We start from the raw sequence: 56,591 nt of genomic DNA on the forward strand, positions 1-56,591 counted from the left end.
CTCGCGCGGCTTGAGGCTTTCCAGATAGGCGCGCAGCTCGTCGATCAGGCCGAGGCCAACCTGATTGGGGATCACCTGGTTGTCGAGGATCCACGTCCTCGCCTCCGGAATCGCGACCGTGTCGGCGAGGAGATTGTGCATCTCGACGACTTCGATTCCGCGGTCGCGCATCTTCTGCACGAAATCGAAATGATCGCGCTTGGCGTTGTCGACCCATAGGACGTCGTCAAAGAGCAAGGTGTCGCAGTTCGTCGGCGTCAGACGTTGATGGGCCCGCCCCGGCGAACAGACCAGCACCTTGCGCAGCTGGCCGACTTCCGAATGAACACCGAAGGGAATCCCTGCATCCGATGTCTGCTTTGTCATGAGGCCTATCTCCGGAACTGTTCCGCTCAGATCGTGATGTAGCCGGTGGCCAGGCCATGAACGCCGACGACCGCGCCGATCGCAACGACAATGAAGATGATCCACTCGACGAAGGTGAAGACTCTCGCCTTCTGCTCGAGGCGCGCCCACAAATACAGTGCCGTGCCGGGCGCGTAGAGGATGGCCGACAGCAGCAGATATTTCATTCCGGCCGCATAGATCAGGAAGAGCGTGTAGATCAGCGCAATGCAGGTAAAGATCAGCCCGCTTCGACGCGCGTCCGGGCGCTTCTCATAGGTCTCGCCTCGCTTGACCAGCAAGAGCCCGTAGGCGGCGACCAGGAAAAACGGAATCAAATTCATGACGCTCGTCAGATTGAGCATCAGCGAGAAGGCGTCCCGCGACCAGTAGGTGCTGATGACGAAGAGCTGGACGACGATGTTGGTCAGCCACAGCGCCGCAGCCGGGACCTTGTTCTCGTTCTCGGTGCCGAACAGGGCCGGCATATCCCTGGTGCGGCCCGCGGCCGAAAGAACTTCGGTGCAGATCAAGCTCCAGGCGAGATAAGCCCCGAGCACCGAAACCAGAAGTCCGATGCTGACGAAGACCGCGCCCCAATGCCCGACCACGGCCTCCAGCACCGCCGCCATGGACGGCTGTCGCATCTCGGCGATGTCGGCGCGCGGCAGCACGGCGTAGGGCAGCATGGTGACGAGCACCATCAGGCTGGTCACCATCACAAAGCCGATGATCGTCGCCGCGCCGACATGGGATCGTTCCTTGGCATAGCGGGAATAGACGCTGGCCCCCTCGATCCCGAGGAACACGAACACCGTGACCAGCATGGTCGCGCGGATCTGCTCGAAAAGCCCCTTGTCCGGCATGCCCTCGCCGCCCCAGAAATTGTCGCTGAACTGGTCGGCCTTGAAGGCGAAGATCAGGATGACGATAAAGACCAGGATCGGCACGATCTTGGCGATCGTCACGATGGTGTTGATCGCGGCGGCCTGTTGCACGCCACGCAGGATCATGAAATGGAAGAGCCAGATCCCGATCGAGGCGACGATGATGGCGGTGACGGTATTGCCGTCACCGAACACGGGAAAGAACGCGCCCAAGGTCGACTTGATCAAGACCCAATACGACACGTTGCCAATGCAACTTCCCATCCAGTAGCCAAGCGCCGAGAGGAAGCCGGGATAATCGCCGAAACCTGCTTTCGCATAGGCGTAGACACCGGCGTCGAGTTCAGGCTTTCGCTCCGCCAACGACTGAAACACGCGCGCCAGCGTGTACATCCCACCGCCGGCGATGCACCAGGCGAAGATGGCGCCGAATGGACCGGTTGCGATGCCGAAAGTGCGCGGCAGTGAGAAGATGCCGGAACCGACCATGGAGCCGACCACCATGGCCGTCAGAGCAAACAGCGAAAGCTTCTGGATCGACGGCGTCGCGCTCATGTGAAGGCCTCGGACCGCGAACGATGGTCGGCGCAGTGGCCGCGTCGCTCGCTGCGAGCCGGACGATGCGCCCTGGTACGCGCATGGCCAATCAGGTGATTACCTAGTCGAGGTTCGGGATTACCCTCACCGCCCACACGCCCTCAGGCCGCGAACGAAGAACCGGAAGCTTCGGCCGGCTCCTTTCCGCCGAACCGGGCCACATACAGTGTCGGTAGGAAGACCAGGGTCAGACCTGTCGCAACCAGCAGGCCGCCCATGATCGCAAAGGCCATCGGCCCCCAGAACACCGTCGGAGCAATCGGGATCATGCCGAGAACGGTGGACACGGCCGTCAGCATGATTGGACGAAAGCGGGAACTGCTAGCATCCACCGCGGCCTGCCAGGGTCCCTTCCCCAGTGAACGCTCCGCCTCGATCTGGCCGATCAGGATGACCGCGTTCTTGCTGATCATGCCGAGCAGCGCAAGCACACCGAGAATGGCGACGAAGCCCAAGGGCCGACCCGACAACAGCAGCGCTGCGACGACGCCGATCAGACCGAGCGGCGCAACACTGACGACCATCAACAATCGCGGAAAGCTCTGCAACTGGGCCATCAGGACCGTGAACATGACGAACAGCATCACGGGCACCACCGCCATGACGGACGCCTGAGAATTCCGGCTTTCCTCCACCGTGCCACCGACCACGACGCGGTATGAAGCCGGCAGCGCCGCCTTCAGCTTTGCCATGGCCGCGGCCTGCCTGTTGACGACCGTCTCCGGCAGCACACGGTCGGCAATGGCCGCCCGAACCGTGAGCGTGGGCACGCGATCTCGTCGCCAGATCAGCGGAAACTCCTGATCATACTCGAACGATGCAAACTGGCTCAGTGGAACGGTCCGGCCACCCGCGATCGGCATCTGCAACGTGCGCAAGCTCGCCAGCGAGACGCGCTGTTCATCGGTTGCGCGGACCACCACATCGACCAGGTAGATATCGTCCCGCACCTGCGTGACCGGCGTGCCAGATATCACGGTGTTCAGAACGGTGGAAATCGTCTGCGAACTGAGGCCGAGAAGTCGGGCCTCGTCCTGGTTGACGCGTATCCGCACTTGGCGATCGGGCTCCATCCAGTCGAAATTCACGCTCTTGGCGGCCGGATCGGCCCCGACGATCCGTGCGACCTCGAGCGCGATGTCACGCACCCGCTCGACGTCGGGGCCGCTGACGCGATACTGCAGCGGCCATCCGACCGGCGGGCCAAGGCCGAGCGGAGATACCGACGAGATCGCGTTCGGAAACTCATCGGCGAGGAATCGCTCCAGCTTGCCATGCAGCCGCTCACGCGCCCCGATGTCTCTGGCGACGACGACCGCCTGCGTGAAGAAGTCGTTCGGCAATTCGACGCTGAGCGGCAGATAGAACCGGATCGCACCGCGCCCGACATAGGTGCTCCAATGCGCGACATCGGGATCGCCCGTCAGCATCTTGTCCAGACGCTTTGCCGCGGTTTCGCTGGCAAAAATCGACGAGTTCTGCGGCAGGCTGAGATCGACCAGCAGTTCCGGCCGATCGGAGGACGGAAAGAACTGTTGCGGAATGAGCGGCAGCGCGAGTACGGAGGCGACGAACAGCGCGGCCGTCCCACCGAGCGTCAGCCATTTGGCGCGGATCGCCGATATCAGCAAGCGTCGATACAGCCGGAATACCCGTCCGGGCGCCACAGCGCCCTTCTGCTTGGGCGGGACAAGGATGGCAACGCCGAGCAGCGGCGCGAAAATCACCGCGACGAACCAGGACGCCAACAGCGCGATCGCGACCACTGCGAACAGCGAGAACGTGTATTCGCTCGCGGCGCTGGCGGCAAAGCCGACCGGAATGAAGCCCGCGATCGTCACGAGCGTCCCCGCAAGCATGGCCAGCGCGTGGGTCCGAAAGGCGTAGCTGGCGGCCTCGACCTTGCTGTCGCCCAACGCCAGGCGAATGAGCGTGGCATCCGTCGTCGTCATGGCGTCATCGACCAGCAGGGCAAGCGCAATGATCAGGGCCCCGAGCGATATCCGCTGCATGTCGATCTGAAGCACCGCCATGACCGGAAACACGACCGCGAGCGTGAGCGGGATCGCCAGCGCGATGATCAGGCCCGGACGAACCCCGAGGCTGATGAAGCTCACGGCCAGAATGATGGCGATCGCCTGCAACAACGAGGTCATGAACTCGCCGACCGCCTTACCCACGACGACGGCCTGGTCGGCCACCAGGCTGGGCTCGATCCCGATCGGCAGATCAGCGGTGATCCGCGCCATCGCCGCCTTGACGTTCCTGCCGAGCGCGAGGATGTCGCCGCCGTCGCGCATGGCGATGGCAAGCCCAATCGCCGGGCGGCCATTGATCCGGAACAGTGGCTGGGGTGGATCGGCATAGCCCCGCCGCACTCTCGCAAGGTCGCTCAGGCGCAGCATGCGACCGCCGGCGGCGAAGTTGATATCGGCGATGTCCTGCTCGGACAGGAAGCTGCCCGACACCTGCAGCGATATCCGCTCGGTGCCGGTCTGAATCGTTCCAGCCGGCATCACGATATTCTGCGCCCGCAACGCCGCGATCAGAGCCGTGCGATCAACACCCAGATTTGCAAGCTCCTGCTTGGAGAACTCGACGAAGATCACTTCCTCCCGTGCGCCCAGCAGCTCGATCTTCGCGACATCCGGCACAGCCAGGAGCTGCGAACGGATCGCCTCGACCCGGTCACGCAGCTCGCGTTGCGCGAAGCCATCGCTGGTAAAGCCATAGACGATGCCAAAGGTGTCGCCGAAATCGTCGTCGAAGAACGGACCGAGGACACCGGCAGGCAGCGTATGGCGAATGTCGCCGATCGTCTTCCGCACGTGGTACCAGGTATCGGAGACATCCCGCGCATTGGTGCTTCCCTTGAGGTTCACGAAGATGGTCGTGAGGCCTGGCCGGGTGAAGCTGCGCAGGAAATCCAGATGCGGGGTCTCCTGCAATTGGCGCTCGAGGCGCTCCGTCAGCTGCTTCATCGTCTCGTCGGCCGTCGCCCCTGGCCAGACGGCATGAACGACCATGGTCCGGATCGTGAAGGCGGGATCCTCGTTCCGGCCCAGCCGGAAATATGACAGGACGCCGGCGGCCACCGCTATCAGCATGAGGTAGACGACCAGCGAGCGTCGCCCCAGTGCCCATTCCGAAAGGTTGAATCCACTCATCGCCCCGACCCGAGCACGCGCACCTTCTGGCCTGGATGAAGTGCCTGAACGCCTGCGGTCACGACGATCTCGCCGCTATCAAGCCCTTGCGCGACGATCACCTGCGCCTGGTCGAACCGCAGCACGTCGACGTTCCGCACTGAGACCGTATTGGCCGAGGGATCGAAGACCCAGACGGCCGGCTGTTGATTCATCCTCGTCAGCGCGGTTGCGGGAATGCCGATCATCGGGCCGGAGCTCGCCTCGGCGCGCCCGACCACGGTCGCCCCGAGCCGCATCGCAGCCGGCGGATCGGTAAGGCCCACCTTGACCTCGAAGGTCCGCGTGACCGGGTTGGCCTGGGCGGCGACCTGCCGGACGCGCCCTTGCGCCGTCACTGCCGGATCGTCCGTGAGCGCGACCGTTACCTGCAGATTGGCAGGCGCCGCTCTCACCAGTTGGGCGGGCACATCGAAGACCGCATCGCGACCGTCCTGGCGGGCGATCTTCGCAATCGTCTGCCCGGCCTGAACGACCTCGCCGGCGGCGGGGCCGGTTTCGGTGACCTTGCCCGGCGCATCGGCGCGCAGCTCGGTAAAGCCAACTTGATCGTGGGCGGCGCTCAACTGGGCTTCGGCCATATCGAGCTGCGATTGGGCGGTCTGCAGCGCCTGCGTCGCGGCTTCGAAGTTGGCGCGGGTGGTCCAACCCTGCGCCAGCAACGTCTGCTGACGCTCGAAATGGTTGCGGGCCTGAGTGAGCTGGCCTTGCGCAGCAGCAAGTGCCGCGTGCGCCTGGCGTAGCGCGTTCGCTTCGTTCTGCGATTCCAGTTGCGCCAGAAGCTGGCCGGCCTGGACGCGATCACCAAGCCGGGTGTTGTTCGAAAGCAGCCGCCCGCCGATTCGAAATGCGATGCTTACCTCGTCCTCCGCCTCGATACGCCCCGTAAACGTGAACGGCGTTAACTGCTCGCGCTTCTCGACCGTGGTCGTGCGAACCGGACGTGGCGCCGGGGACGTATCCTCCACCGGGTCCCGTTCACAGGCGGCAACCAGCAGCGTGGTGACCGCTGCGACAAGCGCGATGTTCAGCGGCCGCATCGGCATGACATGATCATCGGTCAACTGCTCCGCTGACGATCTTGTCGATAGATCATCTCCCTTCCATCGGTAAATCTACTGAGCGATCACAGATGCAATCGTGGTCCGGAGAACCTTCCGGCAGCAGTCAGAAGATTCCCAGGGCAACGTCAGGCAATCACCCGATACCGGAAACGCAGCAAGCGGTACATTAAGGCTGCACCTGCTCCCGCCGCGGCGCGTTCGCCAAAGCAGCAGGTGGCAAGGGAACCGGCCGCTCAGGCTCCGAATGATTCACAAGACGACAGGAGGATCGACATGAGAAAGCTGGCTTTGCTGTCCGCGGCCATCTTCATTTCGCTCAGCGCGATGGGTTCGACGACGCCCGTACAGGCGCAGGATCTGGCATGGTGCTCGAAGATCAAGGGAATGCTCAACTGCATGTATGAGACCCGCTCCCAATGCCGCGCATCGGTGAGCGGGCGGCAGGGCACCTGCGTGCAAAATCGCCGCCGCTGACGGCAGCGCTCAGTCCGATATCGGCCGGGCGGCGTAAATGACGAGCTGTTGGTTGTCGTACGCCACCCGGATTCGGCATGAACGCCAAATGTGCCTGCCCCATCGGGACATTCCTCCGCCAACGTCCGGGGTTTCCTCCAATCGCGGCGGGTCTCCTTGCACGGTAGCATCGACTGCTCCGGTTCGCATTTGGATCAACGGGAGGTGTCAATGTCCGATCTTGTCGCGATCGTGTATCCGTCGGAAGCAAAGGCAGAAGAAGTGCGCCAACAGCTATTCAAGCTGCAGAAGGAATATCTGATCACAATCAGCGACGCCGTGATTGCCGTTAAGACGGACGCGGGCGGCATCAAGCTCAATCAACTCGTCAATACCACTGCCATGGGCGCAATGACGGGAAGCTTCTGGGGCCTTCTCATCGGCGTCCTGTTCCTGAACCCGATCCTCGGAGTCGCGGTGGGCGCCGCGTCCGGCGCGCTCGGCGGCGCGCTCTCGGATTTCGGCATCGACGACGCCTTCATGAAGAGCCTGTCGACCAGCCTCCAGCCCGGCAACGCGGCCCTGTTCGTCCTGATCAAGCACATGACGGCGGACAAGGTAATCAACGAGATCAAGGGCGCCGGCGGCGTTGTGCTCAAGACGTCCCTCGACGAGACCAAGGAAAAGCTCCTCCGCGATGCGCTGACGAGTGCGGTGGAGCGGCCGGCGGCCTGAAGCCGCCGTTCCTCCCTGTCTCAGCGCCGGCCGCCCGCAAGCCGCAGCAGCATCATGAAGAGGTTGATGAAATTCAGATAGAGCGACAGCGCCGCGATGACCGACTTGCGACCCGCAGCGGTATGGTCATCCGCGCTGTCGTACATCGCCTTGATCCGCTGCGTGTCGTAGGCCGTAAGCCCGGCAAATACGCCGACGCCAACGATCGAGATCAGCCAGTCGAGCGCGCTCGAGGACAGAAAGATGTTGATCAGGCTTGCGATGATGACGCCGATCAACCCCATGAACAGGAACGTGCCTAACCCGGAGAGATCGCGTCGCGTCGTATACCCGAACGCACTGAGCGCTCCGAAACTCGCGGCGGCGATGAAGAAGACCCGGGCAATCGACGAGTCCGTGTAGATGTGGAACAGCGTCGAGAGCGATACGCCGACCAAGGCTGCGTAGAGGAAGAACAGCAGCCGTGCCGTCGACACGGACAGCGTGTTGATGCGCGAGCCGATGAAGAACACCAGCCCCAACGGCGCCAGAATGAAGACCCACATCAATGGACTCTGCAGCAGTGCCGGGCCTGTGACCTGATAGGCCAGCCAGGCCACAACGGCGGTCAAGCCGACGCCCGCGGCCATGTGAGCGTAGATGCGGAGCATGTATTCATGCAGGCCGGCGTCCACCGCAAACGCACTGCCAGTCGTCTCTGCCGCAGTCAGGTCTTGATCGAAATTTGACACATCCGCCTCCTCAGGACTTTGCCGAGGGAGGCGACACTAATCCTCGGGCTTCCGGAGCGGCATCGGACAATCACCCGAATGCCGCCCGTGGAAATTACCCTTCTCTGTCGCAACTGCGGGCATCGCAGCGATGCCGCACATGACCGATGCGAGAGCGTGGAACGACGTCTAAGCCTTTTGGCCTACGCTCCTTACAGCTTTGTCACTTGGAAGCCGGGCGGGTCGCGATCTAACCCATGCCATGCGCTTCTTCTTTCACATCGCCGACAAATACGGCCTCTTTCCCGACGGGATCGGGCAGGACTGCCGAGATCAGGATGCAGCCATCCTGCACGCCAGGCGCCTCGCCGCCGAGCTCGCCAAGGCCGGTGAATTCTGCCGCGGCGGCGTCGTGCTTGTGGCCAGCCCGCCGCAGACGGCTTGCGGAGCCCCGGGCGGCGGCTGATTTTTCTGCCCTCACCTCCTACAGAGAATCCCTGATGTGCGCATGCGGCAGACACTTCTAAGGTCGTCCGTGGGGGGCGGTCGGCAGATGTGACCACCGCCGCGCTCCGGATTGGGAGAACATTCTCCGTCATGGCGTCTTCGTCGAACGAGGCCGATCAAGACCTTTCCCGCAACGCGTTGATTGCGCTTGTGATCGGATCGATGGTGGGATCCGGTATCTTCGCCCTGCCGGCTGCATTCGGACGCGCCACCGGCGCCTTCGGTGCGATCATCGCATGGATCATCGCAGGGACGGGCATGCTTATGCTGGCGCTCGTTTTCCAGTCGCTGTCGCAGCGCAAACCGGAACTGGATGCCGGCATTTATGCCTACGCCAAGGCCGGATTCGGCGACTACATCGGATTCGCCTCGGCAGCCGGCTACTGGATCGGCTGCTGTCTTGCCGACGTCGCCTGTCTCATTCTGATCAAGGCCACACTCGGGCAGTTCTTTCCGATCTTTGGCGACGGCACGACACTGACGGCCATTGCATCGGCGACAATGCTTTTATGGAGTGTGCACTTTCTTGTCCTGCGGGGCATCAGGGGCGCGGCCAGGCTCAACACGATTGCAACCTTCGCAAAGATCGTTCCGATACTCCTGTTCATCGTCGTGGCCGCGTTCGTTCTCGATCGCGACCTGTTGGTGCAGAATTTCTGGGGAACGGAGCCGCCGAGCCTCGGACAGGTGCTGAGCCAGGTACGCTCTACGATGCTGCTTACCGTATTCGTCTTCGTCGGCGTCGAAGGCGCGAGCGTCTATTCGCGCTACGCCAGGAATCGCGCCGACATCGGCATTGCGACGGTGGTGGGCTTTCTGAGCGTTCTCTGCCTGCTCGTCCTGGTGACGCTGCTCTCCTACGGAGTGTTGCCGCGGAACGAGCTGGCGGATCTTTCGACGCCATCGATGGCAGGCGTGATGGAATCAATGGTCGGGCGCTGGGGCAACGTGTTCATCAGCGTGGCGCTGTTGATCTCGATCCTCGGCAACTATCTGTCCTGGTCGCTGCTCGCCGCGGAGATCCTGCATTCGGCGGCGATACACCACACGATGCCGTCCTTTCTCGCGCGTGAGAATGCGAACAAGGTTCCTGTCGGTGCGCTCTGGCTGACCAACTGCGTGATCCAGGCGTTTCTGCTCGTCAGCTGGTTCGCCGAATATGCCTTCACGCTCGCACTCAAGATGACGAGTGCGATGACGCTGATCCCGTACGTCCTCGTCGCGGCCTATGGCCTCAAGCTCGCATCGACCGGCGAGACCTATTGCGCCGGCGAGCGCGCCCGCACGACCGATTGGATCCGCGCCGCCGTTGCGACGCTCTACGCCGCCGCGATGATCTACGCCGGCGGCCCGAAGTTTCTCCTGCTGTCCTCGATCCTCTACGCGCCCGGAACCTTGCTGTTCCTGATGGCCAAACGCGAGCGCAAGGAAAGCACCTTCACGAGAACCGAAGCCATCCTGTTTGCAGCGGTCGCAATCGCCGCGGGCGGCGGCGTCTATGGGCTCGCCGTCGGTGCCATTTCGATCTGACCCGGCGTCTTTGAATTGTAGGGAGGCGAACATGAACATGACGATCACGCGTTGCAGCTTGCTCCTCGCCGGGTTGCTGGCCGTCACGGCGCTACCCACCGTCACGCTCGCGCAATCGAAGGACAACAGCGCGGCGATGACAAAGGAGACCGGCACCGCCGCATCCAAAAAGCAGGCGCCTCCGAACACCAACACCAATCCGACAAAGCACCGGTACTGGCGTCATCGCGGCGGCAGACACCCGCACTATGGCAGCCGCCGCCTTCGCACCTGAGACATCGTAGTGGCCCCTCCAATGGATCAACCTGACAGCGATTCCCGGATGCGCTCCCTAAACTACCGAGAACTCCCTCGCGACGAGACCGCTGTCGACGGGACCGGAGAGGCCGGACGGCCAAGTCTGCTGGCCGTCGGTCTCACCCTGCTCGCCGCCGGCATCGCTTTGTTCCTGATCTGGCAAACGGTCTCCAGCCTTCTGATTGTCTTCGCCGGGGTGCTGTTCGCCGCCTTTCTGGACGCCTTGGCGCGAACCTTGGCGCCGGTCCTTCCACTCAAACGAGCCTGGCGGTTGACGCTCGTTGTCCTGCTTCTGTCCGCGCTCTCCTGCTTTGGCCTCGCCTGGGGCGCGCGCAAGCTGCCGGAACAGACGCGTCTGCTTCTGAAAGTGATGGATGCGCAGGTCGACCTGCTCCAGGAGCACCTGCTGTCGTATGGCGTCGACCTGCTCGGCCCGGAATGGGGCCGCGACTTCGCACAATGGCTATTCGCCGATCAGGGCCGGTTCTTCAGCCACGCTCAATTTCTGCTCGGCGGAGCATCGAGCGTTCTGACCGCCGTGCTGGTGATCCTGTTCCTCGGCATTCTCTTCGCTTTCGATCCCACCGGCCACCGCGAAAGCGTGATCGCGCTGGTCAGGCATTCCCATCGCGCCCGTGCGCGCGCCGTGATGGACGAGATGGGCAACGTCATGCGGCTGTGGTTCGTGGGACAATTGATCCGCATCATGCTGATGACGTTGTGCGTGTGGCTCGCGCTCTATCTTATCGGGCTGCCCGGTCCCTTCGTGCTTGGACTTCAGGCCGGTCTGTCCAACTTCATTCCCTATCTCGGGCCGATCGTTGCCGCGATCCCGATCGCGCTCGTCGCGATGCCGCTCGGCGCATCGCCCCTGATCTGGGCGGTCGCCGTGTACACCATCATCCAGTCGATCGAAGGCTACGTGATCGGCCCACTGATCCAGCGCCAGGCAGTCGAGACCCCGCCGGCGTGGACACTGGTTGCGATCGTCCTTCTCGGCGCTCAGTTCGGCGTCATGGGCGTCGCGGTCGCGATGCCGCTGGTTGCGATCGGTCGGGTTGCGATCGTCAGGTTCTATGTCGAGGACTATCTGGGCGGCGATCCCAAGCCGCCATTAATTGCGAGCGAGCAGCCATGAGCGAATTCGAAGCGCAGCCGAGTGATGCCCCTGCGCGTTCGACGACGGCGCGTTTCCTGTGGCAGCAACTCCCCTACGTCGTCGCGCTGCTGCTCGCCATCGTCGGCGTTGCCTATACCAACGTCTCGCACCAGCCGTTGACCGGCTATTGGGAATTCCTGGCGCTCGCCATCGGCGTCGTCTGCGTCGTCACCAAGTGGCCGGAGATCGAGGGCAAGGAGGGCCAGATCCGGCTGATCTGGACGCAGGCTCTGCACTGGATCGCGGTCCTGATCACGATGAACATCATGCTGATCTCCGGCGTGCAGCAACTGCTTCCGACCCCTGCAACGGGACTCGTCCTGCTGACGTTGCTCGCGCTCGGCACGTTCCTTGCGGGCCTGAGCCTGCTGTCGTTGCAGATCGCCTTCCTTGGCCTTGCGATGGGCGCCGCCGTTCCGGCGATTTCCTGGCTGAAGCAATCCATCTTCTTCTTCCTGCTCGGGGCGGTGCTGCTGATTGGCCTCGCCATCTCGTTCTGGTGGCGTCAGGACGGCGGCCCCTCGCAGAGCGCCAGGGACATCACGAACCACCGGGAGGATTGAATGCGAACGTTGCGATATCTTGCCGCCATCGGCGCATCACTCGTTCTTTGCGCCGTCACCTCGCCCGCGCAAGCCGAGAGATTCAGGGTGGGCAGGCTCCTGTGCTTCTCGGAGCCACGCATCGGACTGGTGCTTGGATCGACGCAGGCGCTGCGTTGCGTGTTCAACGCGCTGCGCCCGCCCCGGCAGTACGTCTACGAGGGGCGGATACGGCGCGTCGGCGTTGATATCGGCGTGACCAGCGCCGGCGCGCTATCGTGGGCCGTCCTCGCCAGGAACTCGCGGATAGGCCCCGGCACGTTGCGCGGCAGTTACGTCGGCGCGAGCGGCAATCTTGCATTCGGTCCCGGCCTCGGCGCCAACGTCCTGGTCGGCGGCTCGCGCAGGAGCGTGATGCTGCAGCCGATCTCGGTCGAACGCTCGATCGGGCTCAATCTCGCGGCTGGCGTAACTCAGCTGACACTGGGACCGCGAGGCGGGCTCTGATCCCGTCGTCTCGGTCCCGCGGTTCGGTCCGCTCCTGATGCCGGTTCGCGCAGGGAGAGGATGAGAACATTCCCGCCCCGCTGTTCAGGGTTTCGTCCGATGTCGGCGTCGGGTGTTCGAAGCTAGGATCCGATGCATGCTCGTTCGGGCCGTAGCCGCCCAGGAGGATCGCATGACAGTGTATGACAGTCGCGGAAGTCTCGATGCCGTGGTTGCTCCGCCGCTGTGGGTTTGTGCGCTCCTCGGCGTCGTCCTGATCGCCGCCGGCCTGTTCGCGCTCGGCGACCTTGCCTTCGCCACCGTCGTCAGTGTCAAGCTCATCGGGCTCACCGCGATCGCCGCCGGCGCATTCGAGATTGCCCACGCCTTCTGGACCAAGGGGTGGGGCGGGTTCCTTTGGCAAGTCGTGCTCGGCGCACTCTACCTCGCCTTCGGTGTCGTGCTGCTCACCCAGCCGGTCTCGGGCGCGCTTATCCTGACCTATTTCCTCGGCGCGGTGCTGTTCGCTTCGGGTGTCATTCGATGCGTGCTGAGCTTTGCCTATTGGCGGCAGAACGGATGGATGATGCTGATCTCGGGCGTCTTCGCGGTGATCGCCGGCGTGCTGGTCCTGTTCGGCTTCCCCACCATCAGCGCTTGGGCTCTCGGCTTCCTGTTGGGCGTCGACCTGATTGCCCATGGCCTGGCATGGCTGCTCTATGCGCTGCAATCGGTGCGAACGACCGGATAACAGAGGAGAGAACAACCATGGATGCTCCCAGTCGCCGCGTCTTCCTCAGCCTTGCGATGAACACCATTGCCGCCGCCGCGATCGGAACGTCCGGTGCTCAGTTCATCGGTGTTGCGGACGCAATGCCGGCCGATCCCGGTCTCTCTCGGGCCGGCCGGGCACCGGGGGATCGCGCCATCCCGGTGCAATGGGGACCTCCGCCGCGGCCCGGCTGGGGCCCTTCTCATCCTGGCTGGGGCCCGCGACCGCGCCGGCGCCGCCGCTGGGTTTGCTGGTGGCATCGTGGGCGCCGTCATTGCGGATGGCGCTGGTAGTCCGAAGAGGATGAGGAAATGGTACGCAACAAGAACCAATGGATCCTCGTCGCCGTGCTTGCAGTGCTTTTCCTCGGCGCGAGCTGGTTCTGCCTGTCAGTCTGGACGGCGACACCCTCGATGCCGCGTTACGGAAACATCGTGCTGGCGGCGGCCGCCATCCTTGTTCTGGTGCTCGGCTGCGGCCTGATCGCGCTGATGTTCTATAGCCATCGCAAGGGCTACGACGAGCCGGCGCGCAGCAACCGAACCGCGCGGGACTAGCTCAGCTGGTCGAATCGCGGAGGCCTGACGCCGGCAGTTCCGAGCCTGGTGCAGGGAGCGGACGATGAACCTTGCTGACGTCCGGCTCGGACTGCTGGCGGCGAGCCTCTTGACACTAGCCGGCGAACCCGCGCGGCCGCAGCCGGCCCCGCCCGCGCCCGCCGTCGGCGTTGTCGAAGCGGCGCGGCGGCCGATCACCGAGAGCAGTGAGTTTCTCGGCCGGATCGAGGCCATCAACCAGGTCAACATTGCCGCTCGCGTCACCGCTTTTCTGGAGCGGCGGCTGTTCACCGAGGGCGCCGAAATCAGGAAAGGCGAGCAGCTCTATAAGCTCGAACGCGGCCCGTTCGAGGCCGATGTCGCCGCCAAGCAGGCGCAGGTGGCACAGCTCGAAGCGACGCTTGAGAATGCCAGATTGACCACCGAGCGCGCCCGCACCCTGCTTGGCGGACCGGCCGGGCAGCAATCGACCTACGATGCCGCGCTCGCGAGCCAGCGCAGCCTCGAGGCCCAGGTCAAGGCTGGGCAGGCGCAGGTCCAGGCCTCACAAATCAACCTCGACTACACCATCATCAGCGCGCCGATCGACGGCAAGATCGGGCGCACGGCCGTGACGGAAGGCAACATCGTCAGTCCGAGTTCGGGCGTGCTGACCACGATCGTCAGCCAGGATCCAATGTATGTCACGTTCCCGGTGCCGCTGCGCCAGGGGCTCGAGCTGCGCGAACGCTACGGCCCCCAAGGCGGCCTCGAGGCGGTGACGATCCGGTTGCGGCTGCCCGACGGGCGCATGTATGGGCAATCCGGCAAGCTGAATTTCGTCGACAACACCATCGCCCAGAACACCGACACGATCACGGTGCGCGGAGAGATCGCCAACCCGATCCTGCGCGCTCCCTCGGCCGCTGGCGTCACCGTCCACGAGCTCACCAACGGCGAATTCGTCACCGTCGTCCTCGAAGGAGTCCAGCCTGTCGAGGTGCTGGCGATTCCGCGCTCGGCGGTGCTGTCCGACCAGCGCGGCGACTACGTTCTTGTCGTCGGGGCAAACGATAAGGCAGAGCAGCGGCGCATTCAGCTCGGGCAATCGACTCCCACGATCGCCGCCGTCATCAGCGGATTGACGGCCGGTGACAAGGTGATCGCGGAAGGGCTGCAGCGGGTTCGCGCCGGCCAAACCGTCTCTCCAGAGCCGGCAAGTCCGCTGATCTTGTCGAGCATGAAAGACTCAACTGGCGAGGCGACTCCGCAAGGCGGGCGCGCCCCGCCGCCCCGAACCGGCAAGGGCGGCAGCCAATGATATCGAGCGTCTTCGTCGACCGACCACGTCTTTCGATGGTGATCGCCTTTGTCATCACCATCGCCGGCGCGCTGGCGCTCACGCAGATCCCGGTGGCGCAGTTTCCCGATATCGTGCCGCCGCAGGTCACCGTCGCCGCGAATTTTCCCGGCGCCTCCGCCGAGGTCGTGGAGAGCAGCGTCGCACAGCCGTTGGAGGCGCAGGTGGTCGGCGTCGACCGCGCGCTCTATATGAAATCGACCAGCGGCAACGACGGCAGCTATACGCTGACAGTTTCGTTCGCGCTCGGCACCAATCCCGACATCAACACGGTCAACGTCAATAATCGCGTCCAGAGCGCATTGTCGCAATTGCCCACGGAAGTGCAACAGCAGGGCGTGACCGTCCAGAAACGATCCTCTTCGATCCTGCAGTTCCTGGTGCTCTACAGTGCAGATGGCCAGCAGGACCCGCTCTTCATCACCAATTACGCCATCATCAACGTGCTGGACGCGATTGCGAGCACGCCGGGTGTCGGCCAGGCCAATCTGTTCGCCAGGATGAATTATTCGATGCGGATCTGGTTCGATACGCAGCGCCTCACAAGCCTCAACCTGACCCCCTCGGACGTGGTCGCCGCCATTCGCGCACAGAGCGTCCAGGCTCCCGTCGGCCGCATTGGCGCGCGGCCGATCAGCGACGATCAGCAGTTCCAGTTCAACGTGCAGACAATGGGCCGCCTCGCCACTGTCGATCAATTCGCCAACATCGTGCTGCGCGCCGAGCCGGACGGATCCTCACTGCTGGTCAAGGAGGTCGCCCGCGTCGAGTTGGGCGCGCAAAATCTCGACAGCGAAGCCCGGATCGACGGGCGAGCTGCAGTTCCGATTGCGATCTACCTCGCCCCCGGCGCCAACGCGGTGACCACCGCGCGTGCGGTCGCGGACACGATGCAGCGGCTGTCCGGCCGGTTTCCGGCAGGGCTCGGTTATCTCGTGCAATACGACTCCACCACGTTCGTACGCGACACGATCACGGAGGTGCTGTGGACGTTGGGCGAGGCCTTCGTCCTGGTTGTGATCGTGGTCTATCTGTTCCTCGGAAACATGCGTGCCACCGCGATTCCGGCCGTCGCGGTCCCGGTAAGCCTCGTGGGCACCTTCGCCGTCCTGCTCGCGCTCGGTTATTCCGCCAACACCGTATCCCTGCTCGCAATGGTGCTCGCGATCGGCATCGTGGTCGACGACGCCATCGTCGTGGTCGAGAATGTCGAACGTGTCATGGCGGAGGAGCCTGCCCTGTCTCCGGCCGAGGCCAGCAAGAAAGCCATGAGCCAGATCACCGCGCCGATCGTCGCGATCACGCTGGTACTGCTCTCGGTGTTCGTGCCTATCGCTTTCATTCCCGGTATCTCGGGCACGCTGTTCCGCCAATTCGCGGTGACGATCAGCGCCGCCATGATGATCTCGGCATTGAATGCCCTGACGCTGTCGCCAGCCCTTTGTGCGCTGCTGCTGCGTCATACAGGACAGCGCCGCGGCATCATCGGCCGCATGCTTACCGGCATCGACTGGGTGCGCGATCGCTACGGCGGCGCGGTCCGCCGGCTGGTGCGCATGGCAGCCTTGTCGCTCCTGCTGGTGGCAGCCTTTGCCGCAGGAATCTTCGGCCTGTCGCTGGTGACCCCGACGGGCTTCCTGCCCGAGGAGGACCAGGGTGCCTTCTTCACCTCGGTTCAGTTGCCGGACGGCGCATCGGTCGAGCGGACCAGCGAGACCACCCGGCAGATCGAGGACATCTTGAAAAAGATGCCGGCCGTCGACCACGTCCTCGCGGTGATCGGCTTTTCCCTGCTCGACGGAGCCTCCGAGCCGAACAGCGCACTCGTGGTGGCGCGACTGAAGCCGTTCGCCGACCGCAAGACGGCAACGGATTCCGCCCAGGCGTTGATCGCCAAGACCTTCGCCGCCGGCGCGCAGATCCGGCAAGCCAATGTGCTACCGTTCAACCTGCCGCCGATCATCGGACTCTCCACCGGCGGTGGCTTCGAATATCAATTGCAGGCCCTGGAAGGTCAGGCCCCGGCCGCGATCTCCAGCGTCACGAACGCATTGATCGGCGCAGCCAATGCCGATCCTCGGCTCGCGCGCGTGTTCTCGACATTCACGGCAACCAATCCATCGCTCTATCTCGATATTGACCGCCGCAAGGCCCAGGCGCTGGGCGTCACCATCAACGACATCTTCACTGCCCTCCAGGCCACGCTTGGCGGCATCTACGTCAACAACTTCAACCTGTTCGGTCGCACCTGGCAGGTCAATCTGCAAGGTGAAGCGTTCGATCGCGCCGATACGTCCGATGTCTGGCGCATCCATGTGCGTAACAGCTCGGGCGAGATGGTGCCGTTACGATCCCTCGCCGGCCTCAAGATCGTGACCGGGCCACAGGTCATCACCCGCTACAACAACTATCGTTCGGTGACCGTCAACGGCAGCCCGGCATCGGGCATCTCTTCCGGGACCGCGATCGCCGCCATGGCGCAGATCTCGGAGGATGTTCTGCCGCCGGGGTACGGTTTCGCGTGGACTGGCACCGCCTACCAGGAACAGCAGGCGGCCGGCCAGACCGGCATCGTGCTTATGCTCGCCGTCCTCTTCGCTTATCTGTTCCTGGTCGCGCTGTATGAAAGCACCGTGATTCCGATCCCCGTGCTGCTCTCGGTCGTCGTCGGCGTGCTCGGATCCTATCTCGGCATCAAGATCGCCGGGCTCAATCTCGACCTCTACGGTCAAATCGGCCTCGTCGTCCTGATCGCGCTTGCCGCCAAGAACGGCATCCTGATCGTCGAGTTCGCCAAGGAGCAACGCGAGGCCGGCGTGCCGCTCAACGAGGCCGCGATCCAGGGCGCACATATGCGCTTTCGCGCCGTCATGATGACCTCGGCGGCCTTCATCCTGGGCCTCTTGCCGCTCGTGATCGCGACCGGCGCTGCCGCCCTCAGCCGGCGTGCGGTCGGCACGGCGGTCTTCGCCGGCATGCTGGCCGCAAGCTCGATCGGAATATTCATCGTGCCGATGCTCTACGTGGTTTTCCAGCGCCTGCGTGAGCGGGCGAAGGTGGCCTTCAAGTCAAGGCATCAGCCGAATTCGCTCGACCGCAATGCAATCTAGACAGGCTTTGGGGTGCCTTGCATCCCGCAACGCTGCGTCGTTCAGCGAAGAAGGCCCCAAGGGGCTGATGACTGTCCAAAGATCTGGTTATCAGCCACCTTCATCCGCCGGTCGCCCGTCGCGAAGATGCTTGTGGCATTGGCTCACCGTCCCTGGAAGACTGCTGGCCGCCGCTCAATAAACGACTGGATGCCCTCGCGCGCGTCGGCGCTCTTGAGCACACGGTCCCGGATCGCCGGGATGCAGGCGATCGCAGCCGCCTCACCCTGCTCGGTGTATTTCGCGGCCGCTTCCTTGGTCACCTGAATCCCAAGCGGTGCGTTGCGGGCGATGATCGCCGCGATCTCCATGGCACGGCCGACCTGCTGGCCGGCCGGAACGACCTCTTGGACGAGACCGATCTCCCGGGCACGTTGCGCCGTGAATTCATCGCAGAGGAAGAGGTGGTACATGGCGTTACCCCAGCCTGCGCGGGACAGATAGCGGAAGTGAGCGCCGCCCAGGGGCGCGATGCCGCGCTTGGCCTCCATCTGGCAGAACCGGCTGTCGTCGGCGGCCACCACGATGTCGCCGGCCAGCATCAGCTCGATGCCGACGGTGTAGACGATGCCTTGCGTCGCGGTGACGATTGGCTTCTTGCAGCGCTTGGTGAGGCCGAAAACGTCGACATTGCCTTCCTTGACAGTCCGCTTCTCGGCGTTCGGGCCGAAGAATTTCGGCATGTCGAGGCCCGCGGTGAAGTCCTTGCCTTCCGCGCAAATCACGCCGACCCAGTAGCCGTCGTTGTCGTGCAACTCGGTCAACGCGTCCGACAGCAGATCCATCATCTGTGGGGAGAAGGAGTTCTTCTTCGCGGGATTGTCGATGATGATCTTCAGGATGTGATCATGCGCCTCGGTGCGGATCGTGCCTTCGGTGGTCATGCGAGCGTCTCCTGTCTACCTGTCGTTCTTGATGGCGAGTGCGGTTCGAATGGCTGCGGCCCGCTCCGGCGGGAACGCCGCTGCGCCCTCCTGGAGAATCTCGAGGAAGGACAACACGCCGCCGCGAGAGCCCCAATTGCCCTCTTCGATGATGCGGAAATTGACCCACCAGCTCGGAGAGGGCTCCTTCATCTCGCAAGCATCGGCGAGCGCCCTCAGCACATTGCGAATGACGGCGGCTCGATCCTCGCGGGTCCAGCAGCAGTCCATCACGACGACGTCCACCACCATGACGTCGCTCGGCTGGTCCGAGAGCAGCTCTCCGCCGTGCGCGATCATGTCGAGCGGGCGCTCGAGGAAATGCACCTGGTAACCTCGCCGTGCCTGGGGAACGAGCCGGCCGACCTCAGGCACCAGCACGGCATCCGTCAGCGTCTTGGCAAGCACCCGGCGCTGCTGACCGGTCAATCGGCCTTGCGGGGTCATCACGTGGATAAAGGTCATCTCGAACTCTCCGGGCTGACTATGTCACGTGACATACACCCACACGGCGCTGGCTATGTCAACTGTCATATTGTAGCGTCGGACGACGAGGTGCCCGATGACGTCCGATACGAGAGCGAAAATGGTGGCCGGGGCCGCCGATCTGATGAGCCGCCGCGGCGTGAATGCGACGAGCGTGCGGGAGGTCGTGCGCCACACCGGCACGCCGCGCGGATCGATCAGCCATCATTTTCCCGGGGGCAAACGGCAGCTCATCGAAGATGCCATTGTCTTTGCGGGCACCCAGGTCAGCGGTCCCTTGCGACATCTCACCAGCGAACGGGGGGCCATGGCCGGCCTGCGCGCCTTCATCACGCTTTGGAAGAGGACGCTGGAGCAGACGAATTATCAGGCCGGATGTCCGATCCTGGCAGTTGCCGTCGAGGAATATGTCAGCGATCCCTCCGATCAGGAAACCGCCGGCGGACAGGCGGTCCAGCGCCATCTGCTTGATCTCGCTCAGGGCATCTTTGCGGACTGGCAGCAGATCCTGTCCAATGCGCTGAAGCAGGAAGGCCTCACCGCGTCGCGCGCGCGGCGGCTTGCCACGCTGATCGTCGCATCGGTCGAAGGTACGGTCGCCATGTGCAGGGCTGCGCGAAGCGCCCAACCCCTGGAGGAGGTCAGCCACGAGCTCGAGCTCCTGCTGAAGAGCGCAATCGACAAGCCATAGCGTAGCGAGAGCCGCACAGGTCAACGTTAGGCTCCCTCGTCAAGCGCCACCAGTTCGCGCTTTCTGCGCAGCGCCGGCAACAGCGGTCCGATCAGCAGCACCAGAGCAAGCGCGAGGCACACCGCCGAGATCGGCCGCGTCACGAAGGTGCCGAGATCGCCCTGCGAGAGGATCAGCGACTTGCGCAGATTGTTCTCCAGCATCGGTCCCAGCACGAAGGCCAGCACCAGCGGTGCCGGCTCGTAGCCGAGCTTGCGCAGGAAATAGCCGATGATTCCGAACGCGATCATGACGTAGACGTCGAACACGTTATTGCCGCTGCAATAGACGCCGATGATGGTGAAGAGGATGATGAGGGGGAACAGGATGTTGTAGGGCAGCTTCAGGAGCTGCACCCACATACCGATCATCGGCAAATTGAGCACCAGCAGCATGAGGTTGCCGATATACATGCTGGCGACGATGCCCCAGAATAGCCCGGGGTTCTGCGTGATCATCAGCGGTCCCGGTTGCAGCCCGTGAACCACGAAGGCGCCGAGCAGCAGCGCCATCACCACATTCGGCGGAATGCCGAGCGTCATCAGCGGAATGAAGGCGCCGCCCGCCGCGGCGTTGTTGGCCGCTTCCGGCCCTGCGACGCCTTCGATGGCGCCATGGCCAAAACGCTCCGGCGTCTTCGACAGCCGCTTCTCCAGCGCGTAGGAGGCAAAGGACGCTACGACGGCGCCGCCGCCCGGCAGGATGCCGAGGAAGAAACCGAGAATGGTGCCACGGCCGACCGGGCCGGCGCTCACCTTCCAATCCTCCTTGTTCGGGAGGAGCCGGGTGATCTTGGCATTGATGATGTCACGCTTGATGGTCTGCTCGGTGTTGAGCAACACCTCGGCGACGCCGAACAGCCCCATCACGACCGGCACGAGTCCGATGCCGTCCATCAGTTCCATGCGGCCGAACGTCGGGCGCGGCTGCGCCGTAATGCTGTCGAGCCCGATCAGACCGAGCACGACGCCGATACAGGCCATCAACAAGGCCTTCGCCATCGAGCCCTGGGTGAGGAAGGTCAGCACCACGAGCCCGAGCGCCATCAGGCTGAAATACTCGGCGGGACCAAAGACAATGGCGACGCTGGCGAGCTTCGGCGCGACCAGCATCAAGGCGACCAGCGAAAAGGTGCCGGCGATGAAGGAGCCGAAGGCGGCGATGCCGAGCGCGGGCCCCGCGCGGCCCTGCTTCGCCATCTGGTGACCGTCGATGCAAGTGACGACGGATGCCGCCTCGCCGGGGATATTGACCAGGATCGAGGTGGTGGAGCCGCCATACATCGAGCCGTAATAGATGCCGGCCATCATGATGATGCCGGATTCCGGCGTGCCCGAGAGCGTCACGGGCAGCAGCGACATCGCCGAGATCGGCCCGATGCCCGGCAGCACGCCGACCAGCGTGCCGATGAAGCAGTAAAGCAGGTTGATCGGCGCCAACGCGACCCCGAATCCATGCGCAACATTGATGAGTGTATCCATGGCGAGCGCTCAGCCGATTTCGAACATGCCGGATGGCAGTTGGATGCCAAGCCCATGCTTGAGCAGCCACCACATGCCGACGGGGACCAGGACGGAGATCGGCACCGCGAGGACCCAGCGTACCGGATCGATCAGACGCATCAGCAGCAGCATCAGCGGGATCGAGGACAGCAGGAAGCCGAAAGGATCGAGCGCGAAGGCGAACATGGTGAGACACGCGATGACGACGACAGGCTTGGCCCAGTGCACATCTTTCCAGCGCGCGCCGAACGTCGGTCCGCCGTCGGCCAGCGCGGCAACGATGATCGTTGCAGCGAACGCGCACATCAGGATGCCGGCGTAGAACAGCACGAAACCCGAGCCGGGATCGTGGATCGTGCCGAGCTTGAGGTGCAGCCCCGACCGTATCACGAAGAGGCCGAGCCCGAGACCGATCAGCCCGCCCCAGAGTTCGGTGTTGTTGGGATGGAACTTGACGTTGCTGTTGTCACTCATGGCTCAGTTCTTCTTGCCGAGCCCGAGTGCATCGATCACCTTGCGTTCGGAGTCCGTGACCTCGACGACGAACTTCTTGTAGTCCTCGCTGTTCTTGTAGTTCGGCACCATGTCGTATTTGGACAGCGTCGCGACCACGGCCGGATCATCCAGCGCCTTCTTGAAGGCGTCGTGCAGCTTGGCGACGATCTTGGGATCCATGCCCTTCGGGCCGGCTATGCCGAACGGCGAGTCGTAGACCACGGGATAGCCGAGCTCCTTCAGCGTCGGCGCGTCGGGAAAGTTCGGCGAGCGGCTCGCGGTCCACACCATCAGCAGGCGCAGCTTGCCGGCATCGACCAGCGGACGCCAGCCGGTGGCGTCGGCCTGCAGCATGGTGTGCTGGCCGAGCACCGCGGCATTCGTCTCCGCGCCGCCCTTGAACGGAACAGCCGTGAGCTTGATGCCCGCGAGCATAGCGATCTGCTCCATGCCGACATGTGGCGAAGTGCCCACGCCAGGCGTCGCATAGGTGACCTTGCCCGGATTGGCCTTGGCGTAGTCGACCACGTCCTGCCATGTCTTGAACGGGCCTTCCGCACTGGTCGTGACGCCGAAGGTGTAGCCCGAGAGGTGGATGATATAGGTGAAGTCCTTCGACGAATCCCAGGGGGTTTCCTGCATCAGAGGAAGGCGGAACACCCCCATTGGAAGCTGAGCGATGGTGTAGCCGTCAGGTTTTGCGGATGCAGCCATGGTAGCCGGGCCGACTGTGCCACTGCCCCCCGCCTTGTTGTCGATCGCAATCGGCTGTCCCAGTACCTTGGAGGCCTTCTCGGCGATCGCGCGCATGGTGAGGTCGGTCGATCCGCCGGCCGGCCAGGGAATCATCAGCGTGATCGGCTTGGTCGGGTATTCCTGTGCGCCGGCGTAGACGGGCACGAGCATGGCGAGCGCCGCGATCGCAATCATCAAACTGCTGCGTTGAAACATAAGATCCTCTCTCCAGTGGTTCGCTCGGGGCCAAGCTCGTGTCTTCATGTGTCCTGCCGGCGGCTGCCATCGGCACCGTGAATCCCCTCCCCTGGCGGACCACGACTGCCGATGGTTCTCCCGCCTCAATCGATTCGCAGCGCGATCGAGTTGATGACGTCCCGCCATTTGGGAATTTCCTGCGCCATGAACGTCCCCAGATAGGCGGGACTGCTCGACGGCGCCGGGATGATTCCCTGCGCATCGAGAATCGGTTTGATCGAGTTGTCGTTCATGGCGGCGACGAAAGCCGCATTGAGCTTCGCGATGATCGGCTCAGGCACGCCCTTCGGTGCGACGACGCCGAAGAACACGCTGACATCGAAACCCTTCAGGCCCTGCTCGTCGAAGGTCGGCACATCGGGCAGAACCGGCGTCCGCTCGATCGTCGTGACGCCGAGCGCGCGAAGGAGTCCGGCCTTGATGTGAGGTGCGGAGACGAAGATGTCGGCAAAGCTCATCTGAACCTGGCCGCCGATGAGATCGTTGATGGCGGGTGCGCCGCCGCGGTAAGGGACATGCAGGATGTCGGTGCCGGCGATAGCATTGAACATGACGCCAGCGAGATGCGTCGATGCGCCGTTGCCGGACGAGGAAAAGCTCAATTTTCCCGGATTGGCTTTCGCATACGCGATCAGCTCCTGCACATTCTGCGCCGGCACGGAGGGATGCACCGAGAGAACGTTCGGCATCTTTCCGATCATGATGATCGGATCAAAGCTCTTGATTGGATCGTAGCTGAGCTTTGCGTAGAGGCTTACGTTGATGGCAAGCGGTCCAGATGTGCCAAACAAGAGGGTGTAGCCATCGGCCGGTGCGTTAGCGACGAAGTCTGCTCCGACGTTGGCGCCGGCGCCGGCGCGGTTTTCGACAATGACGGGCTGGCCGAGCTTGGCCCGGACCCCCTCAGCCAGAGATCTCGCCAATGCGTCCGTCGGTCCACCTGCGGCAAAAGGCACCACGAATTTGATCGGTCGCTCGGGAAATTCCGCCCTCGCCATCGCAGGCATGGATAACGCAACGGCTGACACGAGAAGTAATTTGCGGCAAAGACTGATCAATCCCATAGGCTTCTCCCCTCCCTCGAGGCAAGGCTGGCGCCATGCCGTTTCCAACTCCTCGCCGGTTGAGTGTGTGACCACGACATCATCGCGCCCGCACGTCCGACTGTTGTTCTTGGAAGATTGTCAGTTCGATCAGATCACGCGTATGTCACCGTCACGCTGCCGAAAGGTCCGAAATCCGCGACGAAAGTCTCGCCGGGCTTCGGTCTCAACATTCCCGTCACCGTGCCGGTGCTGATCATCTGCCCCGCCTTCAGGCCGATGCCGGTCCGGGAGAGTTCGTTGGCGAGCCATGTCACCGGCACGATCGGATGGTCCAGCGCGATCGCCGCACTGCCCTTCCGCTTCAAGGTCCCGTTGCAGGTCAGCACGACCTCCTGGCCGGCAATGTCGCGCTGCCGCCAGTTCTCAATCGGCGGACCGTATGCAATCGTCCCGCTGCCGGCTCCGTCCGCAAGGATAGCGGGCAAAGGAGGAAACGCGGCGTCGTGGACGAAACGACACTCGGCCAGCTCCACGCCCGGATGCAGCGAAACGACGGCCTGCTTGACTTCTTCGATGCTGTAGGGAGCTTCACGCGGCGGAAGATCGGCGCCGAGCAGCGCCTGGTACTCGACTTCGGGAATGGGACTGCACTGGCGTGCATACTCGACCGTGACGGGTGCTTGTTTGATGAGCGGCGCGTAGACCCGGCCATAGATCGGCGAATCCGTACGCAACTCGCGCTGCAGCCCTTCCTTCATCGCTGCGATCTTCCAGCCCGCGACGGTCCAGCCGAGCTCCTCCTCGACCATGCGCGCGACGCGATAGGCGGTCGGCTTGTCCGGCGGCACGAGGCGCTGGTCGAGGCCGCTCTGCTGGCGTCCTTCGCGGCGCAGGGTCGCAAGCAGGCGAGCGAGTTCGCGTTGGGCCGACTGATCCATCGCGATTACCTCACCAGCAGCGCGGCCGCGCGCGACAACGGCACTGGCGCCTCATCCAGCAGCAGGTCGATGGCCTCGTCCTCCCAGCGCTGGCTCTCCAGGTTCAGCGTGTTCGGCTCTTGCAAGCGGTGCTCCAGCACGAAGCGCGCGAGCAGCAGGCGGCGGGCGTCGCCGCCGGATAGACCCAGGCGCAATCCCTCCTGAATGAACAGCGCGGCCGTGACAGCATGATAGAGCTTGCCCGCCGCGGCCCGGCAGAAGCGCTCATTCTCCTTGCGGGACGCGACCTCTTCCGCAAAGCGCAGCGCGCCATTGACTGCGCCATCGAGCCGCGTGCGAAACTGTCCGGGAATGCCCTGTGTATCCGCGAGCCGGGTGAGGAGATCGTCGCGCAGGGCGGCGTGCGCGCCGACCTTTCCAACGGCGCGCTGCACGGCATCCAGCGCGTTGATGTTGCTGGTGCCCTCCCAGATCAGGCCGAGATGGGCATCGCGCACCAGCCGCGCGTTCGGCCAGTCCTCGATGTAGCCGTTGCCGCCGCGCGCCTCCATCGCACCGGTCGCCACCGTGACGTTGTCGCGGCAGGCCCGGTATTTGACGATCGGCGTCAGCAGCCGCAGCACCTTCTCCGGTGCGGTTGCCGAATAGAGCAGCGCGGACAGCGCCTGCTCGGTCGGCACCATCAGCTTGACGAGCTGCCGGCGCATCAGGGGATGATCGACCACTGCGCGGCCGAAGGCGTTGCGGTGACGGGAGGCCTGCAGCGCTTCGTTGAGGCAGCGGCGCATCATGCCGGCGGCGCGCGCCAGATGCGAGACACGGCTGGAATTCACCATCACCAGCATATGCTTCAAGCCCTGATCGAGCTCACCGAGCTGATAGGCGACGGCACCATCGAACACGATCTCGCCGCTGGCCATGGTGCGGCTGCCGAGCTTGTCCTTGAGCCTCACGATGCGATAGGCGTTGCGACTGCCGTCCGGCAGCGTCTTCGGCATCAGGAACAGGCCAAGGCCGCGCCCGCCGCCGACTGCGCCCTCCGGCCGTGCCAGCAAAACGGCAAGCTCCGCATCGGCGTTGGAGCAGAACCATTTTTCACCATAGAGCCTCCAATGCGCGCCATCGCGCACGGCGGTCAGTTCGGCCGCACCGACATCGGAGCCGCCCGCCTTCTCGGTCATGAACTGCGCGCATTTGAACAGCGTGGCCGGATCCTGGCTCCACATGCGTTGCAGATAGCGCTTTTGAAGCTCGTCGCTGCCGAAACGTCGCACCAGCTCGGACGAGCTGTCGGTCAGATTCACCGGGCACAGCAGGCCGAACTCGGCTTGCGAAAACAGGTAGTGAAACACGTATTTTGCGATCGGCGGCATCACCGAGGGCCAGCCCAGCACGCCACCTCGATTGCACATCGCGTGCATACCGAATTGTCCGAATGCGATCCGCTCCATCTCCCGGTAAGCCGGGTGGTATTCGACCCACTCCTCGTCGCGGCCATAGCCGTCGCGCGGATGCAGCACCGGCTGATGGCGCTCGGCCTGATCGGACAGATCGTAGAGCTTACTTCCCGCGAGTGCGCCGAGCTCGGCGAGATGCGGCTCGATATGCGCCAGCAGCGGCGCTTCCATGTACAGGGGAAGCAGATCCCGCATGCTCCGGTCGATCGCAAAGTAGTTCAGCCCACGGCAGGTGGGCGCTAACGCCATCGAGCGTCGGGACGACGCTTCGCGACGGGCCAAACCGGCATGAACGGTCATGAGCTTCCTCTCCGGACGGACGTATCTTGGGCGGGGCGGACCCCGGGCCAGTGTTCGGGTATGACTTGACAGCGCTCCACGCAAACGACTTCTTGGGCGGGCGCCTTGAGCGAAACTCAAGGCCCGGTCATCCCGCGGGGCGCACCATCATGGCTTCACGACGACTTCCTCCACTCCATGCCGTGCGGGCATTCGAAGCGGCCGCACGACACCTGTCGATCACGCGAGCCGCCGACGAGTTGAACGTGACGGTCGGCGCAGTCAGCAGGCACGTCCGCGCACTCGAGGTGCGCATGGGCACCGCGCTGTTCCTGCGGGGGTCGCGCGGCCTCGTCCTGACCTCGGCCGGCAAGGCGTTCGCCGATTCCACCCGCGAGGCCCTCGATCGCATTGCGGATGCCGCTGAAGGCCTGCACCTGCGGCAGTTCAGACGGCTATCCGTCGGCGTCTACGGATTCTTCCTGTCGCGTTTTCTCCTGCCGATATGGCCGGGGCTCAAGGCGGCACATCCCGAGTTGGAGATCGATCTGCACACCAGCGCCAACCCGGTTGATCTTCTTGCCAGCCGCTACGATGCCGTCATTGCCGTCTCGGACGGAGAGCCGAGAGCCGGCCTCGTCACCCGGCCTCTGCTGCCGATCGCCACCGTGCCGGTCTGCTCGCCAGCTCTGTTGAAGGATGGCGTGCTGGATTTCGCGTCAGTTCCGCTGCTGCACAACAGGCCGCGGCCAGACGATTGGCGACGCTGGCTCGACCACGCGCAGCTCACCAAGGTGCCGATCCGCGGCGGAAGCAGCTTTGAAAATCTGGGGCTCGCGATCGAGGCCGCTGCGGCCGGGCTCGGCGCCGCCATCGCCATCGAGAGCCTGCTCGCTCCGGATCTTGCACAACTCAATCTCGTCAGAGCGCATCCCGTGGTCCGGCCGACGCGGCGCCATTTCGTGCTCGAATATGAGCAACGCATGGCGGACGATCCGGCGGTCGCGGCCTTTGCCACGTGGCTCTGCAACGCCTGCAAGCAACAGGGCGCCAACAAGGCGGCGGCCAGGACATCCTCGCGAAAGCGTGCAAACGATTGAGTTGAGTTTCACTCAAGGGACACCGCGAAAACCTCGTTTGCCAGCCTGAACCGGCTCTGACACAGACCCTTCCACAGCAATGATGGGGGAACGCCGGATGAGGCTGGTATTCGGGATGCTCGTCGCTCGCGCTTGCTCCGATTGCTCGGGGCGCAAGGGACAGCGGCCGACCTTCATGCAGATCGGCGTTTATGAGGCGGTGCGTCACTATCTACAGGCCGTGGAGGCGACCGGTTCGAGCGACGCAAACCAAGACGTCGCAAAATGCGCGCAACGCGGATCGAGAGCGCCTTCACGCATGGCGCCACGATCCGCGAGGACGGCCGCGACATGTACCTCGCCGAAGTCAAGGCCCCAAGGACTCCAAGGGAGAGTGGGATCTCTACAAGATCCTCCGCACGATTCGGGCCCAGGAGGTGACCATTCCGCTGACCGAAAGCGCCTGCCTGCTCCTGAAGCGCTGACGCGACATCAAACATCAACTCCAATATCCGAGGACAGCATGACGACACCCGAGAACGAGTGGCAGTACCCCTACGGCACCAAGCAGCGCTACCACCTCCAGCACGTACATCTGTTCGCATCCAACGTCGATGCGACAATCGCCTTCTACAAAAAGTGGTTCGATGCCGAGGTGAAGTGGGATGGCGACGTTGCCGGTGCGCGCAACGTCTTCATCAAGGTCGGCATCGGCGCCCTGCATCTCTATGACCAGTTGCCACGCGGCGAGGGCAAGAATGCCGTCCATCATCTCGGCATGCAGGTCGTCGGCATCGACGAGCTTTACGAACGCATGACCGCTGCGGGCCTTCATGTTCCCAATCCGATTCGTCGCCTCGGCGGTGGCGGCGGCTATTTCATGCTCGGCGCACCCGACGGGGTCGTGATCGAGATCTTCGAGCCGGGCAAGCTCCGCGAGACCGTGGTGCGTGACTATTATGGCTTCGGGGGATGAGGCCCGTGGACACCGCTCCTCCGCTCGATACCGTCGCCGACCATGCTGCGGAAACTCCAGCCGCTGCCCTGACATTTCGTGGACGTGACGGCTGACGGTCTTTTCGCCCACACCCGGTAGGTCGGCGACAACTTCAATTCCGTGCTCGCGCAGATGAGCAGCCGGCCCGGACCGGCGCGCACGCAGAAGCACGCATGCCTTCCCACGAGGTCCTGCTAAATCACAAGGCAAAGTCCCGAAAACAGCAGCAAGCCAAGGATGATACGTTTGAAGGCTGCTTCGTTGATTCGACCGAACAAGACGATACCTGCAGCCGTTCCCGCAGCTAAGGCGGGCAGAGAAATGCCAAAATCGATCAAGACTTTCAACGAGAGGCTGTGGTGCGAAAGCATGAGAGCGAGGGCAAAAAGTTGCATGACCCCGATGTAGGGTTGAACCAGGCCGCGCTGCTGCGTTTTCGGAAGACCATGGATATCGCACCAGATCGCAAGAAGTGCGCCAGGCATCGCTGTCAACCCGCCGACAAGGCCGCCGCCAAACCCCACCAGCGCGTTCCTGCTCTGGCTCTCCATCTGACGCAAGTAGGCAGCCGTCGGCCGCACCAGGGCGTATGCCGCGTAAAGCGACACGAGCGCTCCAAATCCCAATCTGAAAATGCCTGTATCCACGTTCTGCAGGAGATAGATCGCAATCGGAACGCCTAATAGTCCACCAGCGATGAAAACCAGGCTGGTTCGCCATTGCATGCTCTTGCGGAGCGCATACAGATTGGCGGCTTGCACGGTGATGCTGCAGGCCATCATCAACGGCACAGCTTCGATAGGCGGAAACACGTGTAGCAGGATGGCGCCAGCGACCGCCGAGAACGCAAACCCGGAAAGGCCAGACACGAACGCGCCTGCAAACACCGCCCCGCTTAGCACAAGATAAACCGCTATGTCGGACATGACACCGCTTCCTAAAGATGGTGGTGATCGTGGATGGCGGGACAGCGTCGGGTCGTTCGAGCTCACTCAAACGACAAACAACCAATCCATCTAGTCGCCTTGGATCGCTGCCGTTGCCGGCTCGATCGGTCGAATACTCGGCGCCTGATGCAGCGTGCGTTCTCCGACGACGTGCAAAATGCCGAAGCCAATCAGGACAGCCATTGTCCACGCCTTGAGAGGTGGCGCTGCTCGCCGGGCGCGGGGGTTATCGGCAACTCCCCTGTTCAGATTACGCATTGTGCGCGTCCGAAAATTCAACGAAGCACAGTCCTTCGCAAGCAAATGCCGGTACTCTCCGATTACGCGTTTCGCTCCAAGGCGCCGCGATACGTGAAGGGAGACGAGAATATCTTTGAGGACGCTTCGCACCCTGCTGTCGAAAATAGATATTGAGGGAGCTAAATCGCGCGATTGATGACACATCGTCTGCTTCTCATATTCGAGCGTCATGCTTTAAACTCGAAATTGATTATGCTGCTGGGCGAAATAGCACCGTACCCAGCGACGGCGGCAATGACATCCACATGGATATCACTGGGGCAATCCGCGAGCGATACGGCAGATGTCGTATTTCGTACCCGGCTGGAAGGGAAAGCCGAAAGACCTTTGTCGCCACAGGTGGTGGCGCGGTGGGCGTCCGCGCGGAGATACAACCTCAACCGTGGCCGGTTGATCGCCAATTTTGGTAGCAAGCTACGCGTGCTTTTAGCAGCCGCTCTTGATTGATTGCTTGCGATCTACGTAGGCGGCAACAATCGCTTCATTCAATTGCTCGCCGGCGATCGGCTTGTGGAGAATACGATGACCGCTGGCGCTGGCTTCCTTGATGCGCGCCGGCGAGGTATCGCCGGTCACGATGATGGCAGGCAGGGAGCGGCCGATATAGGCGCAAAGAGCCTCGATTGCGTCCTGGCCAGTAGCACCACCTCCGAGGCGGTAGTCGGTGACGATCAGATCGACCGGCGCATCGCCGGTCGCCATTGCCTCCGCATGAATCTGTTGCACCTCGGCTGCAGACCGGCCGGCATAGACCCGATGGCCCTGCAGCGTGAGCAGCCGCACCATGACATCGAGAACATCCCCCTCGTCTTCCACGACCATGATGCTGATGGCGATATCTGCAGGTGGCGCGCTGTGATCGGGCAAGGGAGGCGCCACTGCACTGGCTTGCGGAACCGTAACGGAAAACATCGAACCGCGATCGACGACGGAAACCAGCTTCAGCGGATGTTGCAGCAGTGCGGCGGTGCGGCGAACGATGGCGAGGCCAAGGCCAAGGCCTTGGGTGCGATCCCTCGCCGGGTTCTGCAACTGCACGAATTCCTCGAAGATCATCGCTTGCTGATCTGCGGGAATGCCGGGGCCGGTATCCCATATTTGGATTTCCACCGAGGCACCGCGCCTGCGGCAACCGAGCAGAACGCCACCGGACCTCGTGTATCGAAAGGCATTCGACAGCAGATTGCCCAGGACCCGTTTCAGCATCATGGGATCGCTGTCCACCTGGAGACGGCTTTCAACGACACGCCAATCCAGGCCGCGATCCTTCGCTTCGGGAGCGAATTCATTGCTGAACTGGTTGAAAAGCTGGGACAGATTCACCGCCTCCCTCGCAACAGTGACGACGCCGGCGTCAAGCCGCGAGATATCGAGCAGTCCGTTCAGAAGGGCACTGAGGTTTCCGACGATGGATTTTGCCTTGCCTGCCAGATCGCGTGCATCGCCGGACTGGACAACGCCGCGGTGGCCCAGCGCCGCCAGCGTGGCAATCAGAAGACTCAAGGCATGGATCGGCTGGCGCAGGTCATGACTGGCGGCCGCGAGGAAACGCGTTTTCGCGCGGTCCGCGGCTTGTGCGCGGTCGCGTTCTTCCTGGAGGTGGCTAACGAGCTCGACATTTTCCAAACGCAACCTGATGCTCTCATGCAGCATGCGGTACGTCGTACGGCAGTAATAGAGATTGATGGTCAAAAGCCCGCCGAGCAGGGCGAGATACGCACCGGAGATATCGCCTCCATTGGTGATCGAGCGTACCGTGAATGGCAGCATCGTTGCGACGATCGAGCCGACCAAAGCAGGCGGAAAGGCCGAGAGCGACGGAACCGTGCCGCAGATCAGACCGGTCAAGACAACAGCAGTGAATGAAAAAAGAATGGGCTCCTCGGGACGGAAGCCAACCCAACCGAGCATTCCCCACAGCAGGCCCGACACGCAGGAAAACGCAGCCGCAAGCCAAGCCCATCGCAACACTGAGGTCGGCTCTCTAACCCGCTTGAAGAACCGGCGCGCCGCCAGGACGCGTATGGCGGTGAGCAGATACACCGCGCCGAGCCATCCGATCAACCAGCTCGCCGGCACCGCGCTCCTCAGCACGGACGCTGCCGCTAGGGAGATGACGACGTTGGAAGCTACGACCCCATAGGAATTGCGATACAGGAGCTCTACGAGCGCCTCGCGTATCTTGTCCTCTTGCATCGAGACCTCTCCGCGCGCCGGCCGGTGCGGCGGCTTCGTTTGCGAGTTGCCGTTGCGCTAACCCGCTGGAAGGCCGAGACGAACCGCGTAGGCGGTCAACTCAGCGCCATTGTGCAGGTCAAGCTTCCGCATGAGATTTTCGCGATGTTTCCGGGCGGTGAGCGGGCTGATGCCGAGACGGCTGGCGATATCGCGGTTGGTAGCGCCATGAGGGATCATCGCCAGGATTTGCCGCTCACGCCTTGTCAGCGCAACTGGAGATACGATCGCCGCGATCGGCTCCGGGATTTCGTTCGGGCCGTGGTCCACTGCGAAGCGAACCTCCTCCGCAACATAGAGGTTGCCTTTTCTGATGGCATCGATCGCAGCAACGAGTTCGGACGGATCGCCGCTCTTGGTCAAATAGCCGCTCGCGCCCGCGGAAAAAGCTGCTCGAACGGAACGCGGCTCGACATTGGCGGTGAGGACAAGAACCCGCAGCGCCGGCCAAACGGTTCTCAGGTGAGCTATGAATTGAAAGCCGCTCACACCCGGCATGCCGAGATCAAGGATGAGAAGATCGGCGGAGTTTTCGTTCAGCAGACGATGAACAGCCTCTGCGTCCGCCGCCTCTCCACTGACAATAAGATCATCCACGGTCGACAGGAGCTGCTTCAGACCTTCCCGCATGATCGCGTGATCGTCAGCAATGATCGTCCGCACCGGTCCGCACCTGTGTTGCCTGTCAGCAACGGTATTAAGGTATCAATCAACTTCAATCAAGGATTGGCATTCCACCAATCCACTTGCCGGACGTGGTCACCTAGGCAATTTTCGGTGGCCCTCTCCATAGCCGTGTCGCGCCGCTGGCGGCAAGTGGACGTTGATCCTGGTCGATTCTCCGTCGAATTTGAATCTCTTCTGGTGGCCGACGCCCGCGTTCCGGCTTTTCAAGAGCAGGCTCCACGCCACTTATGGTTGTACTTGCTATGCGAGGGTGGTCGCCGAGTTACGCGGCAAAGTGCCGGGGCTGCATCTTCGCAGCATATGGTCCCCGCGTCGGCAGCGCCTCGGGGTGGTGGGCGCACCAGGGCTCTGGGACCCGCTGATTAGGAGACAGCCCCGGGTTGAGAACAATCAATGACTTACTGGTCGCGCCACTGGGCTTATCCGACTGAAAGTGAGCATTCGTCGCACGATCATAGTGCTTCGTTTTACCGGCTACCGTCCGCGTGGTCGGGTGAACCCTGGCATCGAGTTGGCACCCTATCTCTTGAAGCTACCCTTCGAGCGGCTCCGCGGCTTAGAGCCTTTTCCGTTTCGATTGATCGAATCCTCGGGTACCCTATTCCAGCCGCGTCGGCGGAACTGCTGAAGTTGATAGATGGCTGCATGGAGAGCGGAGATGGGCCGGTTCGATAAGCAGATGGATCCCTTCCATCCTGCCGCCCATCTGACGACGGCGGATCGCGTTCCCGAGAATCCAGAGCTTGAGCAAGTCGACACGACGTCGTTCGTCGATCCGGCCCGCGAGGAAGCCACCTCGTCGCCTGCGCATTTTGGGTCGGGCCAGGCGGCGACCGGCGTAACGGGCTCTACCGATTGGATCGACCGAGGACGCCGCATCTGGCGGCGCCATCTCCAGCGCGATCAACTCCCCCGGACGACCGGAGGGTCGATGGGAAACTTCGAGCGTTGGCTGATCGCACTGCTGAGCGTCGGCTTCATCGTGAGCTGCGTTTGCGCGATCATCGTCTTCATGCAGGTCAACGCGCGCAAATTGGAGATCGCAACACTGCAACGTGACATCATCGCGCTCAAGCTACGCGTAGCCAGGCTCGATCAGATCGCAAGCACCAATGAGATACGTGAAAAGGCAAGCAGCGGAACACCCAAGCCGCTGTCGGAGACCCAACCTGACCAGGCTCCGCTCATCCTGTCACGTGAAGAGATTCAGCTTATCCGAGACTATATCAAGCCTGCACCAGTTGCTGGCCCCGCGACTGAGACGATAAAGGTCGGCGAACCCGTCGTGGGAGAAACCGTTCCCTTTCCCTCTCCGATCACGGAGAAGGTGCGGAAACTGCTCGGCGCGCGATTTACCGTTCGCAATGGCGTTGTTGTCATCATCCGGAGCGGCAGCCGTCACGCTGATGCTGTGATTGGGCCAAACTGACGAGAACTGGCCGCGATCGCAGTAGCCGATCGACCACTTAAGGCTGGTTGTTTGGTGGTCTTTCAATGAACCGCCGGCTGCCATTGAGGAGCTCGAGGTTATTGGCGATGACCGGATTACCTGGATCGAGCGAATAAGCCTTCTCGAACTTCCGTCGCGCCGCACTCAGATTGCCGCGCAGCATGTACGAGTACCCCTGGTCATTCAGGATCTGAACGGTTTCGCCTCCCAGCCGGATCGCTTGGGCATAGGCCTGATCGGCCAGGTCGAAACGACGCAGCTTGTCGTAGCTCGCTGCGAGACCAATCCAGGCCGTGACGTCCTTGGGTGATTTCTCGACGGCGTCCTTGAAATAGCGCTGTGAGAGCCCGTAACTGCCGCGATTGTAATGCTCCAGGCCCAGCCGCACAGGCTCGTCCGACGGGTAGTACTTGACGTCCGTCGGCTCCTGCACCGGGTCCCCACCCGGTGGCTCGACGGGAGCCACGATGGCAGCCTCTCTCGTGGTATAGTCACATGCCGCAAGGCCTGGCGCCAGCCAGCAACAGGTCAGCAGTAGAATGGCACGTCGCATAATTTTGTCCCCCGCCCGGCCCAGCGGACGCACTGCACTGCACTCAACTGTCCCGTCGCTCAACTCATTTACCAGAAGCCGCTACCTGCCCGCTGCCCCGCCGACTGGCACCGATACTCCCGCCGATGCTCCCGCACCCAATCCAGTTACGTTGACATTCTGCGTGACCGGAGGCCGCTGGCCCATGAGTTTCGTCGGATCGCCCATGTCGGGAAGCTGATCCACCGGCTGTTGCTGGTTGCCGTAACGCGTCACGGCCGAGCCCACACGTCGAGCGTCGTATGCGATCCGGCGATCACCGACGTATCGCGGCCATGGATGAATTGTATGGGTCACGGCGTTGACCTGCTTGGCATCGCCGGCGGTCATCGTGATGCTGTCGGAACGCTGAAAGTAGCGGTCCACCTCGTCATGACCGGCGACGCCGTAACATCCCCCGAGGAGGAAGGGCGCAAACAGAGCCAGATACCTGATCGTCATCTCGCGCGTCCTCTAGTTTAGAGTTTTGACGACCGTCTGATCGGCACTCGCGGCCGGGACGACGACGGGGGTCCGGACTTCAGGCGCGATGATATGGCCATACGGCCCCTTCACCTCGCCTCCGGAATTGACGTAGTCATTGTACCGCTTGCGGACTTCCATCTGACCATTGAGGAAGAAATCGACGTCGTTGGCCGGCAGGCGGGAGTCGAGTGGCGATGCCAGTTGCTGACCGGGTGCCGCCGGCGCGACCAGGCGCGGCGTCACGATGATCACCAGATCGGTTTCCTCCTGCTGATACGATTTGCTGCTGAACAGGCTTCCAATCACCGGCACCGAGCCGATCCAAGGCAACTGCGAGACGTCCTGGCGATTGCGGGTCTGCAACAGGCCGGCGATGGCAAAGCTCTGGCCATCGCGCAGCTCAACCGTGGTTCGCGCGTCGCGGCGGGTCAGCGCAGGAACGGTCGTCCCCTGGATCGTCACAGCGTTGGCGAAATCAAGTTCGCTGACCGACGGCTCGACGCGAAGATTGATCACACCGCGCGAGAGCACAGTGGGGACGAAGGCGAGCTCAACACCAAACTTCTTGTAGTCAATTGTGATGGTGGGAAAGCCGTTCTGCGTCTGGGTCGGTATCGGCACTGGAAACTCGCCGCCGGCGAGAAAGCGGGCGGCATCGCCGGACAGCGTGGTCAGATTTGGCTCCGCCAGCCGGCGTGCCAATCCTTTGGTTTCCAGCGCCGAGATCAACAGGTCCACCGAGCCCCCGCTGCTGGTCCTGATAATGCTGGTCAACAAGCTTCCGAACGGCGCCGGCGCAATGCCTCCTGCAGTACCGGCGAGCGTCCCGAGAGTTCCGAGTATCGGAAGGCTGCCAGCAGGATTGGCGCCAACAGGAGTGCTGCTGGCACTGAGGTTGCTGGTGCCGCCGGTGGTGGGTACCCTAGTGAGACTATTGACGCCACCGATGGGTGCCCGCCCGACGGCCGTGGTTGAACCAAGACCGGTATTGCCGACGTTGGTACCATTGGCATTCGCCGCGTACAGATTGACGCCCAGGTTGCGTCCAGCCTCCCGGCTCACCTCTAGAAAGCGCACCTCGAGCATCACCTGTTGCGGCGCCGCGACGCTCATCGCGTTAACGACGACGCCCCCTTTCGCGACCGTGCTTGTGGCGATCGCCATGGCCCGCTCGGCCGTCACTGCGTCGGCGGCGACCCCGCTGAGCACCACCTGGCCCTCGGAAGCCGACACGCGGATACCCTGCCCGCCGGTGCTGGTCCGGATGTTCTGCTGTAGATTGCCGGTATCGATCACGACCTCGACGTCGAGGATCCCGATCTGCTTCATCGAGCTGTCGAACAGGATGACGTTGGTGGTGCCGGTCTGCTTGCCCTGCACGTAGATGAGATGATCGCTCAGCGACTTCACGTCGACGATGTCAGACGAACCCGCCACGATCGTCGCAAAGGCCGTGTCGACCTTGAAGGTACGTGACTTGTTGACGACGAGCTTGACCCGCTGGACGTCATTCATCTCGCTAACGATGACGCCGCCGGAGGAGCCCCGCCGGTCTGCAGCCGCCGCGCGGTCAGCGAACCCAGAGGAGGCGAGCGCCGCGCCCAGACCCATCACGCCGAAGGCGAGAAGCCTCCCGGCCCTATTACCCGAAACGCGATCGCCACTCATCCGAGTCCCCCCACTGCGATCCACGGAGATCCCCGCAAATCTACGTGCCCGACGTCCTCAACATTTCCCCTCTGCGCACCACGTCGCAGAGCTTACAATCTGTCCCACTACAATTCGTTACTTCGTGTTTCCAAGATCATCCTCCCTCATGCAGGCAGCTTGCAAGACGAGATACTTACCGCACCGCCGCAAGCAGAAAGAAAACCCTTCGATGTTGCCAGCGCGCATCATTCTCACTGGTTGTGGGGAACTATCCCGCAGCACAACCGCTCTTGGCGCGCGCGCTCGTCGTGGCCTTGCGATCGAAGGACAGTCGGTGGCACGCTTGGCGATTCGCCTGGCCGAGTAATTCCGCCCCCGCGCGTTTGGTCCGCACGCCGCGTCCACGAAAAGCTGTCGAGCGAAACATGTCAGTCGTGCTGCCATATTTGTGCTAGAAGGGAATTTGGTTGGAGGCGCTCGGCGCATTGAGCGCTGCGCCCCATATGGGCATCAGCATCGTGAAGTTTGCCTGGGAAGCTGTAACGCTCAAGCTGTTGCTGTTGGCCCCCACGGTCAGCGTTGGCGTCAGACCACCGAAAAACAGGAAGGGGGCCGCGTTCTGCTTGGCAGCGGTGGACAGGGGATCCCCGGTGCAGCCGGCCGGCGACTGCGGCGGGCTTTGAAGCAAGGCAGGCGTATAGCAGCTGATCATGACCGCACGGGCGCCAGCACTCGCAAGCGTCCGCAAGGATTGCATCGTGATGGCATAGCGCCCGAGATCGAAGATGGCGAACATCAATGTGAAAAGCGCCACGGACACCATGATAAATTCAAACGGCGCCATACCGCGATTGTCGAGCTTTCTCATCATTGCACCAAAGCGACAACCTGGGTGTATACGATGGTGGCCGGATCACAGCCTTGCGTGCTGAGGTAGCCGCCACCGCTCATGTCGAGCGTTTTCGCGATCACTTGCGAACAGGTCGTGTTCGTACTGGCAGTCGTACCGGCCCAGCTAACGTCGACGTTGGGGAAGTAGATAGCCCCGCCCAGGCTCACCAGACCGCCACCGTTTATGGTGACCTTGTTGCTGGTCTTGCTCGGAGCCTGATCATCAATCAGGACGCCATTGAGATCAGAGGAGAACGTGTTAGTGGCGGGTGCGGAGAGATCAACCGTACCCCCGTTGATGGTAAGCTGCGAGTCTCCGAGCAAGACGAGGGTTACGCCTGCGCCTTTCAGTTGCCCGCCGGTGACCTTTATGTTTGCCTTGTAGAAGAAATATGTTCCAGGGTCCAAAACGTACTTGTCGCCGTTCTGCACCGTGAAACTGCCGTAAGCTCCGGTCCCCGCGCTATTCGGCGCGCAATGCTTCCACCCATCCGCCTGAAGGGTGCATGGCATACTTGCATTGCCAGTCCTGCTATTGAACGATGCGGTGTTCAGTTTGCTGAGCGGATTGTTAGCGTACGTCATGAAATAGTTGTACGGTACGCCAACATTGCTGCAGCTGCTTGAGGGGGTGCAGCCATTTACACCATAAACTGCCCATCCCGAGCCGGTGAACGTTGGAGTGCTAGCAAGTTGAACACTGGTATCCGACATCAGAGCGCAGCCAGTTCCGTTGTTGCTGAGGTTACCAGCAAGCTTGAGTGCGCCTAAGTCAGGTCCAAGCGCCAGGACGCAGGCCTTGGTCGGCTGCTGAACCACTGCAATGGCTTGGGCGGGGATGTCGACGGTGGTCAAACCCAGCACTGCCGCCAAGTACGCCGGTTGTTGCTGGCTGACCCTGGCGCGAACGGCGTTGCCCGTGCCCGCGACGGGCGTTGTGAACGTGCCCGCATTGTAGTTGCCGATATCGATCTGCACGGCACGCGATATTCTGCTCGGAAGACTAGGTGCACACGTGGTGCCAGGATAGGGCGTGCTGTCATTCGGGCTGGAGTTGCAAAACCCATTCTGCGCCGCGAATTCCTTGCCGCGATAATCCACCGTCTGGGTTTCGCAGGCCGCACCCGCCATCGTACATGAAAGCCGCAATGCGCCCGAATAGGCGGCCGAGTCGGCGGCGTTCTGCGCATGCTGGCGGGTGACGTACCACGATCCGGCCTCAGCCCCGAGTGCGACTACTCCGATCAGCGGCACGAGAGCGATGACCGTTGCGAACGCGACGGAGCCTCGTTGGGAACGGAGCAGGCTACGCATGGAAGCCCCTACTGGAAGCGTTCTGAGTAAGGCAGCGTGTAGGTACAAGTGGTGGGACACAGCACCCCTCTCCACACAATTGGAGCCAAAGTGATGGTTGTCGAGAATGTAATGTACTTGGGAGAAGCCAGATTGCCTGGCGAACAGGTGGCCCCTGCGTCTCCGCACAAGACCTGAAGGTTGCTGATCGCATGACCAGCGACTGTGGTCTGTAGCCCTGTCTTCCAGCTCACCGTGCCGTCAGGGGCGAGCGGATTAGCGTACTGCACATACTGCCCGAAGGAGCGCAATGCGCTCCATGCGGAGATAAACTGGAAGCCCGCAGCAGCCAGGTCGGCGAGCGGCATGAGCAGGAACGCCACCAAAACCGGGTAGACGATCAATGTCTCAAATGCGACGGCGCCGCGCTGATCCACGACGAACGACCTCTTGTGGCTCATGAGTTGACCTCGACCGATACTCACCTTCCGGTCGTCGACCGGAACAGAACTCACCAAACGTAAGGGATCACTCTCCAGCGCGATGCTTCGTAACCGGAATATTCCGGGCAGTTGCGACGTAGCAGGTCCTCTTCGTAATAAATCCGGCAAACCTGAACGCCGATATGCAAGACGAGCAGGACCGCAGTCAGCGGTGTCGGGCTTCTCAGGACCACACCCAACACGGCGATTTCTTCCGCAAGGTAGAGCGGGTGCTTGATCCATCGATACGGACCCGTTTGCACCACGTTGCGCGCCTGTGGCACCAGACTGAACGACCTGCCAAGATGTCGGATGGTGACCAGCATCATGATCATGCCGATCAACACGCACACGGTGGACGCCAGGTTTGGCAACGCCTTGTCGGTTTCGCCGAAGAAGGCGATCGTCCAGGGCATATAGGTGCCGACGAACGCCGCTATCCTTGGGAGACGGCCGTTCGCTTGCGCCTTCGCCGGCGGCCGCGTGATGACCAACAGCGCCAGGAGCACGTAAAAGACAGCGAGGCAAACACTCGACAGGAGCGACGGCCAAGGATCATCAGCCGATGATCCGATCTTGATCGCCACGCCAAGCGCCAGCAACATGAACCACATGCCGCCGAACAGCTGCATGGTCCGGTCGTAAGAGGACGTTTTCGGAAGGGCGATCGTGCTCATGGCTACTTACCGAAGCTGGCGAACGAACGCACGAGGTGCAGAATGGGACTTCCACCCAAAATGACGAACATGGCTGGAAGCAGGAACAACACCATCGGAATGGTCAGCTTGGCGCCCAACTTGTGTGCTCTTTCTTCAAGCTTGGTAATGCGTTCGCGCCGGAGGTCGACGGCGATACTCCGCAGAGCCTGCCCCACCGGCGTTCCGTATTGCAGGCTTTGGCCGACCATGATTCCGAATCGGCGAAGCCCATCCGATGTAGATCCCAGTTTCTCGAATGCGTCGCTGCGGCTTGGCAGGATCCGGAGATCATCAAGAAGGCCGCTCATGACCCGGGCTATAGCGGGATTGGTCTCTTGCATTTCTTGCGCGACGCGTGCCAGCCCGCTTTCCAGGCCCATTCCCGCTTCGCTGCACACAACCAGCAAATCGATCATGTCCGGCGTGCCCAGTCGAATGGCGGCATCAAACCGCCGCTTCAGTACCGCCAGTATCAATCGCGGCGCTAGAATCCCGATCGCCAAGCCGATAAGTGTGAAGACCATCACATCCAGCAGTGCCTTCCCGAGAAGCTGAGCGACACACCCGGCGATGATCGGGCATAGCGCCATGCTGACGGCTTTGACACCGATCCAGGTCGGCAAGGCTCGATGATGATTGAAACCTGACGATTGAAGGATGGTTCGTAGCTGATCCAGATTTTCCTCAGCGTAGAAGCGACGATACCGCATGCCGAGTGACGAAAACCAACCGGTCAAATCCTGGAAGGGTGCAGACCGGCCAGCAACGCCCATCACGGCGTTTGATACCCGGGCGTCCAATGTACGAATGTGTATTTCGCGGATAATCAACATGCAGGACGCGGTTGCAGCCACGACTGCGAGGGCCACCAGACTGAGACCAGAGGTCATAGTTCTGTTTCCCTTCTGACCATCCAACTTATCACCAGGGCTCCGACAAGCACCGAAAGGACTGCGTAAGCCAGCAGCTTGTTTCCAACCGGATCGGTGAACAACAGATCAACCGTTTGCGGATTGGCTGCGTACAGGACCCCGCCTGCAATCAAGGGCGAGACTGTCAGCGCTCGTGAGGAAAAGATCACCTCTCCTGCCAGCGCCTTGGCGCGAGCGGCCAGCGCAACACGTTGCCTGACAGTGTCTCCCAGGTTCTGCAAGGTCTCGGCCAGGCTGCCACCGGACTTCAACTGCACGGCAAGTGTCACCGCAAAGATCGCATACTCCGCCACCTGCGTTCGCCGATAGACAGCTTGGATAGCTTCCTCGGGGGGTCTTCCCAAATTCACTTCGCTGCATACGATGGCAAACTGCCCGGCCGTTGGCTGCGGCATATCGCGCGCGAGGGCACGAAATGCCTCGTGCACAGGCAGACCCGAACGCACGGTACTCGTCACCAGCTGGATCGCATCAGGCAGCTGTCGAAAAAGCTGAAGAGCGAAGCGACGCTGCTGCCATCCGAACAGGGCTCGTATCACAATGAGGGCCGCGATTGCGGCGACAATGGACACGTAGACAATGGAATATCCCAGCTGGCTGTTCGCATAAAGGATCACGGCTGCTCCGAATGCACCTGCGAGCAGCACATAGGCCGGATGCATCACGTAAGGTATATCGGGATTGTAGTTGGACAGCCGATTGAGAAACTGGTCCTGTGACCCGCTCTCCAAGCGGCGAATGGATGGCAAGTTGGCCGGATGCGACGTTGGCAGAGCAACCGCCAACCGGCGATTGATGCGTCTTTCCCGAGCGTCGAGCCACAACGAAATGGCTGCTGCGCACATCGCGAGCGCCAGAACAGTGACGATCACGGACTCCAGCGTCATATTTGCCTCATGGCCTCGGCCCACGCACCATCTAGCCCGAAATAGACAAGCCGGCTCTTGAACTTCGGAGTTGCAAGGTTGGACTTATAGCTGCCCGATATCCGCCCGTTCACATCCTCCTCCTGATACTCGAAGACTGCGATGTCATTGGTGGTGATCACCTCCCCTTCAAGGCCGATCACCTCGCTGATCTGAACGATACGGCGCTGCCCGTCCCGCATGCGTTCGACCTGCACAATGAGATCCAGCGCAGCGACGATCTGACTTCGAATGGCGCGCGACGGTAGATTGACCTGTCCCATCTGCACCATGTTTTCGATGCGGGTCAGGGCATCCCGGGTACTATTCGCGTGTACCGTGGAGATCGAACCATCATGGCCGGTGTTCATCGCCTGCAGCATGTCGAATGCTTCGGAACTGCGCACCTCGCCAACCACGATCCGGTCGGGACGCATGCGCAGGGCATTCACCAGCAGATCGCGTTGTGTCACCTGCCCTGTCCCCTCGAGGCTGGGAGGCCGGGTCTCCAGGCTGATCACGTGCGGCTGCTGAAGCTGCAGCTCCGCCGCGTCCTCGATCGTGACGATACGTTCGGTGTGATCGATGAACTGGCTCATCGCGTTCAGGAGCGTCGTCTTGCCGGATCCGGTGCCGCCGGAGACCAGAACATTGAGCCGCGAGCGGGCCGCGATCTCCAGCAATTGTCCGATGGCCGGGGTCATCGAGCCGTTTTCAATCAATCCGGCGATGTCCAAACGACGGCTTGGAAATTTCCGGATGGAAATGCACGGACTATGGATCGCCAGCGGCGGGAGGATGATGTTGACCCGGCTGCCATCCAGCAGGCGACAATCCACCATCGGACTGGATTCGTCGACGCGCCGACCGACCTGCGCGGCAATCTTCTGAGCGACGGAGGCGATGTGATCATTGTCGCGGAAACGCACCGCAACTCGTTCCAGCCTGCCGCTTCGCTCCACGTAGATATTGCTTGGGCCGTTCACCATGATATCGCTGATCGACTGGTCCAGCAGCAGCGGACGGAGCGGCCCGTAGCCCGTCATGTCGTCGGCAATTTCGTCCGCGAGCTGCAGCTGCTCGCGGCCCGACAGCTCGAGCCGTTCCTGGTTGGCAATGTGATGGATGATCTCTTCAATCTGCCGCCGGAGAACCTCCCGCGAGACGGTTGCGGCCACCGCGGGTTCGATCTGCTCAATCACCCGTTCACGCAGCGAAGGTGGAATGATGGGTTGGTGGATCGCAGGTTCGTCACGCCTTGGCGCAGGTGACGGCACGTTCGGTGCGGCTGCAGTCGCGCCGGCCGACGGCAACGGCAAGCCTATCGCAGATGCAGGGACGCCTGCCGCCAATACGTGAGCTGGTGCGTCGTCTTCGCGCCTACCAAACTTCTTCATCGCAGATGTGCTGTGAGCACCCTCCTCCACCAGCTAACCCGCTCGGCAGCGACACCGCTGATCTCCCGCACGATCGGTGCCAGGTGACGCCGCAATTTTCTGACGTGTTTCAGAGCTGGAATTCCGAGATTGAGCGCCTCGGTCATGCCCTTGCCGAGATCGGGAACGACGATGTCGGGCTCTGCACCCAACGCCTTGACAACCGCCGCCCTCGGAAGGCCCCCGGGACGACCGGCCCGGTTGAGCAAGGTAAAGACCCGGTCCTTGCCCGCGATGTTGATCACGGCGGTGCGTAGCGCATGGGCATTGCGAAGTCCGGTCACCTCGGATTCGAGCAGCACCATCACATGACGGGAAAGCGCAATCACGGGATAGATCGACGGCGGAAATGGGACGGGTACATCGACGACGATGTAGTTGAACCGTTGACGCAGCAGACCCAGCACGTGTCGTATGCCAGCTTCCGTAATTTCGAGCTGCGCATCGAGGTCCTCGTCGGCCGAGACCAGGCAAACCCTTTCATTGACTTCGATTGCCGCGCGCTCGAGGAAGAGTGTGTCCGCCCGCGTCGGATTTTCCAGAGCGATACGCAGCCCCGGCCCGGGACGAACACCCAGCATCACGGCGGCTTCGCCGCCCTGCAGATGAAGATCAAGCAGGGCCACCTTCGCCTTGGTTGTCTCGGCAAGCTGCAGCGCCAGATTGATCGCGATGCTCGTGGCACCGGCGCCGCCCTGCGCCCCGCAGATCGAGACCACGTGCCCGCCACGATCGATCTGGTTGGCTGCGACGTCGCCGAGAAGCTTGGGGCGCAGCTTGTCCAGCACCAGATCACGCGTGAGCGGCCGCGGCAGATACTCGGTCAAGCCGAGCTCCAGGAGCTCACGGTAGAAGGTGATCTCCCGGTTGTCGCCGATCACGGCTACGCGGACATCGGGCGGACAGACGCCGGCCAGCCTTTCCAGTTCAGTAAAGGGATCATCGATGCCACTGATGTCTACCACCAGCGCGAACAGATCCGTGTCGGTTTCGAGCATCCGTATGGCATTGCGGATCGTGCCGCGCCTGATCGAGAGATTGGCGCCCTCGAGCCCCTTGCGCAACGCCGCGGCGCTGAGCTCATCGTTTACGAAGCCGATGATGCGGTTACGCGTGACGATCGACGTCGATTCTTCAGGCGGGGTGGCTATGGCAATGTTCATCACCGTTTCTCCGACAACCTGTTATCGTAACCCGCCGCCGTCGCAGTCGGGCGTACAGTTTCCGATGCACCGTCGCAGCTGACGAGAGCGTCTTCCTCTTGCTTCCTGACCGTGTATTGCTTGACCTCGCCGCCTGAATGAACGACCACTGCCGTTCTCTGTGCGGAAATTGCATACTGGCGGGCAAGTTCAGGCGACACATCACAGCTCGACATCGCGCCGGTGTCTGCCTTGTCCCACTGATCGACTGCTGCGCGCACGGCCAAGGAGAGCGTCCCGAGCTGCTTTGCGACAGTGACTTTCTTGACCTGCACCTGCGTAAGCTCCAGTGACACGGTCTGGGTTTGCTTACCTGCCATCCCGCTGATGGGTCGCGCGCCCTGCACGATCTCCTGATCAATCGCGATGACTCGAACATTACGCAGAACGGTTTCGCTGAGGGCGCGGCGCGCGGTATCGACTTTCTCGAAGACCTGGGTCAACACGACGTCGACGTGATCGCCTGGCCTGATGAGGCCGGAGACACCGGCCTCCTCGTCAACCTTGATGCTGATGGCGCGGCTGTCTGGCGCCAGGACACTGGCGAGGAAACCCCGATCCCGCGGACGCAGGATATCCTGCAACGTAACGGGACTGCCCGCTTCGACGAAGTTGCGGATGAGTGAACCGGGAAGTCCGGCCTTGGATTCGGGATTTTCAAGGATAGCCCCTTGGGGAACGCGCTCCGGTGGCACCGAGCGGACGGCGAAATCCTCTTCGCGGGCCAACGTCCCTCTCGGCAATGGTCGTGCCGCGACAAAGTACCCGGCGGTCGCCGGCGCCGCCGGCGCGAGGGGCGCCGCTGTCACCTGTACTGGGACCGGAGTCTGCGCCTTCGGCAGGTTCATGCTATAGGCGATCAGTCCGAACGCTGTGGTTGCAAGCAAAAGCACCACGATGATCGACAGACGCAGCGCGGATGACATTTCATGATCCTTTGCTCAAAATGGTCCAGATACCGCCGCAGGCGATAGCGGCTCCGTAAGGCAGCGGGGCGTGTCGCAAATGGCGCCAACGCTCGATCGCGTAGATCCGGCGCGCGAGCGACGATCCGGCGGGTGCCAGCCTGGGATATGGCAAGTGACGCATCATCAGATGCACCAAGGCAAGAACGCCGCCGGCCAGCACGGTGACGGTCAGCAACTGCATCACGCCGCTCGGCGGGAGACCAACCGCCAGGGCAACCAGCAGCTTGACATCGCCGCCACCAATTCCTCCGCGCGCGTATAGGACAAAAAGCAGCAGAAACAGGATCGCGGCTGTGATCAGCGACACAGCGACTTGAATCGGGCTGGGCAATTGACCGGCGATCCCGAGGAGCGCCAGCGCAAGACAAAATTCGTTTCGGATCAAGCGGGTCGCAACGTCCATCGTTGCGACATAGAGCAACAAAAGGATTTCCAGGATCGAGGCTGTGGGAGCAATCCAACTCATGAAATGCACGTTTCAAAAAAGTGGGAGGCAAACTAGCGGGAGCACTCCTGCGGGAGGGGGGCAGCTGGATTGCCCCCCTCTGGCGCCCAAATGGCTGTATCAGCCAGCGATCGCGGTAGCGAAAGCGGTGGTGATTGCGGTGATCCCGGTGGTCAGCGCCGCCCCAATCTGCCCGCCGGCTCCACCGCCGAACACGGCACCCACTGCGCCAACGATGCAAACCGCGACGATGATGTACTCGAATGACACCACGCCGTCCTGGTCCGTCCGCAGACGCTTCAACGCTTCCTTGGTCTCGATGAAATGATGCAACATAGGAAGAATCCCTTCTTTCAAGATGAATTTGCAGACACCTCGGCAACTTCCAGCGGCCGCGGATTTATGTCCGGCCCCGCCAGCGATAAAACTATCCATTAAATGTTTATTATCGTCAACATTTAATATATTAATGACCTTTCTGAGTTAATCGCGCGCGAAACAAGCCGCCGTGAGAATCCATAAACCGGCAAAAACGTCGAAATATGAAGATGATGGCAGACTCCGCAATCGAACCCCGAGGAGGGCGCCGGCCAAGGGTCGGCAAAGATTCACCGGAATAGTACGGGTGACCAAGGGTATAATTTTGTTATTCTGAGCTTCGAGAATAATGTGACGGCAACGGCTATCGCGCTGCAGCAACCTGTCAGTGGCGTCGATGCTGAAGTCGCCGTAGCTGCCGTGCGCATCGCTCTGCGCCACGACATGGGCTTCGCCCGCATCCGGGTCAGTTATGCTGAGCTGCCCGGTGGTATTGAGCGCCGCCGCGGCATTGCCTCGGTGACGGACTTCGCCTCGGAAGAGACCGTGGCCGCGTGTGATCGTGACAGTCACCGTCTGGCGGGTGCGGCGTGAAGAGTCCTCGGTTGGGATTTCTGACATTGCGATGCTCGCGCACGAAGCTTCGCATCATCTGGTGCTGCTCCGCGCACGCTTTCTCGTTCGCTTCAACACGCAAAAGGGCGCGGCAAGGCGCATTCGAAATCCATGTGAAGCTTAAACCGAAACCAGTTCCCGCTTGACTCGGGAAGTCGGTCAAATCGATCTGCCATTAAATGATATATTTGATTATCGTATATAATCATGATGACTCCATCGCAAAATTGAAAAATATGTTGGGGAAAAGAAAACATGGGAGGTTGGAATGGAAGCTGCCCGCCGCTTTCGCGCAATGGCGTTGCTTTGCCGACAGACTGCCGCACTCCAACCTGAGAGAAGCTGGAAACTGCTTGCAGAGGCAGAGTACTGGGAGCATCTGGCGGCTGCGGCTTTAGCTCATTGAGCTTCGGTCGAGCGTTCTTTGTCCTTCGCTTTTCGTCGACTTCTTACTTCAAGTCATTTTCTGAGGCATGTGATGTCGAGTACGCGTCGATTTTTTTCGAGTGCTGTTCTGAGCGAACGGCATCAGGCGCTTCTGGCGGAGCTTAGAGAGGTGGAGAAGCTTCGAAGTAAGCTCCGACATGTAGAAGCAAAAACAATCGGCAGAAGACGGCGTATCAAAGCGAGCGGCAGAGCAAGAGCCGGTTAGAGACCCCCGCCGGGTCCGAAGATTGACCCGCGTTGGCTCACTCGCGCGATTCGATGCACGGATTGCCCGCGTTCCTGGCATCTGCCACTATCTTGAAAGAGACTGGGCGCCTTCATCCCGGCAGTAGCGAGCCTCGGCTATGACGTCGCTGCGACATGTCGCCAACCAGCCAGGCGAGGTGCCTCACAACGCTTTAACTAACTCGGCGGCGAGATCGGCTAACCCATTCAGGATCGCGCGTTAGCTCCGACTTTCATGCGATGTTGCACTTCGGAACACCGCAACGAGTCGATCGCCTTCCCAAAGCTCAACGTCGTGCTCGTCATGCATTTGCTCGGCTCGGCGTCTCGCCGCCTGCTCGTCAATGCAGTCGAGCTTTGCTGTGCAGATTACTTGCCGGCTGCCGTCCACCACGAACACCTTGTACCGCATGATGCAGTCCGATCCAAAAGGCGACCGTCATCATACTCGAATGTCCGTCTAGGACAGTGTAAAACTAAGTGACGACACACGGAACCTTGGTACGTGTGGCAGTTCGGCTATACCTGCTCGTTCAATCCCTCGGTCGCGCGGCCGGCAGTACCTTGTACTACCTCAGTGGCGTAATCTCACTGCGTGCCGAAGCGTGCGGTTCGAGCTTAAAAGCGAGAGACCACCAAGCGTCATCAGCAGCACACCGAACCAGGCCGTCCAGCTGCGCGCTTCGCCGTGCGCCTCTGCAGTGCGCGCGCCCAGCGGCATATCTTGAGGTGGGTCGGCGGGCGCGGCGGCGAGAAGCTGCCCAGCGTCGACTTGGCCCGGCACGGAGTGTTCGGGCGTGAGCTGGTTGCTGGGAAGATCTACGATGGGGGCCGCCGACATCAGGGTAGGGCTCGTGCCGGGATCGGAAGCGGCATCTGCTACCTGCATTTCGGGTACAGGCGTCTGAGATCGCTCGGACGGTGCGGAGCGCAGCAACTCCGCGCGCGCATCAACGACCGCGCTCCGCCTGGTCTGCGAGGACCGGTTTTCGTCAAAACTGGCGCTATGGTCTTTGCCCGCGCGAGCCCGAATGGGCTTCTTCACCCTCGCGATGCCCTCGGCCAAAAACCAGCATTTGCGGCGACCGTCCGTTCGGTAGACCCAACGCTGTCCGCCACTGGTCGAGGTACCGGGACGCGGCACGCATTCGGCTTGCGACGGAGAGGTTACCGTGGGTTGGGACGTAGCAGTATTGAAGTAGTCGGCTAGAGGATTGGAAGACGCGGGCGCCGCCGAAAAACCTCCGACAAGGACCAAACTGGCGAAGTACAATCGCAATTGACCGGACATCGAAAACTCCCGGGTGCGCCCCACCCCCGCTTGAGCCTTAGCGGCGACAACGGCCCCCATGCGGCTTAAATCGGGCGACGCGATGAATTAATTATTCTCTTGGCCACCTAATTTAATATGCCGGCCCGGCACTCCAGGGGTGCAACACGAGGCGGCGCGATCGATTCATCGATCCATCTGAGTTGCGCCGGGCCTCGCTCCTGCCCACGATCCGCGCCGCGGCCGCCCGCTCGATCGCCAACGTTGCGCTCGTCGATCACGAAAGCGCAACTCGCCGAGGGGTGAGTTTGTGGATGTCACGAGACGTGGCTACCCCCTCGGGGCGAATTAAATAATGCGCCACGATATTACCACTGTCGCGCCTTTCTCCCTGCTACCTCTCGATTTAAATGTGGATTTCACGATCAATATTTAACTGACGGCTTGTCTGCTCCCGGATTCCCGACTTGTCTGCCTGGGCCTTCTGCCCAAGATTCGGATGGAGCCATGAACACCGCGCATTTTAATTCGCTCTCCGTTGACGAGCTCTGGATGATTCATCAAGAGGTCGCCGCCAAACTCACTCAGAAAATGTTGGTGCAAAAAGCGCATTTGGAGGAAAGGCTCCACAGGATTGCACTGGCCAACGAGGTCACGCGGCTCAATCGTAAGCGCCGCCGTGCATACCCGCCCGTTCGTCCCAAATATCGCAATCCGAAGAACCCAGCGGAGACATGGTCGGGTCGCGGCAGGCAGCCGCGATGGCTGCGTCCGCAGCTTCGAAGCGGCCGAGCTCTGGACGATTTTCTGATCGATCAGGCTTCAGCTCAAAAGCGGCAGACAAATTGAGCGCCGATTGCGGCATTTCGGGATGGGAATGCCGGCGCACCCTGGGGCTCTGAGCTTTTCACATCATCGTTTCAACGCGGGTCATAACCATGCTTGGAGGCATGGCCGTAGCGAGCGCATTTGCGATCTGGCCGATGGTTCTCGCTGAATCGCTCGGGGGGCCCGCGGCGCAGTGAAGACATCGACGAGAATCTCAAGCGCGCGATGGCCCACGTCTAGTCGTGGTGCCCTCTGAAGTGCCGCCTAACCGCATTCCACGCTCGAAGGATTGGAAGGAGGAGGACGAGGAAAAGAACTCTGATTGAAGCCGGCGTCATCCCGCGCTGCAGGAGTGGTGGGTCGTGATCGTCCGAGCGACCGGCCGTGGTGTTGATCGTCACCGGAGATGGAGTTCCTGCTCGTCGAGTAGGTGCCGGTCTGCGCGAGGGCAGGACAGCTACAACGAACAGAACGTTCGCCAGTAGCCATATTCCCACAATGAGAAGGGAAGTACGCACGAGACGACCATCGTTGATCTAAAATCTGTCGAGCTTAATCCTGCCTCATAACCGGCACGCAGCCGGCAACACTGCGTTCGCGGACGGAGCCGCTTCAGCGCAGCCGGCACAATTTGGCATCCCCCGAGGCCGTTGGGCCCTGAGCGCTTCGCGAGCCTGCAGGATCGCTCGCAGCCTAGTCGGGCGCAACACTCGCGTCTGTGCGCTTTCGAACATTCATGCCCCTTCAGGTATGCTAGTGCTATGCGTCATCCGGCGAGAGCCGGGCAGGGATGGCTCATCAGCCAGCGGCGTCCTCCAGTCCGCAACCCCTGAACAGGGGCATGGTCATAGAGCATGGCCTAAATATCGCAGCACGATGAGCGGCGAATTTGGCGGTCCGCATAGAACCAATATCGAGTTTCGGCAGTTGACTCCCGGTGGATCCGAACAAGCAAACTGATTGTTCGGGCCGATAAAGTTTAAAAGCTAAGCCGGCACACATGAAGGACTTCCGACGACGTTTGGAAAAGGTCCGCGCTGACGCCAGAGAGTTTACGCTGATGAGTCAGCAGGCCACGGACACGGAAAAGCGTGAGCTGTTTAGGCGCTTGGCGGATGAGCTCGCCTTCGAGGCTCTCGAGCTCGAGCTAATCGTGAAGAAAAGTGAGCCACCTGATCCGAGCAACCCGCACGAGGTCGTGGAGTTTAAGCCACCCTCTGAGCGAAAGCGCGGCTGACGCGGAAGTGGGTAAGCCGGCTAGATCGTGCGTGCACGCCGTGTCCACCTCACACAAAGAACGTCGCACGAGACGCGCTTTGTCCTGTCGAAGAATCTAAAAAAGCCCTTGCGGGCCAATCTCTTAAGGATGGTGGGCGCACCAGGGCTCGAACCTGGGACCCGCTGATTAAGAGTCAGCTGCTCTACCAACTGAGCTATGCGCCCGAAAGGCGGTTAGTGCCTTGCGAGGTCGGTCGTTTAGCAAAGCGATCCGGGTCTGGCAAGCGATGCAATGAAGGTTTTTCCACAGTCCCCAGGAAGCGAAAAGCCGCTGGATTCCAGCGGCTTCTCCAGGGTTAATGGTCGCGAAATCCAGCCCTTCTCAGAGCCGGCCCTCGCGATCGCGGTCGGGGCCGCCGTCGCGGTCGAAACGGTCACGATGGAAGTGCTCCATGCCGCGCTCCATCATGCGGTCCATGCCGCGTTCCATGAAGTGGCGGTGCGGGCCGTCTTCGCCGCCGCCGAACGGGCCGCGGTGGCGGGTCAGCACGGCGAGGCGCCGCTTCTGGCCCTCGTCCAGGGTCTTGTAGAGGGGGTCTGCGGCATCGGCGATCTTCTTCAGGGCCGCCGAGGTCGCGCCCATGTCCTCGGCGCGCTGGCGCAGGCGGGCGACCGGATCCTCCGGCCTGTCGGCGTCCTTGCCGGCATCGCCGGGGCCGGCATTCATCCGCGCATTGGCGCGGTCGATGCGCAGCTTGGCGAATTCGCGCACGGCAGCCTCGACCGGCGGCCACAGCTTCTCCTGGTCGGCGTTGAGCCTCAAGCCGGCATGGACGGCGGCGATCCGCGCGTCGACAAAAGCGGCGCGGTCTTCCGGGTTCATGCGGATGTGGCGGATGTGCTCCATCCACGGGCGATGATATTGCGCATAGACCGCGCCCGAGCCGGCGATGCTGAGCACGGCGATGGCGGCGATGGTGAACTTCTTCATCCGGACCTCCTCTGGAAGGATGTCCATGAAGATGGGCGCGGGGCCGCTGACACGCAACTTACAACTTGGACAGGAAGCGGGCCCTTGCCTGGATTGTAACGCCCGATTTTACCTCCAGCCGCAATCGGAAATCATTCGCAACAAAAAGGCTTCCGTGCAGGCTGCACGGAAGCCTTCGTTCATCGTTCGAAACGATCAGTTCGTCGTGCTCAGTTCGTGGTGCTCTTGGCCTCTTTAAGGAATTCGTCGATCAGCGGCTGGCCGACGCGGCCGGCGGCGTCCTTGTAGACCGGCTCCATTGCCTTGCGCATCGCCTCGTCCTGCTCGGCCGTGAGCTTGATGATCTCGCTCTTGCCGCTCTTCTTGATCTCGGCGAGCGCGTCGTCGTTTTCCTTCTGCGACTGCGCGTTGCTGAAGTCGGTCGCTTCCTTCATCGCCTTGGTGAGCGGATCGCGGATGTCGGCCGGCAGATCGTCCCAGAACTTCTTGTTCACGATCACGACGTAGCCGATGTAACCGTGATTGGTCTCGGTGATGTACTTCTGCACCTCGTGCATCTTCTGGGTATAGATGTTCGACCAGGTGTTCTCCTGGCCGTCGACCACGCCGGTCTGGAGCGCCTGGTAGACTTCCGAGAACGCCATCACCTGCGGCAGCGAGCTGAGCGCCTTGAACTGGGCCTGCAGCACGCGCGAGGACTGGATGCGGAACTTGACGCCCTGATAGTCGGCGGGCGTGATCAGCTTCTTGTTGGCGCTCATCTGCTTGAAGCCGTTGTCCCAATAGGCAAGGCCGGTGATGCCCTTGGCATCCAGCAGCTTGAGCAGCCGCGTGCCGAGCGGGCCTTCCGTCACCTTCCGCAGCGTCTTCAGGTCGGGCAGGATGTAGGGCAGATCGAACACCTCGAACTCGCGGATGCCGAGCGGTCCGAACTTGGAGTTGGACGGCGCCAGCATCTGCACGCTGCCGAGCTGCAGCGCCTCGAGTTCTTCCTTGTCCTTGTACAGCGTCGAGTTCGGATAGACCTCGACCTTGACCTTGCCGCCGGTGTACTTTTCCGCGAGCTCCTTGAACTTCTCCGCCCCCTTGCCCTTCGGCGTGTCGGTGGCGACGACGTGGCTGAACTTGATGATGATCGGCGATTGCGCCGATGCCGGCCCGGCAAGTCCGAGTGCCAGTGCCGCGATGGATGCGGCGATCGCGAAGGTGCGCATAATCTCTCCCTGTTATTATCTAAGCAGCCCGGCGCGCGGGCGGCCAATCCTTATGCCGACAGCATCAATAGCGGCTGGGAGACGCAGCCGCTATTGGCCCTTAGCAGGGCAGGTATTCATGGTGAATGCTGCAAGCGCAGGTGCGCCCCCTCTCCCGCTTGCGGGAGAGGGCTGGGGAGAGGGTGTCTCCGCAACGGGACATTCCCCCAGAGGAGAGAACCCTCACCCGCCGCTTCGCGTCGACCTCTCCCGCAAGCGGGAGAGGTGCAACAACTCGCAGCGGTGCTTCTCAGCTCGCAGCCGCCGTCGTCACATTGTCGCGCTGGCGCTTCATGACGATCTTGTTGAGCGCGCCGAGATAGGCTTTGGCGGAAGCCACCAGCGTATCCGGATCGGCCGCGCGTGCCGTCATCGCGCGTCCCTCCTGCGACAGCCGTACCGATACTTCGGCCTGCGCGTCCGTGCCTTCGGTCACCGCGTGGACCTGATACAGCTCCAGCTTGGCCTCGTGCGGGACCAGGCGCTTGATGCAGTTGAACACCGCGTCCACCGGACCGTTGCCCTCGGCCTCCTCGATCTTGATCTGGCCGTCGACGTCGAGCTTCATGGTCGCGCGCTGCGGGCCATGGGTGCCGGCGATCACGGTCAGCGAGGTCAACTTGATGCGGTCGTGCGAGGCCGCCATCTCCTCGTCGACCAGCGCCTCGATGTCCTCGTCGTAGATGTCCTTCTTGCGGTCGGCCAGCGCCTTCATCCGAGTGAACGCATCTTCCAGCTGGTTCGGGCCGAGCTTGTAGCCCATCTCCTCCAGCTTGTGCACGAAGGCATGGCGGCCGGAATGCTTGCCGAGCACCAGCGAGGACTGCTTCAGGCCGACCATTTCGGGCCGCATGATCTCGTAGGTCGAGGCGTCCTTCAGCACGCCGTCCTGGTGGATGCCGCTCTCATGCGCGAACGCATTCCGGCCGACGATCGCCTTATTATACTGCACCGGGAACGAGGTCGCTGCCGACACCACCTTGGAGGCGCGGGTGAGCTGGGTGGTGTCGATCTTGTTCCAGTACGGGAATTTGTCGTTGCGGACATTGATCGCCATCACGATCTCTTCGAGCGCCGCGTTGCCGGCGCGCTCGCCGATGCCGTTGACGGTGCACTCGACCTGGCGCGCGCCGCCGACGATGCCGGCCAGCGAGTTCGCCACGGCCATGCCGAGGTCGTTATGGCAGTGCACGGAGAACACGGCCTTGTCCGAGTTCGGCACGCGTTCGATCAGCGTCTTCATGAAGTGGGTGTATTCCTCCGGCACCGTGTAGCCGACGGTATCGGGGATGTTCACCGTGGTGGCGCCGGCCTTGATCACGGCCTCGACGATCCGGCACAGGAAATCCATCTCGCTGCGGGTGCCGTCCTCGGCCGACCATTCGACGTCGTCGATCTGGTTGCGGGCGCGGGCGACCATCGCGACCGAGGTCTCGAGCACTTCTTCCGGCGTCTTGTTCAACTTCACCCGCATGTGCAACGGCGAGGTCGCGATCACGGTGTGGACGCGGCCGCGCTTGGCGAACTTCACCGCCTCGGCGCAGCGATCGATGTCGGCCGGGTGGGCGCGCGACAGGCCGGCGATGACGGCATTCTTGGAGCGGCGGGCGATCTCGCTCACAGCTTCGAAGTCACCTTGCGAGGTGATGGGGAAGCCGGCTTCGATGACGTCGACGCCCATATCGTCCAGCAGCTCGGCGACCTCGAGCTTCTCCTCGAAGGTCATGGTGGCGCCGGGGCACTGCTCGCCGTCGCGCAAGGTGGTGTCGAAAATGATGACGCGGTCCTTGTCGGACTTGTTCGCGGTGGCCATTGCAAATTTCCTTTTGAGCTTTTGCGCCGTCAGTCTGCTGGGCGCTTGAGGTGTCCGGTGATCTCGACCAACCCCTGAGCGCCCAGGCGCGTCGCGCCCAGCCGGCCCTCAGGGGCAAGTAAGAAGGAGGCCGCCAATAAGGAGGGTGGGCAGCAGCGCGGCCGGGATCGTGGCGGCGGCCAGAGCCACCTCCCCCGAAATCCCATCGATTTGGCCGCGAATCAGCATTGCCAGACCCTTTTGAGCCCCAAATCCTCGGTCAAAACCATTGACGGTTGGTTGCCGGGAGGCTCAGTGACCCGTTTCTAGACGAGAAATAGCAGCAACTGCAACGCCAAAAGATGGTCAGGTAGCCTGACCTGGTTGCGCCGATCTCGTGTCCCGGACGCGTTGTAACGCACTTGCGTTGCTGCGCAGAGCGGGGACCCAGGGCCGACAGGGCATGATCCGGATGGATGGCCCGGCTCTGCAGCGCACCATCGAACGGGAGGATGCTTCGCATCGCCGGGGACGCTGTGCGGCGTCCGGGGCACGAGAGCGCAGCGTGGCGCACGCTGTCTCCACTTGTCATTGCGATGCTCCAGTGCACATCCCAGCGGCGCTGCCGTAGGGTGGGCAAAGGCGCATCGCGCCGTGCCCACGATCTCCGTCCATAAGCGACAAGGCGTGGGCACGCTGCGCTTTGCCCACCCTACGAGATCGAGTTTGTGGCACGCAGCTCAGCTCACGGACATGC

General features: G+C 62.1%; 54 protein-coding genes and 1 tRNA gene (1 of these 55 only partly in view). 18 read left to right on the plus strand and 37 right to left on the minus strand.

Features of this window, described 5'->3' with window-relative positions; translation table 11 throughout:
- The 4 genes from arcA to GGD62_RS34610 form a co-directional block, all read right to left on the minus strand.
- Positions 1-366 carry the 5' portion of an arginine deiminase gene (gene arcA, locus GGD62_RS34595; protein WP_179735924.1) on the minus strand. The gene continues 897 nt to the left of window position 1, outside the view, so only the first 366 of its 1,263 coding nucleotides appear in the window; the start codon lies at positions 364-366; its stop codon lies beyond the left edge, outside the window.
- A gap of 26 nt (positions 367-392) precedes the next feature.
- The gene (locus tag GGD62_RS34600) at positions 393-1,826 is read right to left on the minus strand and encodes a basic amino acid/polyamine antiporter (RefSeq protein WP_183712793.1); all 1,434 of its coding nucleotides are present in this window, start codon (positions 1,824-1,826) and stop codon (positions 393-395) included.
- Positions 1,827-1,969: 143 nt separating this feature from the next.
- Positions 1,970-5,035, minus strand: a complete 3,066-nt coding sequence (locus GGD62_RS34605) for an efflux RND transporter permease subunit (protein WP_183712796.1) — start codon at positions 5,033-5,035, stop codon at positions 1,970-1,972.
- Complete coding sequence (locus tag GGD62_RS34610) at positions 5,032-6,138, minus strand: efflux RND transporter periplasmic adaptor subunit (protein WP_246800386.1); 1,107 nt, start codon at positions 6,136-6,138, stop codon at positions 5,032-5,034. Before GGD62_RS34610 ends, GGD62_RS34605 begins: the two co-directional genes overlap by 4 nt.
- A gap of 273 nt (positions 6,139-6,411) precedes the next feature.
- Between GGD62_RS34610 and GGD62_RS34615 the strand changes: the two genes are divergently transcribed.
- Together GGD62_RS34615 and GGD62_RS34620 are read left to right on the plus strand one after the other, a co-directional pair.
- Positions 6,412-6,612 carry a DUF3551 domain-containing protein gene (locus tag GGD62_RS34615; protein WP_183712799.1) on the plus strand — a complete coding sequence of 67 codons (201 nt, stop codon included), beginning with the start codon at positions 6,412-6,414 and terminating at the stop codon, positions 6,610-6,612.
- Between the two features lie 210 nt (positions 6,613-6,822).
- Positions 6,823-7,326, plus strand: a complete 504-nt coding sequence (locus GGD62_RS34620; protein ID WP_183712802.1) for a DUF1269 domain-containing protein — start codon at positions 6,823-6,825, stop codon at positions 7,324-7,326.
- A 20-nt stretch (positions 7,327-7,346) separates the two neighbouring features.
- Here GGD62_RS34620 and GGD62_RS34625 read toward each other — a convergent pair whose 3' ends face one another.
- A complete protein-coding gene (locus GGD62_RS34625) occupies positions 7,347-8,057 on the minus strand; it encodes a Bax inhibitor-1/YccA family protein (RefSeq protein WP_018318097.1) in 711 nt (236 codons plus the stop codon).
- Positions 8,058-8,298: 241 nt separating this feature from the next.
- Between GGD62_RS34625 and GGD62_RS34630 the strand changes: the two genes are divergently transcribed.
- The 10 genes from GGD62_RS34630 (at position 8,299) to GGD62_RS34675 (ending at position 18,335) form a co-directional block, all read left to right on the plus strand.
- Complete coding sequence (locus GGD62_RS34630) at positions 8,299-8,502, plus strand: DUF6894 family protein (RefSeq protein WP_018318098.1); 204 nt, start codon at positions 8,299-8,301, stop codon at positions 8,500-8,502.
- Positions 8,503-8,633: 131 nt separating this feature from the next.
- A complete protein-coding gene (locus GGD62_RS34635) occupies positions 8,634-10,073 on the plus strand; it encodes a basic amino acid/polyamine antiporter (protein WP_183712804.1) in 1,440 nt (479 codons plus the stop codon).
- A 31-nt stretch (positions 10,074-10,104) separates the two neighbouring features.
- Positions 10,105-10,347: a hypothetical protein gene (locus GGD62_RS34640; RefSeq protein WP_183712807.1), complete on the plus strand. Its 243-nt coding sequence runs from the start codon at positions 10,105-10,107 to the stop codon at positions 10,345-10,347.
- Positions 10,348-10,395: 48 nt separating this feature from the next.
- The gene (locus GGD62_RS34645) at positions 10,396-11,508 is read left to right on the plus strand and encodes an AI-2E family transporter (protein WP_183712810.1); all 1,113 of its coding nucleotides are present in this window, start codon (positions 10,396-10,398) and stop codon (positions 11,506-11,508) included.
- Positions 11,505-12,092, plus strand: coding sequence for a hypothetical protein (locus GGD62_RS34650; protein ID WP_183712812.1), 588 nt, complete (start codon positions 11,505-11,507; stop codon positions 12,090-12,092). Before GGD62_RS34645 ends, GGD62_RS34650 begins: the two co-directional genes overlap by 4 nt.
- On the plus strand, positions 12,093-12,578 hold the full coding sequence (locus tag GGD62_RS34655) for a DUF992 domain-containing protein (RefSeq protein ID WP_183712815.1): 486 nt from the start codon (positions 12,093-12,095) through the stop codon (positions 12,576-12,578). It abuts the gene before it with no gap.
- A 172-nt stretch (positions 12,579-12,750) separates the two neighbouring features.
- The gene (locus GGD62_RS34660; RefSeq protein WP_018318104.1) at positions 12,751-13,308 is read left to right on the plus strand and encodes an HdeD family acid-resistance protein; all 558 of its coding nucleotides are present in this window, start codon (positions 12,751-12,753) and stop codon (positions 13,306-13,308) included.
- 332 nt (positions 13,309-13,640) lie between these two features.
- A complete protein-coding gene (locus GGD62_RS34665) occupies positions 13,641-13,886 on the plus strand; it encodes a hypothetical protein (RefSeq protein ID WP_183712818.1) in 246 nt (81 codons plus the stop codon).
- Between the two features lie 64 nt (positions 13,887-13,950).
- The gene (locus GGD62_RS34670) at positions 13,951-15,186 is read left to right on the plus strand and encodes an efflux RND transporter periplasmic adaptor subunit (RefSeq protein ID WP_183712822.1); all 1,236 of its coding nucleotides are present in this window, start codon (positions 13,951-13,953) and stop codon (positions 15,184-15,186) included.
- On the plus strand, positions 15,183-18,335 hold the full coding sequence (locus GGD62_RS34675; protein WP_183712825.1) for an efflux RND transporter permease subunit: 3,153 nt from the start codon (positions 15,183-15,185) through the stop codon (positions 18,333-18,335). Before GGD62_RS34670 ends, GGD62_RS34675 begins: the two co-directional genes overlap by 4 nt.
- A 143-nt stretch (positions 18,336-18,478) precedes the next feature.
- Here the strand turns inward: GGD62_RS34675 and GGD62_RS34680 are convergent, their stop codons facing one another.
- Both GGD62_RS34680 and GGD62_RS34685 read right to left on the minus strand, forming a co-directional pair.
- Positions 18,479-19,258, minus strand: coding sequence for a crotonase/enoyl-CoA hydratase family protein (locus tag GGD62_RS34680; RefSeq protein ID WP_183712828.1), 780 nt, complete (start codon positions 19,256-19,258; stop codon positions 18,479-18,481).
- A 15-nt stretch (positions 19,259-19,273) separates the two neighbouring features.
- On the minus strand, positions 19,274-19,762 hold the full coding sequence (locus GGD62_RS34685; RefSeq protein ID WP_183712831.1) for a tautomerase enzyme: 489 nt from the start codon (positions 19,760-19,762) through the stop codon (positions 19,274-19,276).
- A 121-nt stretch (positions 19,763-19,883) separates the two neighbouring features.
- Between GGD62_RS34685 and GGD62_RS34690 the strand changes: the two genes are divergently transcribed.
- Positions 19,884-20,474, plus strand: a complete 591-nt coding sequence (locus GGD62_RS34690) for a TetR/AcrR family transcriptional regulator (protein ID WP_244550611.1) — start codon at positions 19,884-19,886, stop codon at positions 20,472-20,474.
- Between the two features lie 26 nt (positions 20,475-20,500).
- On the opposite strand, the gene GGD62_RS34695 is transcribed toward GGD62_RS34690, so the two are convergent.
- The 6 genes from GGD62_RS34695 to GGD62_RS34720 all read right to left on the minus strand — a co-directional run bounded on the left by GGD62_RS34695 (position 20,501) and on the right by GGD62_RS34720 (position 27,193).
- Entirely contained in the window at positions 20,501-21,994 is a 1,494-nt protein-coding gene (locus GGD62_RS34695) for a tripartite tricarboxylate transporter permease (protein ID WP_183712834.1), read from the minus strand.
- A gap of 9 nt (positions 21,995-22,003) precedes the next feature.
- Positions 22,004-22,489: a tripartite tricarboxylate transporter TctB family protein gene (locus tag GGD62_RS34700; protein ID WP_183712837.1), complete on the minus strand. Its 486-nt coding sequence runs from the start codon at positions 22,487-22,489 to the stop codon at positions 22,004-22,006.
- Between the two features lie 3 nt (positions 22,490-22,492).
- Positions 22,493-23,440 carry a tripartite tricarboxylate transporter substrate binding protein gene (locus tag GGD62_RS34705; RefSeq protein ID WP_246800408.1) on the minus strand — a complete coding sequence of 316 codons (948 nt, stop codon included), beginning with the start codon at positions 23,438-23,440 and terminating at the stop codon, positions 22,493-22,495.
- Between the two features lie 146 nt (positions 23,441-23,586).
- Positions 23,587-24,426, minus strand: a complete 840-nt coding sequence (locus GGD62_RS34710; RefSeq protein WP_246800387.1) for a tripartite tricarboxylate transporter substrate binding protein — start codon at positions 24,424-24,426, stop codon at positions 23,587-23,589.
- 275 nt (positions 24,427-24,701) lie between these two features.
- Entirely contained in the window at positions 24,702-25,487 is a 786-nt protein-coding gene (locus GGD62_RS34715; RefSeq protein WP_183712846.1) for a 2-keto-4-pentenoate hydratase, read from the minus strand.
- A gap of 5 nt (positions 25,488-25,492) precedes the next feature.
- The gene (locus GGD62_RS34720; RefSeq protein WP_183712849.1) at positions 25,493-27,193 is read right to left on the minus strand and encodes an acyl-CoA dehydrogenase family protein; all 1,701 of its coding nucleotides are present in this window, start codon (positions 27,191-27,193) and stop codon (positions 25,493-25,495) included.
- A 200-nt stretch (positions 27,194-27,393) separates the two neighbouring features.
- Between GGD62_RS34720 and GGD62_RS34725 the strand changes: the two genes are divergently transcribed.
- Together GGD62_RS34725 and GGD62_RS34730 are read left to right on the plus strand one after the other, a co-directional pair.
- On the plus strand, positions 27,394-28,323 hold the full coding sequence (locus tag GGD62_RS34725; RefSeq protein ID WP_018318117.1) for a LysR substrate-binding domain-containing protein: 930 nt from the start codon (positions 27,394-27,396) through the stop codon (positions 28,321-28,323).
- A 502-nt stretch (positions 28,324-28,825) separates the two neighbouring features.
- Positions 28,826-29,278, plus strand: a complete 453-nt coding sequence (locus tag GGD62_RS34730; protein ID WP_018318119.1) for a VOC family protein — start codon at positions 28,826-28,828, stop codon at positions 29,276-29,278.
- Between the two features lie 215 nt (positions 29,279-29,493).
- On the opposite strand, the gene GGD62_RS34735 is transcribed toward GGD62_RS34730, so the two are convergent.
- From GGD62_RS34735 to GGD62_RS41760, 4 genes are all read right to left on the minus strand, one after another.
- Positions 29,494-30,225 carry a sulfite exporter TauE/SafE family protein gene (locus tag GGD62_RS34735; RefSeq protein ID WP_183712852.1) on the minus strand — a complete coding sequence of 244 codons (732 nt, stop codon included), beginning with the start codon at positions 30,223-30,225 and terminating at the stop codon, positions 29,494-29,496.
- Positions 30,226-30,315: 90 nt separating this feature from the next.
- Positions 30,316-30,717, minus strand: a complete 402-nt coding sequence (locus GGD62_RS34740) for a hypothetical protein (protein WP_183712855.1) — start codon at positions 30,715-30,717, stop codon at positions 30,316-30,318.
- A 255-nt stretch (positions 30,718-30,972) separates the two neighbouring features.
- The gene (locus tag GGD62_RS34745) at positions 30,973-32,742 is read right to left on the minus strand and encodes an ATP-binding protein (protein ID WP_183712858.1); all 1,770 of its coding nucleotides are present in this window, start codon (positions 32,740-32,742) and stop codon (positions 30,973-30,975) included.
- A 57-nt stretch (positions 32,743-32,799) separates the two neighbouring features.
- Positions 32,800-33,444, minus strand: coding sequence for a response regulator transcription factor (locus GGD62_RS41760; RefSeq protein ID WP_312014321.1), 645 nt, complete (start codon positions 33,442-33,444; stop codon positions 32,800-32,802).
- Positions 33,445-34,126: 682 nt separating this feature from the next.
- Here GGD62_RS41760 and GGD62_RS34755 point away from each other — a divergent pair.
- Positions 34,127-34,897, plus strand: coding sequence for a hypothetical protein (locus tag GGD62_RS34755; protein ID WP_183712860.1), 771 nt, complete (start codon positions 34,127-34,129; stop codon positions 34,895-34,897).
- A gap of 37 nt (positions 34,898-34,934) precedes the next feature.
- Here the strand turns inward: GGD62_RS34755 and GGD62_RS34760 are convergent, their stop codons facing one another.
- The 15 genes from GGD62_RS34760 to GGD62_RS41935 form a co-directional block, all read right to left on the minus strand.
- Positions 34,935-35,384, minus strand: a complete 450-nt coding sequence (locus GGD62_RS34760; protein WP_246919628.1) for a tetratricopeptide repeat protein — start codon at positions 35,382-35,384, stop codon at positions 34,935-34,937.
- Positions 35,385-35,552: 168 nt separating this feature from the next.
- Positions 35,553-35,951, minus strand: a complete 399-nt coding sequence (locus GGD62_RS34765) for a hypothetical protein (protein ID WP_092253229.1) — start codon at positions 35,949-35,951, stop codon at positions 35,553-35,555.
- A 12-nt stretch (positions 35,952-35,963) separates the two neighbouring features.
- On the minus strand, positions 35,964-37,643 hold the full coding sequence (locus tag GGD62_RS34770; RefSeq protein WP_092253231.1) for a type II and III secretion system protein family protein: 1,680 nt from the start codon (positions 37,641-37,643) through the stop codon (positions 35,964-35,966).
- 433 nt (positions 37,644-38,076) lie between these two features.
- Positions 38,077-38,496 (minus strand): TadE family protein, encoded by a 420-nt coding sequence (locus GGD62_RS34775; protein WP_018318128.1) that lies wholly within the window; start codon positions 38,494-38,496, stop codon positions 38,077-38,079.
- On the minus strand, positions 38,493-39,830 hold the full coding sequence (locus GGD62_RS34780; protein ID WP_018318129.1) for a TadG family pilus assembly protein: 1,338 nt from the start codon (positions 39,828-39,830) through the stop codon (positions 38,493-38,495). Before GGD62_RS34780 ends, GGD62_RS34775 begins: the two co-directional genes overlap by 4 nt.
- An 8-nt stretch (positions 39,831-39,838) precedes the next feature.
- A complete protein-coding gene (locus tag GGD62_RS34785; protein ID WP_049814884.1) occupies positions 39,839-40,270 on the minus strand; it encodes a hypothetical protein in 432 nt (143 codons plus the stop codon).
- A 50-nt stretch (positions 40,271-40,320) separates the two neighbouring features.
- Entirely contained in the window at positions 40,321-40,968 is a 648-nt protein-coding gene (locus GGD62_RS34790) for an isoprenylcysteine carboxylmethyltransferase family protein (RefSeq protein WP_183712863.1), read from the minus strand.
- 2 nt (positions 40,969-40,970) lie between these two features.
- Entirely contained in the window at positions 40,971-41,879 is a 909-nt protein-coding gene (locus GGD62_RS34795) for a type II secretion system F family protein (protein ID WP_183235210.1), read from the minus strand.
- Positions 41,876-42,808 (minus strand): type II secretion system F family protein, encoded by a 933-nt coding sequence (locus GGD62_RS34800; protein WP_183235209.1) that lies wholly within the window; start codon positions 42,806-42,808, stop codon positions 41,876-41,878. Before GGD62_RS34800 ends, GGD62_RS34795 begins: the two co-directional genes overlap by 4 nt.
- A complete protein-coding gene (locus tag GGD62_RS34805; RefSeq protein WP_183235208.1) occupies positions 42,805-44,223 on the minus strand; it encodes a CpaF family protein in 1,419 nt (472 codons plus the stop codon). Before GGD62_RS34805 ends, GGD62_RS34800 begins: the two co-directional genes overlap by 4 nt.
- Positions 44,220-45,425: a pilus assembly protein CpaE gene (locus GGD62_RS34810; protein WP_092253239.1), complete on the minus strand. Its 1,206-nt coding sequence runs from the start codon at positions 45,423-45,425 to the stop codon at positions 44,220-44,222. Before GGD62_RS34810 ends, GGD62_RS34805 begins: the two co-directional genes overlap by 4 nt.
- Positions 45,425-46,390, minus strand: a complete 966-nt coding sequence (gene cpaB, locus GGD62_RS34815) for a Flp pilus assembly protein CpaB (RefSeq protein ID WP_018318135.1) — start codon at positions 46,388-46,390, stop codon at positions 45,425-45,427. Before cpaB ends, GGD62_RS34810 begins: the two co-directional genes overlap by 1 nt.
- 1 nt (position 46,391) lies before the next feature.
- A complete protein-coding gene (locus GGD62_RS34820) occupies positions 46,392-46,898 on the minus strand; it encodes a prepilin peptidase (RefSeq protein ID WP_179735986.1) in 507 nt (168 codons plus the stop codon).
- 99 nt (positions 46,899-46,997) lie between these two features.
- The gene (locus GGD62_RS34825; RefSeq protein ID WP_244550615.1) at positions 46,998-47,312 is read right to left on the minus strand and encodes a hypothetical protein; all 315 of its coding nucleotides are present in this window, start codon (positions 47,310-47,312) and stop codon (positions 46,998-47,000) included.
- A gap of 48 nt (positions 47,313-47,360) precedes the next feature.
- Positions 47,361-47,636, minus strand: coding sequence for a hypothetical protein (locus GGD62_RS41935; RefSeq protein ID WP_409333979.1), 276 nt, complete (start codon positions 47,634-47,636; stop codon positions 47,361-47,363).
- Between GGD62_RS41935 and GGD62_RS41160 the strand changes: the two genes are divergently transcribed.
- Positions 47,547-47,789 (plus strand): hypothetical protein, encoded by a 243-nt coding sequence (locus GGD62_RS41160; RefSeq protein WP_246800398.1) that lies wholly within the window; start codon positions 47,547-47,549, stop codon positions 47,787-47,789. The two genes, GGD62_RS41935 and GGD62_RS41160, sit on opposite strands and share 90 nt — an antisense overlap.
- Before the next feature lie 1,267 nt (positions 47,790-49,056).
- On the opposite strand, the gene GGD62_RS34835 is transcribed toward GGD62_RS41160, so the two are convergent.
- Positions 49,057-49,773 carry a hypothetical protein gene (locus GGD62_RS34835; protein ID WP_183712869.1) on the minus strand — a complete coding sequence of 239 codons (717 nt, stop codon included), beginning with the start codon at positions 49,771-49,773 and terminating at the stop codon, positions 49,057-49,059.
- Positions 49,774-50,259: 486 nt separating this feature from the next.
- Between GGD62_RS34835 and GGD62_RS34840 the strand changes: the two genes are divergently transcribed.
- Positions 50,260-50,601: an H-NS family nucleoid-associated regulatory protein gene (locus GGD62_RS34840; RefSeq protein ID WP_179735990.1), complete on the plus strand. Its 342-nt coding sequence runs from the start codon at positions 50,260-50,262 to the stop codon at positions 50,599-50,601.
- Between the two features lie 1,346 nt (positions 50,602-51,947).
- On the opposite strand, the gene GGD62_RS34845 is transcribed toward GGD62_RS34840, so the two are convergent.
- From GGD62_RS34845 to GGD62_RS34860, 4 genes are all read right to left on the minus strand, one after another.
- Positions 51,948-52,023, minus strand: a tRNA-Lys gene (locus tag GGD62_RS34845).
- A gap of 157 nt (positions 52,024-52,180) precedes the next feature.
- Positions 52,181-52,789: a Spy/CpxP family protein refolding chaperone gene (locus tag GGD62_RS34850; protein WP_177236954.1), complete on the minus strand. Its 609-nt coding sequence runs from the start codon at positions 52,787-52,789 to the stop codon at positions 52,181-52,183.
- A 209-nt stretch (positions 52,790-52,998) separates the two neighbouring features.
- The gene (locus GGD62_RS34855) at positions 52,999-54,003 is read right to left on the minus strand and encodes a TRAP transporter substrate-binding protein (protein WP_092253256.1); all 1,005 of its coding nucleotides are present in this window, start codon (positions 54,001-54,003) and stop codon (positions 52,999-53,001) included.
- 289 nt (positions 54,004-54,292) lie between these two features.
- Positions 54,293-55,855, minus strand: coding sequence for a 2-isopropylmalate synthase (locus GGD62_RS34860; protein ID WP_018321622.1), 1,563 nt, complete (start codon positions 55,853-55,855; stop codon positions 54,293-54,295).
- Positions 55,856-56,591 lie beyond the last annotated feature (736 nt).

Origin of the sequence: Bradyrhizobium sp. ERR14, from assembly GCF_014198235.1 — a bacterium.
Classification (GTDB): domain Bacteria; phylum Pseudomonadota; class Alphaproteobacteria; order Rhizobiales; family Xanthobacteraceae; genus Bradyrhizobium.

What these genes read in the sequence shown, in the direction of transcription:
- GGD62_RS34690 (WP_244550611.1), top strand. Translation starts at nt 19,884, where the DNA reads ATGGTGGCCGGGGCCGCCGATCTGATGAGCCGCCGCGGCGTGAATGCG.
- GGD62_RS34630 (WP_018318098.1), top strand. Translation starts at nt 8,299, where the DNA reads ATGCGCTTCTTCTTTCACATCGCCGACAAATACGGCCTCTTTCCCGAC.
- GGD62_RS34730 (WP_018318119.1), top strand. Translation starts at nt 28,826, where the DNA reads ATGACGACACCCGAGAACGAGTGGCAGTACCCCTACGGCACCAAGCAG.
- GGD62_RS34840 (WP_179735990.1), top strand. Translation starts at nt 50,260, where the DNA reads ATGAACACCGCGCATTTTAATTCGCTCTCCGTTGACGAGCTCTGGATG.
- GGD62_RS34780 (WP_018318129.1), bottom strand. Translation starts at nt 39,830, where the DNA reads ATGCGTAGCCTGCTCCGTTCCCAACGAGGCTCCGTCGCGTTCGCAACG.
- GGD62_RS34850 (WP_177236954.1), bottom strand. Translation starts at nt 52,789, where the DNA reads ATGAAGAAGTTCACCATCGCCGCCATCGCCGTGCTCAGCATCGCCGGC.
- GGD62_RS34810 (WP_092253239.1), bottom strand. Translation starts at nt 45,425, where the DNA reads ATGAACATTGCCATAGCCACCCCGCCTGAAGAATCGACGTCGATCGTC.
- GGD62_RS34765 (WP_092253229.1), bottom strand. Translation starts at nt 35,951, where the DNA reads ATGACGATCAGGTATCTGGCTCTGTTTGCGCCCTTCCTCCTCGGGGGA.
- GGD62_RS34670 (WP_183712822.1), top strand. Translation starts at nt 13,951, where the DNA reads ATGAACCTTGCTGACGTCCGGCTCGGACTGCTGGCGGCGAGCCTCTTG.
- GGD62_RS34860 (WP_018321622.1), bottom strand. Translation starts at nt 55,855, where the DNA reads ATGGCCACCGCGAACAAGTCCGACAAGGACCGCGTCATCATTTTCGAC.
- GGD62_RS34785 (WP_049814884.1), bottom strand. Translation starts at nt 40,270, where the DNA reads ATGAGCCACAAGAGGTCGTTCGTCGTGGATCAGCGCGGCGCCGTCGCA.
- GGD62_RS34660 (WP_018318104.1), top strand. Translation starts at nt 12,751, where the DNA reads ATGACAGTGTATGACAGTCGCGGAAGTCTCGATGCCGTGGTTGCTCCG.
- GGD62_RS34645 (WP_183712810.1), top strand. Translation starts at nt 10,396, where the DNA reads ATGCGCTCCCTAAACTACCGAGAACTCCCTCGCGACGAGACCGCTGTC.
- GGD62_RS34770 (WP_092253231.1), bottom strand. Translation starts at nt 37,643, where the DNA reads ATGAGTGGCGATCGCGTTTCGGGTAATAGGGCCGGGAGGCTTCTCGCC.
- cpaB (WP_018318135.1), bottom strand. Translation starts at nt 46,390, where the DNA reads ATGTCATCCGCGCTGCGTCTGTCGATCATCGTGGTGCTTTTGCTTGCA.
- GGD62_RS34745 (WP_183712858.1), bottom strand. Translation starts at nt 32,742, where the DNA reads ATGCAAGAGGACAAGATACGCGAGGCGCTCGTAGAGCTCCTGTATCGC.
- GGD62_RS34825 (WP_244550615.1), bottom strand. Translation starts at nt 47,312, where the DNA reads ATGGATAGTTTTATCGCTGGCGGGGCCGGACATAAATCCGCGGCCGCT.
- GGD62_RS34695 (WP_183712834.1), bottom strand. Translation starts at nt 21,994, where the DNA reads ATGGATACACTCATCAATGTTGCGCATGGATTCGGGGTCGCGTTGGCG.
- GGD62_RS34640 (WP_183712807.1), top strand. Translation starts at nt 10,105, where the DNA reads ATGAACATGACGATCACGCGTTGCAGCTTGCTCCTCGCCGGGTTGCTG.
- GGD62_RS34755 (WP_183712860.1), top strand. Translation starts at nt 34,127, where the DNA reads ATGGGCCGGTTCGATAAGCAGATGGATCCCTTCCATCCTGCCGCCCAT.
- GGD62_RS34740 (WP_183712855.1), bottom strand. Translation starts at nt 30,717, where the DNA reads ATGACGCTCGAATATGAGAAGCAGACGATGTGTCATCAATCGCGCGAT.
- GGD62_RS34720 (WP_183712849.1), bottom strand. Translation starts at nt 27,193, where the DNA reads ATGGCGTTAGCGCCCACCTGCCGTGGGCTGAACTACTTTGCGATCGAC.
- GGD62_RS34675 (WP_183712825.1), top strand. Translation starts at nt 15,183, where the DNA reads ATGATATCGAGCGTCTTCGTCGACCGACCACGTCTTTCGATGGTGATC.
- GGD62_RS34715 (WP_183712846.1), bottom strand. Translation starts at nt 25,487, where the DNA reads ATGGATCAGTCGGCCCAACGCGAACTCGCTCGCCTGCTTGCGACCCTG.
- GGD62_RS34655 (WP_183712815.1), top strand. Translation starts at nt 12,093, where the DNA reads ATGCGAACGTTGCGATATCTTGCCGCCATCGGCGCATCACTCGTTCTT.
- GGD62_RS34620 (WP_183712802.1), top strand. Translation starts at nt 6,823, where the DNA reads ATGTCCGATCTTGTCGCGATCGTGTATCCGTCGGAAGCAAAGGCAGAA.
- GGD62_RS34605 (WP_183712796.1), bottom strand. Translation starts at nt 5,035, where the DNA reads ATGAGTGGATTCAACCTTTCGGAATGGGCACTGGGGCGACGCTCGCTG.
- GGD62_RS34615 (WP_183712799.1), top strand. Translation starts at nt 6,412, where the DNA reads ATGAGAAAGCTGGCTTTGCTGTCCGCGGCCATCTTCATTTCGCTCAGC.
- GGD62_RS34795 (WP_183235210.1), bottom strand. Translation starts at nt 41,879, where the DNA reads ATGACCTCTGGTCTCAGTCTGGTGGCCCTCGCAGTCGTGGCTGCAACC.
- GGD62_RS34855 (WP_092253256.1), bottom strand. Translation starts at nt 54,003, where the DNA reads ATGCGCACCTTCGCGATCGCCGCATCCATCGCGGCACTGGCACTCGGA.
- GGD62_RS34700 (WP_183712837.1), bottom strand. Translation starts at nt 22,489, where the DNA reads ATGAGTGACAACAGCAACGTCAAGTTCCATCCCAACAACACCGAACTC.
- GGD62_RS34685 (WP_183712831.1), bottom strand. Translation starts at nt 19,762, where the DNA reads ATGACCTTTATCCACGTGATGACCCCGCAAGGCCGATTGACCGGTCAG.
- GGD62_RS34805 (WP_183235208.1), bottom strand. Translation starts at nt 44,223, where the DNA reads ATGAAGAAGTTTGGTAGGCGCGAAGACGACGCACCAGCTCACGTATTG.
- GGD62_RS34650 (WP_183712812.1), top strand. Translation starts at nt 11,505, where the DNA reads ATGAGCGAATTCGAAGCGCAGCCGAGTGATGCCCCTGCGCGTTCGACG.
- GGD62_RS34680 (WP_183712828.1), bottom strand. Translation starts at nt 19,258, where the DNA reads ATGACCACCGAAGGCACGATCCGCACCGAGGCGCATGATCACATCCTG.
- GGD62_RS34775 (WP_018318128.1), bottom strand. Translation starts at nt 38,496, where the DNA reads ATGATGAGAAAGCTCGACAATCGCGGTATGGCGCCGTTTGAATTTATC.
- GGD62_RS34705 (WP_246800408.1), bottom strand. Translation starts at nt 23,440, where the DNA reads ATGATTGCGATCGCGGCGCTCGCCATGCTCGTGCCCGTCTACGCCGGC.
- GGD62_RS34835 (WP_183712869.1), bottom strand. Translation starts at nt 49,773, where the DNA reads ATGTCCGGTCAATTGCGATTGTACTTCGCCAGTTTGGTCCTTGTCGGA.
- GGD62_RS34725 (WP_018318117.1), top strand. Translation starts at nt 27,394, where the DNA reads ATGGCTTCACGACGACTTCCTCCACTCCATGCCGTGCGGGCATTCGAA.
- GGD62_RS34800 (WP_183235209.1), bottom strand. Translation starts at nt 42,808, where the DNA reads ATGACGCTGGAGTCCGTGATCGTCACTGTTCTGGCGCTCGCGATGTGC.
- GGD62_RS34635 (WP_183712804.1), top strand. Translation starts at nt 8,634, where the DNA reads ATGGCGTCTTCGTCGAACGAGGCCGATCAAGACCTTTCCCGCAACGCG.
- GGD62_RS34665 (WP_183712818.1), top strand. Translation starts at nt 13,641, where the DNA reads ATGGTACGCAACAAGAACCAATGGATCCTCGTCGCCGTGCTTGCAGTG.
- GGD62_RS34790 (WP_183712863.1), bottom strand. Translation starts at nt 40,968, where the DNA reads ATGAGCACGATCGCCCTTCCGAAAACGTCCTCTTACGACCGGACCATG.
- GGD62_RS34600 (WP_183712793.1), bottom strand. Translation starts at nt 1,826, where the DNA reads ATGAGCGCGACGCCGTCGATCCAGAAGCTTTCGCTGTTTGCTCTGACG.
- GGD62_RS34735 (WP_183712852.1), bottom strand. Translation starts at nt 30,225, where the DNA reads ATGTCCGACATAGCGGTTTATCTTGTGCTAAGCGGGGCGGTGTTTGCA.
- GGD62_RS34820 (WP_179735986.1), bottom strand. Translation starts at nt 46,898, where the DNA reads ATGAGTTGGATTGCTCCCACAGCCTCGATCCTGGAAATCCTTTTGTTG.